We start from the raw sequence: 57,671 nt of genomic DNA, 5'->3' as shown, positions 1-57,671 counted from the left end.
TAAGACTGGCTTTTGTCCAAAGAGGTTGCTGACTAAGAAATTAGCCGATAAAGCTCCAGTTAGGGAGTTAAGCCACACTCTTGGTGAAAAGTTATGAAAGACTTCTTCTAAGACAAACATCGTACCACCAAGTGGTGCACCAAAGGCCGCACTTAACCCGCTAGCGGCACCAGCAGCAATTAAAACTCGGCGATTAGTTTGACTAGTTTTTGAACCAAAACCTTGCCCAATTGCAGCACCTAGTTGAATTGAAGGGCCTTCTCTTCCCAAGAACAAACCACTTCCAATTGCTAAAACGCCACCAAGAAACTTGCGCCAGAGAATTGCCCACCAATTTAGATGCAATTTCCCTTGCAGTTGTAATTCAACTTCTGGAATACCACTACCACCTGCATGAGGCTCTTGCTTAACCAAATAGCCGGTAATCAAGCCGATAATAATAAAGCCCAGGATGATTACACCTAAGAGCCACAAATTAGCATGAGCAGCCTTAAAAAGCGTCAACCAGAACGTCTGCATTTGACTAATTGCAAAGCGAAAGGCCCCAACTACTAGCCCTGCTACGATACCAACTACTAAAGAGATGGCCATCAACTTTAAATTAATTATTTTTTGTTTATCCATCTATCTTCTCTCCAAAAAACAGCATAGTCTTATTGTAGCGCAAAAAAAGGAGGCCTAATAGACATCCCTTTTGAATAAATTATTAGCCAGCAATTAACATCAAGGCTGGAACTACAATTACGAAGAGTAAAGTAGTTAATGCCACAACATTAGTAGCATATTCCTTATCGCCATTACCTTGATCAGCTAAAATTGGTAAAACAGCTAATGCTGGAGTAGCTGATTGAATAATAAAAGTATTAGCCATCAAGTGTGCTAAGTGTAAGCCCATAGCTGGAGCAACAACTCTAATTAAGAGAATCATTACTGCTGGAGCAATTACTAATCTACCTAAAACAGCCAAAATAGTTTGTAAGTCGAACTTAATGTTCTTAATCCCGATATTAGCTAACATAATCCCAATGTAGATTAATGAAAGTGGAGTAACTAAGTTACCAACATAGGTAAAGGTATTAGTTGCAAAATCTGGCAACTTCAATCCAGTTAATAGCCAGACAATTGCAACAATAAATCCTACTAGTGGCATCGGTAAAAGCTTCTTCCAGTTAAAGCTTGCTTGTTCTTTAGCCTTACCTGGCATTGCATCCCCTTGCATGAAGAAAATACCAACAGCCCAAGTAGAAACAGTATTAATTACGTAGTAGATTAAGAAGTATTGCATTGCCTTATTGCCAAATAAAGCCATGTTAAGTGGCATCCCAATAAAAATTGTATTGGCATTGGCGATGGTATTAATAAAAGTTCCCCGTCTACCGGCTGGAATTCTAAACATTGCAATTAATAAAAAGGCAATAATATAAGTTAAAAATACTCCTAAAGCTGGTATCAGCATTCCTTCAAATAACTGTCCCAAACTATCCTTAGTTAAGTTCTTTTGAACACTAACAAAGATTGAAGCTGGAAGGGCTATTTGCATAATTAATTTAGAAATATTACCTGAAAAAGTATCAGCAAACCAGTCTTTAATTCTTAAAGTATATCCTAGTGCAATAATCAAGATAACCACGATTACACTAGAAATAGATGAGATAAACGTTGACATAGCTTCCTCCTTTTTTAAAAACAATATAGATATACTATATATACTCAAGATAGCTATAGTCAAACTCACCAGCTTTTATAAATTATATTTATAAGAAAAGATGAAGGCTATAAAGCCTTCATCTTCATTATTCTTTATTTAGTAATTATATAATTACCATATTATTTTTCATCATACCATTCAGTGTGGAAGACACCTTCACGGTCATTTCTGAAGTAAGTGTGGGCACCAAAATAGTCACGTTGACCTTGAATCAAGTTAGCAGGCAAGCTTGGGTTAAAGATTGATTCTAGGTAGTTAAGAGCTGCACTCAAAGTTGGAGTTGGAATGCCATTTTCAGCAGCAACACTAACAACTCTTCTCAAGTCAGGTAAACGATTTTGCATCATCTTAGCAAAGAATGGTGCTTCAAATAAGTTATTAATTTCTGGATTTCCCTCAAAGGCATCTTCAATATCCTTCAAAGTCTTAGAACGAATAATGCATCCAGCTTCCCAATTTTGGGCAATACCAGGATAACGTAAAGTCCAATCATAAGCCTTAGCAGCCATCTTAAGTTGCATAAAACCTTGAGCGTAACAAACTGCTTGGCCTAAGTATAAAGCACTTGCGATAAGTTCTGGTAAGTCACTACTAATCTTACTTTGATCAACGCTAATTTCCTTACCAGCTCTAGTAGTAGCCTTAGACATAAATCTAGCAAGTACAGCTTCTGCAATCACACTAATAGGTGCACCTAAAACAATTGCATCTTCCAAAGTCCAGTTACCAGTACCCTTATAAGAAGCTTCATTCAAGATATGATCAATAACCTTATCACTGGTTAAATCATCATCCTTCTTCAACACTTCAGCTGTAATTTCAGCTAAGTAGCATTGCAGGTCTTCATGGTTCCACTTATCAAACAAGGCACTCATTTCATCATTTGAAAGTCCGCAAGCCTTTCTAAGCATGTCATAAGCTTCTGAGAAGAGTTGCATAATCCCATATTCAATTCCGTTGTGGACCATCTTAACATAGTGACCACTAGCTTCAGGACCAATGTAACTTACACAAGGACGACCTTCTGGAGTCTTAGCAGCAATTGCTTCTAAGATTGGTCTTACCTTTTCAAAAGCTGCTTCATCCCCACCTGGCATCAAGGCTGGTCCATGAAGGGCACCTTCTTCACCACCAGAAACACCCATACCGATAAAGTGCAAACCGAATTTTTCTAATTCATGGAAACGGCGACGGGTATCGTGGAAGTTAGAGTTACCACCATCAATTACGATATCACCAGGTTCAAGAAGCTTGGTCAACTTTTCCAAAGTCAAGTCAACAGGCTTACCTGCTCTAATCATAATCAAAATCTTACGGGGTTTTTCAAGTGAATTTACAAATTCTTCCCAAGTATAAGTTGGCTTAAGTTTATCATCTGCATATTTTGCCAAAGCATCAACTTCTGGCTTATCAATACTAAAACCAGCAACAGAGTAGCCCTTACTGTGGATGTTAAGAGCTAAGTTTTTACCCATAACGCTAAGGCCGATAACACCGAATTCTTGCATATATTTACCTCCATTTAACATCTATATATTATTATACTTTTAAGACAACAAAAAAGCGAAACTTCAAGTTTCGCTTTTTTATATTATTAATAATTGTTCTAGTGAGCTGAAGCACCTGAAGTTGCATCTTCTTCTGGTTCTTCTTCAACTTCTTCCTCTTCGTGAGCTGAAGCACCTGTTGCTGAATCAGTATCTAAGCCATATTTTTCAGCAAAGTATGAAAATGGCTTTAATGGTTCTGCTTGGTACTTAGCAACAAATGCTGGGTCATCAAGAGTATTAAGTTCAGTTGAGTAATGCATGTCATGGGTGTACTTAACGTCGATAAGCATTGGGCCATCCATCTTCTTCCATTCCTTAACTGCTGCTTCAAATTCTTCCTTAGTACGAACAGTTACGCCTTTAACGTTCATACCTTCAGCAACCTTTGCCCAGTCATTGTCTGGAATAATAACACCTGATAATGGTTGGTGAGATTCATCTTCTTGCTCTGCTTGAATGTAACCAAGTGTTTCGTTAGTAAATACAACGTTCAATACGTGCATGTTGTAGCGAGCCATGGTTAATAATTCTTCACACATCATTGCGAAACCACCATCACCAGCTAATTGCCAAATTTCACGGTCAGGGTAAACAGTTGCTGCAGTAAGAGCTGCTGGTGCACCATAACCCATAGTTGCGTGAAGACCTGAAGTAGTCCACTTTTGGTCGCCATGCATCTTAAGAAGACGGGTGTGGTCCATATTTACGTTACCAACGTCAATAGCAAAGACAGCGTTGTCTGCAGCTTCTTTGTTGATTACATCCCAGATTGGTTCTTGACGAACTGGACTTTCCTTTGAGTCCTTGAAACTATCAAGCCATTCATCCCAGTTTTGACGGTCTGCAATAGCAGCCTTGTATAATGGTGATTCATCACGTGCTTCACCTGCATCGATAAGAGCACGAAGTGACTTCTTAGCATCTGCAAGCATTGAAACATCAACCTTGTGACGCTTACCAAACTTAGCAGGATCAACATCAATTTGAATTACCTTAGCATCCTTAGGGAACCATAATACTGAGAATGGTGAGTTGTTACCAACCCAAACAACCAAGTCAGTGTGGCCTTGAATTTCGTTAGCAGGCTTTGGTCCGATACGACCGATAGTACCCATGTATGCAGGGAATTCGTCTTCTACAATACCCTTACCAAGGTATGAAGTAAGAAGTGGAGTCTTGAATTTTTCAGCAAATTCCTTAATTTCTTCACCGCATCCCTTAGCACCATTACCATAGTACATAACAGGGTTCTTAGCTTCTTTAAGAAGTTTAACTGCTTCTTCAACTGAAGCCTTAGTTGGTTCTGCGTAGTTGTCTTCAACACGTGCATCGTAGTTTACGCGGAAGTTGTCTTCAATCTTTTCCCAACCTAAGTCCTTAGAAATGATCATAACTGCTGGACCTTTTCTTGCGTAAGCTTGACGGATACATTCGTCCATTACTACAGGAATTTGTGCAGCAGTCTTAGGTTGACGGCAGAATACACTAGCATTCAAGAACCACTTGTCTTCATCAAAAGCTTGGAAAAAGTCGATGTCTTGACGGCCTTCCGGAACGTTAGCAACGATTGCTACCATAGGAGTCTTGTCAAATTTAGCATCGTACAAACCGTTGAATAAGTGGGCAGCACCAGGTCCAGCTGACCCGAAACATACACCAACTTTACCAGTCAACTTATATTCTGCTGAAGCAGCTAAAGCACCTGCTTCTTCGTGACGAACTTCGATAAACTTAATTCTATCTTTCCAGTTGTGGATGGCATTCATACTTGAATCGAATGAACCACCAGGGAAACCGTAAATGTGATCAATATGCCAGTCATATAAAACTTTAAACATAGCGTCTGAGCCATTAATTTTTGCCATATTGTGCATCTCCTTAAAAATATACTTACAGTTGTAATTAAAGCACTTTTTTTCACAATTGCAAGTAATTGCCATCGTTATAGCGTCGCATATGTAAACGCTTTTCTAAAGATAATGAATTCACAAGCTAGTGTTATTTATTACTTACTTAATTGTTAAAATAAGATTTATATTTGTGATTGCCTTAGCAAGAGGGTAATTTAAGCTAGATTTTTTCAAAAAATTAAATTGTAAGCGCCTAATTTGTTATTTTTAAATTTAAACATTTCATAATATTTACAAAAAAAGAGGAATTCTCCTCTTTTTAGTCTTCATTTTCAATCTTAGAATACTTACCCTGCTGAATATAAACAGTCAAAATTGCAATATCTGCTGGATTCACTCCCGAAATTCTTTCTGCTTGAGCAATTGATTCAGGTCGAATCTTTTCAAATTTTTGTCGTGCTTCTGTAGCTAAACCGGCAATCTTACTATAATCAATTCCTTCTGGAATCTTTTTTGATTCTAAGCGCCGTAATTTTTGCACCTGTAATTCTTGCTTCTTAATATAACCAGCGTATTTTACATCAATTTCAACTTGTTCACGTACATAACGATCACTATTCAGCTTTTCACCAGATAGTTTTTCAATAGCTGCTATTGTTACGCCTGGACGACGCAAAAAGGCACTTGCCTTTAATCCAGCATTTAGTGGTGATTGACCAATTGATTTTAAGTATGCTTGAACTTCATCATTTGGATGAATGGTAATATCATAAAGCTCTGCTAAAGTTTGCTTAATTGTTGCCTTTTTATCCTCAAATTCTTGATAACGCTCATCACTAATTAGGCCAAGTTTATGACCATATTCAGTTAAACGCAAATCTGCATTGTCATTACGCAAGAGCAAGCGATATTCTGCCCGACTAGTTAACAACCGATATGGTTCATTTGTGCCTTTAGTAACTAAGTCATCAATTAAGACCCCAATGTAGGCTTCATCCCTACCCAAAGTAAAGCCTGACTTACCTTGAGCCCGTAGAGCGGCATTAATTCCAGCAACAATCCCTTGTCCACCGGCTTCTTCATAACCACTAGTTCCGTTCATCTGACCAGCAGTAAACAAATTCTTGATATTCTTAGTTTCAAGGGTATGCTTTAATTGCCAAGGTTCAATGACATCATATTCAATCGCATAGCCTGGACGCATCATTTCTGCATTTTCAAGACCAGCAATTGAGTGAACCATATCTTGTTGGACTTCTTCAGGCATTGAAGTTGAAAAATCACCAACGTAATATTCATCAGTATTTTTACCTTCTGGCTCTAAGAAGATTTGGTGACGTGGCTTATCGGCAAAACGGACAATCTTAGTTTCAATTGATGGACAGTATCTTGGTCCAACCCCTTCAATTACCCCGGTATACATTGGGGCACGATCAAGGTTGTCACGAATAATTTTATGGGTAGTTTCATTAGTATAAGTCATCCAGCAAGAAAGCTGATCTTTTAAGTAGTCTTCATCTTTAGTTTCAAATGAAAAGTGTCTTGGCTCGGTATCACCAGGTTCTTCTTCAGTCTTTGAAAAGTCAATGGTATTACCGTTAACTCTTGGAGGAGTACCAGTCTTAAAGCGGCGTAATTTGAAGCCTAATTTTTCTAAGTTTTCTGAAAGTTTAATGGCCGCAATTGTGTTGTTAGGGCCTGAAGAATAAGTAAGTTCACCAATAATAATGCGGCCACGAGCAGAAGTACCAGTAGTTAAAACCACACTCTTAGCTAAATATTTAGCTCCAGTATTAGTAATAACGCCGTGACATACACCGTCTTCTACTATTAATTCGTCAACAGTTGCTTGGCGCAAGGTTAAGTTAGGAGTATCTTCAATTGTTCGCTTCATTGTTTCGTGGTATTGGACTTTATCTGCTTGAGCACGCAAAGCACGCACTGCAGGTCCTTTACCAGTATTCAGTATCCGCATTTGAATATAAGTGGCATCAATATTTTTACCCATTTGGCCACCTAAGGCATCGATTTCTCTAACAACCGTCCCTTTAGCAGGACCACCAACAGATGGATTACATGGCATGAAAGCAACCATGTCTAAACTAATAGTAATTAATAAAGTCTTTTGTCCCATGCGGGCACTAGCAAGGGCAGCTTCACAACCTGCATGGCCGGCACCGACAACAATAACATCATATTCATTTGAGCTATATGTTTTTAGCATTTTCTTCTCCTACTTACCTAAACAGAATTGACTAAATAATTGCGTAATTAATTCATCAGGTGCGCTATCTCCGGTTATCTCACCCAAAGTATCCCAAGCACCTGTGAAGTCAATTTGTGCGATATCTACAGGTACATCATTATCAACCGCATCAATAACGTCAGTTAACTGCGTCTTAGCTTTTTCTAATAAGCCGGCTTGGCGCTGATTAGTAACTAAAACATCATTATTAGAATTATGAATCCCGCTAAAGAAGAGCTTGCTAATGGCTTCTTCTAAGTCATCCAAGTTCTCTTCTTTCAGAATTGAAGTTACAACAATTTCAGCATTTGTTTTTTTAGCTAGGTCCTCTTTATTTAGTTTCATCCCTAAGTCAGACTTATTTAAAACTACAATCCGTTTTTTATCTTTGGTATAGTCGATTAACTTTTCATCTTCAGGAGTTAAGTCTTCACTAGCGTTAAGCAAAAGTAAAACTAAATCAGCTTGTTCAATTGCCTTTTTAGAGCGTTCAACTCCAATTTTTTCAACTTTATCTTCAGTATGGTGAATTCCAGCAGTATCGACTAACTTTAATGGAACACCTTTAATTGAAACGTATTCTTCTAGCGTATCACGAGTTGTTCCTGCAACGTCAGTGACGATGGCCTTATCATCTTGAGTTAAGTAGTTAAGTAGTGAACTCTTACCAACATTTGGCCGTCCAACGATTGCCGTTGCCAGACCACTACGCATAATCTTACCTTCACTAGCCGTTTTTAGCAGGCGATTAATCTTTTCAATGACGCTTTTTGAAGTTTCTTGCATTTGCTTAGCTGTAACTTGATCGGCATCATATTCGGGATAATCAATATTTACTTCAATATTAGCTAAAGTATCCAAAATTTCTTGCCGCATTGTGCGAATCTTAACCAATAAGCCACCTTCAAGCTGGTTCATGGCCACTTGTCGAGCCTTATCAGTTTTAGCGCGGACAATATCCATCACACTTTCAGCCTGGGTTAAATCGATTCTCCCATTAACAAAAGCGCGTTTGGTAAATTCTCCTGCTTCGGCCATCCTAGCCCCATGCTTTAATAGTAGTTGCAAGATTTTATTAGTTACCACAATTCCACCATGGCAGTTGATTTCGACCATATCTTCTTTAGTAAAGGTCTTCGGTGCCAGTAAAACTGACACCATCACTTCATCAACTACTTCGCTAGTTTCAGGATCAACAATATGGCCGTAGTTAATAGTATGACTGGCAACTTTACTTAAATTTTTTCCTTTAAATAATTTATTAGCAATCTTTACTGCATCTTCGCCTGATAATCTAACAATTGAAATTCCACCTTCACCAATTGGCGTTGAGATTGCAGCAATCGTATCAAACTCAGTTAATGTCGGCATCATTATCTTCCTTTTTTGTATTAAAAAAAGCGCAATTTCCACCACAACGTGATGGATAAAGCACTTTCACTACTTTATCTAATCAAAATTAGATTATTTTTTTCGATTTATTTTTTTATAAGCTCGTCTGATCTTACGTTGACGTTCTTTTTCAGCTTGCTTTTTAGCTTCTTGTTCTCGTGCATACTTAAATGGATTTTGCAAAATAAATGTTTGTATTACTGAGAAAATACTTGAAACTACCCAATAAAGAGTAATAGCAGTTGGGAAACTAATAGCAGGCACAGCAACAATCAACGGTGTAATCCACATCATCGCCTTAGTCATACTTTGACTAGATGATTCAGGAGCTGACATTTGTGCCACATACGAAGACATAAATGTAAAGACTGCTGCTAAGATCGGCATTACGTAATATGGATCAGCCTTGCTTAAGTTCATCCAAAGAAATGTACCATCTTGCAATTGCTTAGTTGAATAAATTGCTTGGTACAAAGCAAACATGAATGGTAGTTGCAAAAGCATAGGGAAACAACCTAAATACGGGTTAATACCTGCTTCTTTATAAAGCTTTTGCGTTTCGGCATTTAATAATTGTCTACTTTCAGCATCATTGCCTGGATACTTAGCACGCAATTTATCAATTTCTGGTTGCAACTGTTGTTGCTTCGTTGTACTTTTAATTGAAATTGCATTAAGTGGAAAGAGTAATAATCTAACTAATATAGTAAAGACAATAATTGTCCAGCCATAATTCTTCCCTAGCAAATCAGCTAGCCAAAGCAAAAATTGTGAAAAGTAGAAAATGACGTAGCGATCCCACCAACTACCACTTGTATGTGATACATGACCGGTACTATTAGCACAGCCCGTCAGCACTACTGCAATAGCTACTACTGCTAAAAAGGCTATGAATCGCTTGACATTTTTCTTCGTTAAAATGTCTTTCATCCTATATTCCTTCATCTTCTTCAGAATCTTGATCAATCAACTTAGCCAAAGTCATTGCATGTAATAAATTCTTCTTAACCTCAGCCATTGTAAACTCACGAGCATAAGGACGAGTAATTACTAAGAAATCAGCTCTTGCATCAACTTCATCCTTCACCTCAGTAAGTGTAGCACGGATGTAACGTTTTAGTCGATTTCTAACTACTGCCGTATGTCCTACTTTCTTGCCTACAGAAATTCCAACCCGAAAATGCTTATTTTCTGGACGAATTAACTTATAGACAACAAAGGCGCGATTAGCAACTGAATCGCCCTTATTAAAAACAGTTTGAAAATCTTTTTCAGATTTTACTCGATAAGACTTTTTCAAAGTGCTTCACATTCCATCCAAACATTAAAAAAACCACTGGAAAATTCAGTGGTTTAAGCAGATAAGACTTTTCTACCTTTTGCACGGCGTCTTGCTAAAACCTTACGGCCGTTTGATGTGCTCATCCGTTTCATGAAACCATGTACACGTTGACGGTGACGTTTCTTAGGTTGGTAAGTTCTCTTAGTTGTCATTAGTCTAGCACCTCCATTTTTATAATGCTAACAGCACAATTTATTATTAAGGATAGCATGTTTGACGCGAAAAACCAAGTTATTTTTCTAAAATGGGCTATTTTTTTAGCTTTAGGATTTCTTGATGTGGAAAATTTTTATAAATTTTTCGTTTAATTTTTTATATTAACATTCTTCTTCTCAGAGTTTTCCACAAATAACAAGCTGTTAAAAAATAATTCCACAGCATGTGAATAACGTTTTTTAAATTCGGAATAACTTCAAGTTACACAAAGATTTTTTATTCACAGGTGTGCCTGTTGATAATTTTAAAATTATGCTTATTTTTGCAAAAATGTGTATTACTTCGCTTTTCATTATCCACAGCCTGTGAATTCTTGATTTCTTTTATTCACTTGTGGAAAACTTCTTTAAGCAATGCTACAATATACTATGTTTTTACAATTAAAGTGAGGAATTTTTTGTGTTCGATTTACAGAAATTTTGGGATTACTTTAACAAGCAAATGCGACAAGAATATAACGAAGTCGCTTATAATGCCTGGTTCAAAAATACAAAGCCTGTTTCTTACAATAAGGAAACTAATGAACTCGTCATTGCTGTTAAAAATCCTATTGCAAAAGGTTATTGGGAAGCTAACCTTTCTACGAAGTTAATCCAAACAGCTTATGCTTACGGAAATTTTGAAGTTTTACCTATTTTTGAAGTTGACGGTGATGAGCCTACTGAACGATTCAGAGCTCCGCAACCACCAAAAAAAGTACCTGAACGCAGTGATAGTCCTATAAAGGATGATTTTGTTACTAAAAATCTACAATTGAATGAAAAATATACTTTTGATACTTTCGTTCAAGGAGAGGGGAACAAACTTGCTGAAGGCGCGGCCCTTGCTGTAGCTGATAATCCTGGTAGCTTTTATAACCCACTCTTTATTTTTGGTGGCGTAGGTTTAGGTAAAACTCACCTAATGCAAGCTATTGGTCATCAAATGCTGGGCGAGCGTCCAAATGCTAAAGTAGTCTATATTCAAAGTGAAACTTTTGTTAATGATTTCATTAATTCCATAAAGAATAAAACTCAAGATGAATTTCGTGAAAAATATAGAACTGCTGATTTATTGCTAGTTGACGATATTCAGTTTTTTGCTAAAAAAGAAGGGATTCAGGAGGAATTCTTCCATACTTTTGAAACTCTTTATAATGATCAAAAACAGATTGTTATGACTTCTGATCGTTTACCAACCGAAATTCCAGATTTATCTGAACGGTTAGTTTCACGTTTTGCTTGGGGCCTACAAGTTGAGATTACACCGCCAGATTTAGAAACTCGAATAGCTATCTTAAGAAAGAAAGCTGAATCTGAAGGCTTAGTAATTGACGATGCCACTCTCGACTATATTGCTTCACAAGTATCAACTAATATTCGAGAACTTGAAGGGGCGTTAGTCAAAGTTCAAGCTCATGCCACAATCGAAAAAGCTGATATTAATGTAAATTTAGCACGAGATGCATTGACTGATTTAAAATTAGTCCAAAAGAGTCGAGGATTACAAATATCTAAAATTCAGGAAGTAGTAGCCAACTATTTCCAAACAACTGTTAACGAATTAAAAGGCAAAAAGCGTGTTCGCCAAATTGTCGTTCCTCGGCAAATAGCTATGTATTTGTCACGGAATTTGACAGATGCAAGCTTACCAAAAATAGGGCAAGAATTTGGTGGCAAGGATCATACCACGGTTATGCATGCCTACGAAAAAATTGAAAAAGATATTCGAACTGATGCAGAAATAAAATCAGCAGTCTATGAATTGAAACAATTATTAGATCGGTAATGATGATAAATTGTGGATAACTACTAAAAATATCCACAGTCTTTTCACCGCATCAATTCCGTTATTTTAAGGGTTGAAGCTAGTTTTCAACAGAATTAACAGGCCCTACTACAACTACTATTTATAAATATAATTATTAATATAAAGAACTCCTGGGAGGCTATTATGAAATTTACGATTAATCGAAACTTATTTCTCGATAATTTAAATAATGTTATGCGAGCAATCTCTTCACGTGCAACTATCCCCATTTTAAGTGGTATTAAAGTTGATTTATCAAATGAAGATCTTATTTTAACTGGTAGTGACACAGATATTTCCATTGAGATTAAAATACCTGTAAGTGAGGATTTAAAAGTTGAATCTACTGGGTCCATCGTTTTACCAGCACGCTTTTTTAATGAAATCATCAAAAAATTACCTGGTAAAGATTTTAATTTCGAAGTAAAAGAAGGATTACAAACACAAATTTCATCTGAAAATAGTGAATTTACTATTAACGGATTAGATGCAAATAATTATCCTCGTCTGCCAGAAATTGCTTCTGAAACGGCCTTTGAAATTTCTGGTAAAACATTTAGAGAAATTATTAATGAAACCAATTTTGCTGTATCAACTCAAGAAAGTCGTCCTATTTTGACAGGGGTGCATTTTGTCTTTAATCAAGCAAAAATTAAAGCTGTTGCAACAGACTCACATCGCTTATCTCAAAGAGTAATTGATTTAGAAAATGGACCTCAAGTAGAAACTGATTTGATTATTCCTGGTAAAAGTTTGGTTGAATTATCAAGAATTATCGGAGATCAAGACCCTAAGGTAACTGTAAATCCAGGAGATAATCAAGTATTATTCGTAATTGGAAACATCTCTTTTTACTCACGCTTACTTGAAGGAACTTACCCTGATACAGACCGCTTGTTGCCAACTAATAGTACAACAACAGCTGAATTTGATCGTGCTAGTTTATCGCAAGCTCTTGATCGCGTGAGCTTATTAACACATGCTGGTAGAAATAATGTTGTTAAGTTGACTCTAGATACTCAAAATGGAGTAGCTCAATTAGAAGGGGATTCTCCAGAAATTGGTACAGTTGAAGAAAAGCCGTTGGCTAAGCAATTAACAGGTCAAAATTTGGAAATTTCTTTCAACCCAGACTATTTGCAAGCTGCTTTACGTGCTTCGATTACAGATACTGTAATCATGAACTTTACTGAAGCGCTTCGTCCATTTACTGTAGTGCCTGGAAAAGAAGATGTAGATTTTATTCAATTGATTACGCCAGTAAGAACATATTAAAAAGTAGAACAGAAAAAGAGTACTTTAGGTGCTCTTTTTTTGTTTATTTCGTTTTAAATGGGCTTTATAAGAGTATCTGAAGAAATTTAGTTATTTTAATAGGTCTACACATTGTAAAAAAAACAAGCTCAAAACGGCTTATATAGGCTAAGAGGTTTGTTTTTGTATCGTGAAAAGCTTATAATATATAAGTAATAATAAGGTTTGAGGTGAGTAAAATAAAAGTTTTTAAAATAAAAGGTGAATTTATTACTTTAGGACAATTCCTAAAAGAAGAAACCTATGTTGGCTCTGGTGGCCAAGCAAAATGTTTTTTAGCAGAAACCCCTGTGATATTGAATGGTCAAAAAGAAAATCGTCGTGGTAAAAAGCTTCATGTTGGTGATGAAGTAGAAGTACAAGGTCAGATTTATAAGTTTGAATAGAGATGTATTTAAAACAACTCAAATTACAAAATTGGCGTAATTTTGAAGAACTCGAAACTGGATTTTCTCCAAATGTAAATATATTTATTGGTCAAAATGCGCAAGGAAAAACTAATTTATTAGAAGCTGTTTATTTTTTAGCGTTAACTAGATCACATAGAACTAATAGCGATAAGGAATTAATTCGTTTTGGTCAAAAAGCTGCGATTTTATCTGGACATGTAGTAAAAAGCCAGGTAGAAACTGATTTACAAGTGCGAATCAATGCTAAAGGAAAAAAAGCTTGGATAAATAGGATTGAACAAAGTAAGTTGTCACGCTACGTGGGACAGCTTACTGCAATTTTGTTTTCACCAGAAGATTTGGCTTTAGTAAAAGGAGCTCCAAGCTTGAGAAGAAGGTTTATGGATTTGGAATTTGGTCAAATAAATCCAGAGTATTTATATTTTTCGAGTCAATATCGCCAAGTTTTGCAACAAAAGAATAATTATTTAAAGCAGTTAGCAAACGGAAAAAGTAAAGATAAAGTTTTCTTAGAAGTTTTATCAGATCAATTAGCGGGTCTTGCTGCGGAAATAATATCTAGGCGATTGAAATATTTAACTTACTTAAGTGAGTATGCAAAAAAAGCTTATGCAGCTATTAGTAATGAAAAAGAGCAGTTAGAAGTAGTATATAATCCATCAGTACCTTTGACCTCGGAACAAATAACAAGTGAAAGTATTTATCATGAAGTTTTAGCTTGTTTTAAGAAAAATGAAGCTGGCGAAATTAGAACGGGTACTACTTTATCAGGACCACATCGTGATGATTTGAAATTTTTATTAGATAAAAAAGATGCTCATTTATATGCCTCACAAGGGCAACAAAGAACAATCGCACTAAGCTTAAAATTGGCTGAAATTCAGTTGATTCACCAAATTACAGGAGAATATCCTGCATTACTTTTAGATGATGTGATGAGTGAGCTTGATCATACTAGACAATCAGCTTTATTAAATTACATTCATGGAAAGACCCAAACTTTTATTACCACTACAGATTTAGAAGGTATTTCCTGGGAAATAGTTAAAAAACCCAAGATTTTTAGATTAAAAGCCGGAGTTATCAGTGAAGGAGACGATTAATAATGGCGGATGACAAGATGAAAGATGTCAAAGAATACGAAAAAGAAGCAGATAAGTATAATGCCAGTCAAATCCAAGTTCTTGGTGGGCTAGAAGCAGTTAGAAAAAGACCTGGAATGTATATCGGTTCAACTAGTTCCCAAGGATTACACCACTTAGTTTGGGAAATCATTGATAACGGGATTGATGAATGTTTAGCCGGGTTTGCGACTAAAATTGAAGTTACTGTTGAGGAAGATGGCAGTGTAACTGTTCAAGACGATGGTCGTGGTATCCCAGTTGACATCCAAAAGAAGACAGGCCGACCAGCGGTAGAAACTGTTTATACCGTTTTGCACGCCGGTGGTAAATTCGGCGGTGGCGGATACAAGGTATCTGGTGGTTTGCACGGGGTAGGTGCCTCAGTTGTTAACGCCTTGTCTACTAAGGTTGAAGTAACTGTTATGCGTGACGGTAAGAAGTACTTTATTGACTTCGACCATGGTCGTGTTAAGCATGAGTTAAAAGAAATCGGCACAGTTGATCCAAGTCAACATGGTACGATTGTGCACTTCTACCCCGACCCAGATATCTTCACTGAAACCATTGTTTTTGACGATAAAATCTTGAAAAAACGGATTCAAGAGCTTGCTTTCTTGAATAAGGGCCTTAAATTAACTTTCACTGATAAGCGTAAGAATTCAGCTGAAACTGATGTTTACCACTATGAAGGTGGGATTAAGGAATACGTTGCCTTTTTGGATGAAAAAGAAGAAAAGCTCTTTGACACACCAGTTTATGTTGAAGGTGACTATGATGGCATTAACGTTGAAGTAGCTTTGCAATATACAACAGGCTATAAGACTACGATGATGACTTTTGCCAACAACATTCACACCTATGAAGGTGGGATGCACGAGGCTGGCTTTAAGACAGCTTTAACGCGGGTAATTAATGACTATGCTCGTAAGGCAAAAATCTTCAAAGATAGCGACACTAACTTGTCCGGCGAAGACATTCGTGAAGGGATGACTGCAGTTATCTCAATCAAGCACCCTAACCCTCAATTTGAAGGACAGACTAAGACTAAGTTAGGTAACTCTGATGCTAGAGCTGCTGTTGATAAGGCTTTTTCAGAAGCCTTTAGCAAGTTCTTATTAGAAAATCCTAGTGTTGGCCGCAAGATTGTTGAAAAGGGACAATTAGCTGAAAAAGCTAGAATTGCTGCTAAACGTGCACGTGAAGTTACCCGTAAGAAGTCAGGCTTAGAAATTGCCAACTTACCAGGAAAATTAGCTGATAACACCAGTAATGATCCAGAAATTTCTGAATTATTTATCGTCGAAGGGGACTCAGCCGGCGGTTCTGCTAAGCAAGGTCGTTCAAGATTAACGCAAGCAATTTTGCCAATTAGAGGTAAAATTTTGAATGTTGAAAAGGCCTCAATGGACCGGATTTTGGCTAACCAAGAAATTAGAACCTTGTTTACTGCATTAGGAACTGGTTTTGGTGCTGACTTCGATGTTAAAAAAGCGCGTTATCATAAGTTAATCATCATGACTGATGCCGATGTCGATGGTGCCCACATTAGAACCTTACTTTTAACCTTGTTCTATCGCTACATGAAGCCAATGATTAAGGCCGGTTATGTTTATATTGCTCGTCCACCTCTTTACCAAGTAAAGCAAGGTAAAATTATTAAGTACCTTGATAGTGATGAAGAATTGCATGATTATTTAGGCTCACTTCAACCAAGCCCTAAGCCAACTGTTCAACGTTACAAAGGGTTGGGTGAAATGTCAGCTGATCAGCTTTGGGAAACAACTATGGACCCTGAAAACCGTCGTCTTGACCGGGTTGACCCTAAATATGCCGAAGATGCTGATGCTGTCTTTGAAATGCTTATGGGGAATGAAGTTGGCCCACGGCGTGACTTTATTACTAAGAATGCTAAATACGTTGAAAACTTGGATGCATAAGGAGGAGCTAGATGGATAATCAAGGCCAAGATCGCAGAATTAGAAATGTCGATTTAACTCACACCATGCGTAGCTCTTTCCTTGACTACGCAATGAGTGTTATTGTTGCGCGGGCATTGCCAGATGTTCGTGATGGGATGAAGCCAGTTCAAAGAAGAATTCTTTATGGAATGAATGAATTAGGTGTTACCCCTGATAAACCTTACAAAAAGAGTGCCAGAATTGTTGGGGAAGTTATGGGTAAGTTCCACCCACACGGTGACTCTTCAATTTATGAAGCGATGGCACACATGGCGCAAGACTTCAGTTACCGCTATATGTTAATTGATGGTCACGGTAACTTTGGTTCAGTCGATGGGGACCGCCCAGCTGCTATGCGTTATACTGAAGCTAGAATGAGCAAGATTGCGCTTGAAATGCTTCGTGACATCAATAAAAACACTATTGATTGGCAAAGAAACTATGATGATACTGAAAATGAACCATTAGTTTTGCCGGCTAGAATTCCTAGTTTATTAGTTAACGGTGCTAGTGGTATCGCCGTTGGGATGACAACTAATATTCCACCTCACAACTTATCTGAAGTTATTTCAGGACTTCACCTTTTGATGAAAAATCCTGATGCAACTACCATGGATTTGATGAAAGTGATTCCTGGTCCTGATTTCCCAACTGGTGGGGTAATTATGGGTCGCAGCGGAATCTTACATGCTTATGAAAGTGGTAAAGGTAACGTTGTTGTCCGGGCTAAAACTAACATCGAAGAAGAAAAGAGTGGCCGTGAACGAATTATCGTTACTGAAATTCCATTCATGGTTAACAAGGCAATGTTAGTACAAAAAATCGCTGAATTAGCTCGTGATAAGGTAATTGATGGGATTACCGGGGTTCGTGATGAATCAGACCGTCATGGGATGCGGATTACCATTGATATTCGCCGTGATGCTAGTGCAAGTGTGGTTTTGAATAATTTATTCAAAGAAACCCAAATGCAAACTAACTTCGGGATGAACATGGTTGCGATTGTTAATGGTGCACCTCACTTCTTAACTTTGAAGCAAATGCTCCAATACTACTTGGATCACCAAGAAGATGTGGTTAGACGCAGAACTAAGTTTGAATTAGACAAGGCTGAAGCTCGAGCACACATCTTAGAAGGTTTAAGAATTGCGCTTGATCATATTGATGAAATAGTTAATATCATCCGTAATTCTCAATCTAGTGATATTGCCAAGGCCACTTTGATTTCACGTTTTGAATTAGATGACAAGCAAGCTCAAGCTATTTTGGACATGAGACTTGTTCGGTTAACTGGTTTGGAACGCGACAAGGTTGAACAAGAATATCAAGACTTGTTAGTTAAAATTGCTGACTACAAGGATATTTTGGCTAAGCCTGAACGAATTGACCATATCATTTACACTGAGTTATTAGACATTCAAAAACGTTTTGGTGATGACAGAAGAACTGAAATCACAGCAAGTGAAGTTGTTTCAATTGAAGATGAAGATTTAATTGAAAAGCAAAATGTCCTTTTGACATTAACTCATAATGGCTACATTAAACGGATGCCAGTTAGTGAATTTAGAACTCAAAACCGTGGTGGTCGTGGAATTAAAGGTATGGGTGTGCAAGATGACGACTTTATTGAACGTTTAACTTACTCAAGTACCCACGACTACTTACTCTTCTTCACTAACAAAGGTAAGGTTTACTCAAAGAAAGCTTACGAAATCCCTGAATATAGCCGAATTGCCAAGGGCTTACCAATCATTAACTTGTTGCAATTAGATAAAGGTGAAAAGATTCAAGCGATGATTAACGTGCCTGAAGGTCATGAAGAAGGTAACTTGTTCTTTATCACCAAGATGGGTGTTGTTAAGCGGACTAGTGTCGAAGAATTCAGTAATATCCGTAATTCTGGGTTGATTGCCTTAACTTTACGTGATGGGGATGAATTGAGTAATGTTTTGACCACTGATGGTAAGCAAAACATTATTATCGGCACGCACCTTGGTTATGCAGCTAGCTTCAAAGAAAGTGACGTTCGTGTAATGGGACGTTCAGCTGCTGGTGTTCGCGGAATTAACTTACGCGAAAACGACTACGTCATTGGTAGTGAAGTGCTTAAGCCAGGTGCTGAAGTTTTAGTGATTTCTGAAAATGGTTATGGTAAGCGCACTGCTGTCAGTGAATATCCAATTAAAGGCCGTGGCGGTAAGGGTATTTTAACTACCAAAGTTGGTAAGAAGAATGGCCGACTTGCTGGTATGACTGTCGTTGATGGTACAACTGACATTATGTTAATTACCACTGACGGTATTATGATTAGATTTAAGACTGAAGATGTCTCACAAACTGGTAGAGCAACTATGGGGGTTCGTCTAATCAAGTTAGGTGAAGGTGATAGTGTTGCTAGTTTGACTGCAGTTCCTAATGACGATGATGATAGTGAAAAAAGAGACGAAAATTCTAAATCAGAAGAATAAAAATCTTGAATAAAAAGCAAAAATTATCAACTTTTTGGTGTATCTAATTAGTGATAGGAAAAAACTATCAGGATCACGTATAAAAAGTTTGGTAATTTTTTTGTTCTGTGCTAGAATTGTGAACTGTGAGTAATATTTTTTTGATTACTCCTTGTTCTTAAACTTTAGTAAGAACCATTTAGTCCAGAAGGAGGTGCAATAGTCAATGACAACCAAGTATGAAGTAACTTACATCATCAAGCCTGATATTGACGATGAAGCAAAGAAAGCCGTTGTTGATAAATACGATAAGATTATCGCTGATAACGGTGCTACAATGGTTGAATCAAAAGACTGGGGCAAGCGTCGTTTTGCATACGAAATTAACAAGTATCGTGAAGGTACTTACCACATTATGACTTTCACTGCAGAAGATGCAAAAGCAGTCGATGAATTTGGTCGTCTTTCAAGAATCGACAACCAAGTTTTACGTTCAATGACCGTTAAATTAGATAAGTAGTTTATTTTCGTGAATTAGGAAGAGGAGGAAATAGGTATGATTAATAGAGTTGTACTTGTTGGCCGTTTAACACGTGATCCTGATTTACGCACTACTGGTAGTGGGATTAGCGTTGCTACCTTTACATTAGCTGTTGATCGTCAATATGCTAATGCACAAGGTGAACGCGGAGCTGATTTTATTAACTGTGTAATCTGGAGAAAGGCTGCAGAAAATTTCTGTAACTTTACTAATAAAGGTTCATTAGTTGGTATTGATGGCCGCATCCAAACCAGAAGCTACGATAATAAGGATGGGCAAAGAGTTTATGTGACTGAAGTTATTGTTGATAATTTCTCACTACTTGAATCACGTAAAGATCGTGAAGCTCGTTCCCAAAATAGTGGCTATGCGCCACAAAATAACGGAAGTTCATACGCTGGAAATAGTAATCAAAATACTAATTTCCAACCAAATAATAGTGCTCCAAATACCAATAATGCTGCACCACAGGATCCATTTGCTGATTCAGGTTCAACAATTGATATTTCGGATGATGATCTTCCATTCTAAATTAATAGAAAGGATCTAGAGACATGCCTCAACAAAGAAGAGGCGGCCGTCGTCACCGTAAGGTAGACTTCATTGCCGCAAACCACATCGACTACGTCGATTACAAAGATGTTGATCTGTTGAAACGTTTTATCTCTGAAAGAGGTAAAATCTTACCACGTCGTGTCACTGGCACTAGCGCAAAGAACCAACGTAAGTTGACTATTGCGATTAAGAGAGCTCGTATCATGGGCTTATTGCCATTCGTAGCAGAAGACTAAAACAGATATTAACTATCGCAGTTAGCTTTTATTGCTAACTGCGATTTTTTTATGCATTGATACGTGGTCTAAAATTAAAGATACGGTATAATAAATTTGATGTAGTTTATTTTCAAGCTAGAGAGGATCTTCATGAAAGACTTTTTTAGAAAACTAGAATTACCGGAGTTTATAAAAGACTCACGATTAAGTTCTTCAGTTCTAATCGTTATCTTTTTATCACTCTTTAGTGCTGTAGTCGGAGTTATGATTAGCCCCTTTTTTGGGTTAGCTATGGTATTAATTTTCGTTTTAATTGTAGCTTTTACAGTCTATGGAGCATATATATTAGCCGGTAATGCAAATAATTTTGCAGCTAATTTATCATATCGCATTAAGCGTAGTGAACAAGAAGCCATGATTAAGATGCCATTGGGTATTTTACTTTATGACTCTGATCATCATATTCAATGGGTAAACCCATATTTACAAATGTATTTAGACGATGAAGATATTTTAGGACGTTCTATTTCATCAGTTGACCCAGAATTGGGAAAAATTTTTGAAACAATTTTGTCTAGTAAGAAGACATCTCAAAATCAGCTTGTAAAATGGGGTAATCGTCAATTTGAAATAATTGTTCAAGATAATTTGGGGGTTATTTATTTATTAGATATTACCCGTTATGCTCAAATTGAAGAAAAATATGAAGCTGAAAGATTGGCAATTGGTTTAATATTCATTGATAATTACGATGAATTAAGTCAGGGGATGCATGACCAAGAACTAGCTTTAATGAGTTCATATGTTCAAAATACATTGAGTGAATATGCTGTTAAGTTCCATTCATATTTAAAGAGAATAGACGAGGATCACTTCTTGTTGCTTGCACATATGCAAGATTTGAAAAAATTAGAAGGTGATAAGTTTTCTGTACTCGATAAAGTGCGACTAGAAACTAGTCGTAATAACACGCCATTAACGCTTTCAGTTGGTTTGGCTTATGGTAGTGACTCATTAAATGAAGTGGCGGATCAAGCTCAATCCAATTTGGACCTTGCATTAGGACGAGGCGGAGATCAAGTTGTCTTACGTGAACCAGGTAAGGAAGCGCGTTTCTTTGGAGGAAAATCTAATCCAATGGAGAAACGGACGCGGGTTCGTGCGAGAATGGTTTCCCAGGCCTTGCAAGAGATTTTTAAAGATGCAGATCAAATATTTGTAGTAGGACACCAGCGCCCAGATATGGATGCAATTGGTGGTGGTATTGGGATTGTTAAAATTGCTCGTGCACACGGAGTAAAGGCTCATGTTGTTTTAGATACTAATCATACTAATTATGATGTGGGACGCCTGGTAGCGAGATTAGAAAAAGACAAGGATTTAGACTTATTTATTAGTCCGGAGGATGCCTTAGCCCAAGCAACTGATCAATCATTATTGGTAATGGCTGATCACTCTAAATATTCAATTACTTATGATCCTAAGTTATATGAAAAATTAAAGAATCGATTAGTAATTATAGATCACCACCGCCGGGGAGAAGAGTTCCCTGAAAATCCAATGCTTATTTACATTGAGCCATATGCATCTTCTACATGTGAATTAGTTACTGAGATGATTGAATATCAACCACAACGTGGTGAGCAGTTATTGACTGATTTGGAAGCTACAGCAATGTTAGCTGGAATTACTGTTGACTCTAAAGAATTTTCTCTTAGAACTGGTACTAGAACCTTTGATGCTGCAAGTTATTTGCGGTCAATTGGGGCAGATTCAGCAATTGTATCTGATTTGTTAAAAGAAGATATAGAGAGTTTCACTCAAAAGGCTAAGTTAGTAGCTAGTTTAAAGATGTATAAAGATGATATAGCCTTACTTTTGGGACCCAACGATAAGATAATAGACCCAATTGTGACAGCTCAGGCAGCTGATATGGCATTATCACTAGAACACGTTGATGCTAGCTTTGCAGTTACTAGGCGCAAAAAAGATACAATTGGTATTTCAGCTAGATCAATGGGAGATATCAATGTCCAGGTAATTATGGAAAAATTGGGTGGTGGAGGTCACTTATCTAATGCAGCAACCCAATTGAAGGATATTACGATTGATGAGGCAAAAGAAAAACTAGAAAAAGCAATTGAAGATTATCTAGAAGAAAACGAATAATTATTTTAGGAGGTTTCTTATGAAAGTTATTTTTGTACAAGATGTTCGTGGTCGTGGCAAGCGTGGAGAAGTTAAAAATGTGCCAGATGGCTATGCACAAAATTACTTAATTAAAAGAGGCTTAGCCAAAGAAGCTAACAAAGGTAATCTTAATACCTTGAAGAGAGTTGAAGCTAACGAAAAAGCAGCCTATGAAGCTGAAAAGGCTGAAGCAATTGAAATTAAAAAACAACTTGAAAATGACAATACTGTTGTCCAATTCAAGTCTAAAGCTGGTTCAGATGGTCGTTTGTTCGGCTCACTTAGTGGTAAGAAGATTGTTGAAGGTCTTGAAAAGCAGTTTAGCATCAAGATTGATAAGCGTAAGCTTGAATTACCTGAACCAGTTAAAGCTCTTGGCTATACTAATGTAAGAGTTAAGTTGTTTAAGGGTGTTGAATCAACAATTAGAGTACATATTACTGAAGAATAAGGTAGTACATAAGAAATGGATAATGTAGTTTCACCACAAATTCCTCATGACTCAGAGGCGGAAAAAGCCGTTCTTGGGGCGATTTTTATTGATCCTGAGGCAATTGCTGATGCAGAAGCGATAGTTACTGTAGATGATTTCTATGAGCGGGCTAATCGAATCTTATTTGCTGCTATGAAAGACTTGGCGGATCGTGACGAAGCTATTGATCCTTTAACTATTCGTGATGAATTAGCTAAGCGAAAGCAATTAGAAGATATAGGTGGTATTGCTTATATAAGTGATGTAGCTGTAGCGACACCTACTAGCGCCCATGTTACCTATTATGCCCAAATCGTTCATCGTAAATCGCAATTACGTCGCCTAATTGCTGCTAGTCAAAAAATCATTCAAAACGCTATGGAAGGCAGCGATGATGTTGCTAATATTTTGGATGATGCTGAAAAGCAAATCATGGACGTATCATCTGATACTAATTCAGCTGGCTTTAGAAATATTAAAGAAGTTGTACAAAAAGCGCTTGATGAAATTAATGCCGCAACAGCAGCTGATACAGATGTAACAGGACTGTCTACAGGGTTTGTTAATTTAGATAAAATGACAACGGGTCTGCATGAAGATGAGTTGATAATTTTAGCAGCTCGACCTGGTGTAGGTAAGACTTCATTTGCCATGAATGTTGCTCAATATGCAGGCTTGCATGACCATAAGACAGTAGCTGTTTTTTCCCTAGAAATGAGTGGGGAGCAGCTCGTCCAAAGAATGCTTGCGTCAGAAGGCTTAATTGATTCTATGCACCTTAGAACGGGGCAACTAAATAATGAAGAATGGAATAAATTAGTTGTTGCAGCAGGAGCGCTAGCTACAGCTTCGATTTTTATCGATGATACTCCTGGTATCAAGATGAGTGAAATTCGTGCTAAAGCCAGAAAATTAGCTAAAGAAGATGGTAATTTAGGTTTAATAGTAATTGACTATTTACAGCTAATTGAAGGACCAAAGAGTGAATCACGTCAGCAAGAAGTTTCTGCGATTTCACGACAATTGAAAAAATTAGCCAAGGAATTACACGTTCCAGTAATTGCTTTGTCACAGCTGTCACGTTCGGTTGAACAGCGTCAGGATAAACGACCTGTATTATCAGATATTCGTGAATCAGGGTCAATTGAACAGGATGCGGATATTGTTGCTTTCTTATATCGAGATGACTATTATCGAGATGAAGATGGTGGCGAAGATAATAACCAGCAAGGGGATGATGATAACGGAGAAGTTGAAGTTATCATCGAAAAGAACCGTTCAGGTAGTCGTGGGACAGTTAAGTTAATGTTTTCTAAACCATATAACCGATTTTCAAATTTGGATTATGCTCATGATGAGTAAAAATAAAAAGGATGTTTCACGAGAAACATCCTTTTTTAATCCTTAAAATTATAGCTCTCAAAGAAGATAGGAGCTTTACTTGAGTCATTACTCTTCGGGACAGTACTGAAATCTACTTCCGAAAATGGCAAATAATTATTTTTAGCACTTTGATAAATTAGTTTAATCATTTCAGTTGCAACTTGGCGTACTTCAGGATCCATGCCCATTACTACTTTTCCTAATGTCCAAGTACCGCGAATACGGTGCTCAGTAAATACATTCATATCCGTAATATCCATATTTTCAAAAGCTAGAAAAATTGCTGACCATAATTGCCCACGTTTTTCTGATGGAATAGATTGGTTAAACTGAATTAAGGCGTGTCGAATTATACGAGCAGAAGTTGTTAATCCTTCTGCTAATACAAAACTATCGCGACCAACACTCCAATTAAGTGGAGTGTGTTGGTGCATCATTGGATAGACACTCTTTACTACTAAAGTTCTTTCTGGATGATCAAGCATAATTCCAAAAACAGAACCCTCAGGTACATAAGTACGCATTTTATCTATAGCGCGTTTAAAGCCGGCACTTTCTGTAAATACTGATCGATAACCTGGACCATCAAAACTTAGAGAATTGAGCACACGATCTTGAATATCATAGCGGGCATCTGCTAGGGAATGGATTGCATAATGTCCACCCTTTGAATGGCCGGTAATATAAATTTTACAATCTTTAAACTTATCTGCCATTGCTTCAAGATAGTCACGAGCTACAGTTTGGCCATAAATTTGATAACTGTAGTTCATAATCATGTCCTCATTCCAGCCAACGACAGAACTATCAGTTCCTCGGAAGGAAATTAAAATAGTATTTTCATCTAATTGCAGGGTTAGCGCCGCAAACTGCAAAGGCGTAGGATTAGCCTCTAAGCGAGATGTCCAATCTAAGATTTTTAAATCAGCAAAACGAGGACTTTTGACTAAAAGTCGCGTTTCCGTTTTTCGGTGTAAATCTAAAGAACCACTGTAAAGTGCCAGAATTCGCTCACATGCTTCTTTTAGGCTATGACCTACAATTGACTCATCAAAAGGTAAATAAGCAATAGAGGCTAAAATAGCACCATCTACACTGTTATATTGTCTTTGCTTGAATGATAAATCACCACGCCAACGTAAATAGTCTAGTGGACCTGCCATCTCATCCATCCTCTCAAAATATAATAGCTATATTGTAATACTTTATTTTTAGAAAATAAAAAAAGAGCCAAAACTTGACTCTTCCTTAATCTTATTTACCACCACGGGTATAAATAATTCGTTTAATATCTGGATATTTGCGTAAATGCATGATGATATTATTTTCATCAATCTTGTTATTAATAATTCCATCTGCGTTAAAAACGATTTGGTCATCATCGACATCTAAAATCTTAATGGCAATTGATTCAACATGATTATTTTCAAGTTCAGTCTTAATTTCGTTAAGAATGTTTGGTGTATTGACGCAAACAATTTGAACATTAAAACGAACATGAATAATAACTCGTGAAATAATTGAATCATCATGGAATAGCATTTGAATAAAGAAAATAAAAATTGTTGCTAAGACGCCAATGGTGTATAAACCGGACCCAACTGCCATACCGATAGCAGAAGTAGCCCAAACACCAGCAGCAGTTGTTAAACCAGAAATTTGTTCACGGCGAACTAAAATGGTTCCGGCACCGATGAAGGAAATACCTGTAACAATTTGAGCTGCAATTCTTGAAGGGTCTAAAGCAATTTCATTTGTTGTCAACAAGTCGTAAAAACCATATTTAGAGACAATCATAAATAAAGCAGATGCAACAGCGACAACAATGTGAGTTCTCACACCAGCGCTTTTACGCTGGATAGCGCGTTCATAACCAATTACGGCACCACAAAGTGCTGCAACGATGATTCTAATCAACCATTCAACTTGAGTGGTAATACTGGCAATAGCTAAAATTGTCATTTTGATACTCCCTTTATATTTATAGTAAATCAATACAATTTCCATTCTAATATAAATTTGAGTAAAAAGCAGAAAAAATTTTTAAATAAAAGCTTGCATAAACTTATCTTTTATGGTTAAATTATTAATTGTGTTAAGGCAACACACAAAGTTGCTGACTTAGCTCAGTTGGCAGAGCACCTCACTAGTAATGAGGAGGTCGAAGGTTCGAACCCTTTAGTCAGCATTAGAATGAATGAAGTTGGGGCACCGATACGTTCGGTGTCTTTTTTGTTGTCTAAAAATAACAGCAATAAAAAGACGCTTCACTAATAGTAAGGGAAACATCTTTTTAATTATTAAGCTAATTGATATTTTTTGATTTTATCGTAATTATAGGTTTCTTCAGCTTTACGAATATCGATATCATTTTGCAAATTGAGAAAGTAACGATCTGACAAACCAAAAAAGCGACCAAGTCGGACAGATGTATCGACTGTAATCTTACGGCGATCATGAAGTAAATCTTGAATTCTTGAAGTAGGCACATCAATACCTTTGGCTACAGCATAGGCAGAAAGGTTGAGAGGTTCTAAAAACTCTTCGCGTAAAATTTCACCAATAGTTGGTAATGGAATTTTGTTCATGGTAATTACCTCCTTAATGGTAATCCACAATTTCGACATCATAAACTTGATTAGGACTGACAAACGTAAAACAAATGCGATATTGGTCATTGATTCGAATGCTGTACTGGCCGGTACGATTACCACTTAATTGTTCTAGATGATTGGCGGGTGGTACCCGTAAGTCATTTATATTCTCAGCATTGTCAATCATGATTAACTTTCTTAAAGCAATATGCTGAATATTTTGAGGTAGCTTTTTAGAAAAGTTACCTTTATATATTTTTTCAGTTTCTTTATCAGCAAATTGTTTTATCATAATGGCATTCCTTAATTTTGAGTAAGCGTATTATATCTGAGGGAAATGTATATGTCAAGTAGATATAGCTAAAAAATAAAATTGCCAAAAAATTTTAGACTTATTTGCTAAATACAATATTGAAGCTACGGTTGATGTTTTTGGCGATAAGAGGGCTAATCCTAATTGTGGAACTAAATTCGCAAGCTTCAGGGCGATGATTTGAGGTCTTACTGTGTATATGGACACTTTTGACTTAGTAAATGAAGCTAAATGGTAGAGCAATTCATTTGAATCTAGGATAGATGGTAATAGGCTGTATGGTCGTAGCAGTGCAGATATGAAAAGTGGGCCTAGCAGCAGAGCTAATCACTTAAAAGCTCAGAATTATTAATGGGCAACAGATTCAACGCAGACCAGATTTGCCGGTCTTTATTTTAGGTCCTGATAAGTGGAAATTAGCGCATCAAATAAATGAATATACGATGATTTCTTCATATTTAGCAGTAATAGAAGCATATAAGAATATTATTTTGAACTTTTTTGAATAGTAGTTAGTAATCCTCAACATAAGTTGAGGATTTTTTGTTTTATTTCACATATAGGTAATCTTGACAAGGAATAAATCGGGGGGGATAAAATGCGCCTTGTATGACTTTTAATTTATTTGGAGGAATTTATGATAGTAGGGATAGTTTTATTAGTAGTATCAGGTTTGTTATCTAGCCTTTTTTATAGTAAGAAAAAATATATATGGTTTTTATTGTGTTTAATTTTTGCTCTTTGTTGTTTTTTAGGGTTTACAGCAGCTATTACTAATATTTTGTTGTTTCAAGTAATTATGGGTGTAACAACACTTGGAACTTTAGGTATATTTGCATATTTAGTTCTTTTGAATAAAAAAGGCAAAAATCCTAGATATAATAAGACTATATTTGCAATAACTATATTTGCTTTACTATTTGCGGTAATGGGAATATCTTCACCTAAGGATTTTATGTTGCATACCGATGAAGTAATAGCAAAAGATAAAGGCAATCATACCAATTCAAAATACTTCGAAGTGTTAACTTCTAAAGATAATTGGGATACTGAAAATAAAATGTTTTCAATTGATACTAATTCTAAAGGTAAAGTATCTCTGAAACTAAAAGGTTTGAGAGATTGTACAGTTACTATCAAAAATTCCCCAGATTTTGATAAAGATACCGATCAATCAGTTAAAATACGAAAAATTGAATTACGTGCAGGGGAAACAAAAACATTATCATTTGTTATGAAAAATAGTGACTATGTTGAGATTGAACTTGTGATAGTTGATCCTGATGGTAAGAAAACTTATGTAGAATTCAATAACGAGATGGAAGATAATTCATCTGACTCGGATTCCGATACCGATTCAGATAGTGATACTAATGATTCAGATGATGATAGTAGTTCAGAATCATCGAGCAATAAAACTGATTCAAAAGATACCGATGATGAGTCTGAAGACGACGATTATGAAAAAGTATCTTATGATGATTTGGCTAGACATCCTAAGAAATTATTAAATAAAAATATAGAAATTAGTGGTACAGTGAATCAAGTCGTTAAAGATAAAGGAATCCAAATGGTATATTTACGTATGGATGATGATCCTGATCAAATAGTGATTGTAGCTGTTTATAATGAATTTAAGCCATCAGGTAGAATACTTGAAAATGATAATTTAACTGTTAAAGGTTCAGCAAGTGGAACCCAAAGTTATACTACAGTGTTAGGAAATGATAAAGAAGTTCCTTTTGTAATAGCTGAAAAAGATGTTATAGATAATGGAAAATAATGGTGTAGGTTGGAAAGAAGATTATATGTTCAAGTAATCATATTTCCCAGGCAATATAGGAAGTAAGTAGTTTACTTACTTTCTTTTTTATTTGTAAGTACTTGACTAATTTGTACCAACAAATTATATTAAAAATGTAAACGCTTACTATTGAAAGATAAGAGGTCAATGATATGTTTGAAACAAAAATGCCTAATGGTTTTCTTTGGGGTGGTGCAGTTGCTGCCCACCAATTAGAAGGTGCTTGGAACGTTGATGGAAAGGGTCCTTCAGTTGCAGATGTTATGACTGTAGGATCAACTGAAAAAGATCGAGAATTTACTGGGAAAGTTTTACCTGGTGAGAATTATCCTAATCATGAAGGAATAGATTTTTATCATCATTACAAGGAAGATATTAAATTATTTGCTGAGATGGGCTTTAAATGCTTTAGAACATCAATTGCTTGGACAAGAATCTTTCCAAATGGTGATGAAGAGGAGCCTAATGAAGCAGGGTTAAAGTTCTATGATGACTTGTTTGATGAATGCCATAAATACGGAATTGAACCAGTAATAACGCTTCACCACTTTGAAATACCGCTACATTTAGTAAATAAGTATGGTGGTTGGGAAAATAGAAAATTAATCGATTTCTTCACTCGTTTTGCTAAGGTTTGCTTTAAGCGCTACAAGAGTAAAGTTAAGTATTGGATGACTTTCAATGAAATTGATAATCAAGCTTCATTTAATAATCCATTCTTAATGTGTACTAATTCAGGGATTGTCTTTAAAGAAGGCCAAAACCGTGAAGCTGCAATGTATCAAGCTGCTCACTATGAATTAGTCGCTAGTGCCTTGGCTGTTAAGATAGGTCATGAAATTAATCCTGACTTTAAGATTGGCTGCATGATTAATTATGCTTCTATTTATCCAGCAACTTGCAAGCCAAGCGATTGTTTATTAGCTCAAAGAGTAGCTGATAGACGTTACTGGTTCAGTGATGTTCATGTTAATGGTGAATACCCAGAAGAACTTGAAATGTACTTAAAGCGTAAGGGATATCGTCAAGATATTACTGAAGAAGACCGTCAAGTTTTACGAGAAGGAACTGTTGATTATATTGGGTTCAGTTATTATGCTTCAATGACAGTTGCTAGTGACAAGGTAGATGCGGACAGTTTAACTGATTTAGATGAAGCTAAGGTGCATAACGAATATTTACCAACAACTGCTTGGCATTGGGAGATTGATCCTGAAGGGTTACGTTATGGGCTTAACTGGTTAACTGATCGTTATCATAAGCCACTTTTCATTGTTGAAAATGGTATGGGAGCTTATGACAAAGTTGAAGCAGATGGTTCAATTCATGATGAGTATCGTATTGATTACTTACGTAAGCATATCAGCGAAATGGAAAAAGCTGTAGCCTTGGATGGTGTTAACCTAATGGGCTATACTCCTTGGGGCTGCATTGACTTGGTTTCTGCCGGAACTGGTCAAATGGATAAGCGTTATGGATTTATTTATGTTGATAAGAATGACAAAGGAGAAGGTACTTTGGCTCGTTCAAGAAAAGATTCCTTCTTCTGGTATCAAAAAGTCATTAAATCAAATGGTGCTGAGTTAGATTAAAAATAGGATAAAGACAATGGCTAAAGCAGAGAGTAAAAAAAAATTTAAAGAAAAAAGTTTGTATTATAATCGCTATTTTAGTTTGCGCTATTTAACTGCAGGATATTTCTTTGTTAACTTTTGGTGGTTAATAGCATTGGCAATGGGTGGTAGTGAGGTTGTTTTATTGCCATTAGCATTGTTATTGCTGTGTGTACCGGCGATTTGGGAACAAAAGCAAAAATTTGATCAAAGAGAAGATAATGAACTGCCACAAACTAAGCATTATTTCTTTTTTCAAGTAGCAATAAATATCTTTTTGGGAATTTGTTACTTTACTCCGGCTTTTAGCTATTTCTATCCATTTATAACTACTTCTGCTTTTAGTATAGTATTTATGCTTTTACTTTTGGGTTTGGCCATTGGAGTATGGAGCTTGCATCATATTATTCAAATTGAAAAAAATGAAGATCGATTTTTTAGGAGATATGAAGCTTATGGCCAACAAAAGTAATCAAAAAGTTATTTTCTTGGATATTGACGGTACGTTATGCGACTATAACGGTACTATTCCTGATTCAGCTAAACAAGCCATTTGGTTAGCTAGAAGCAATAATCATTTGGTTTTCTTAAATACTGGCCGAAGTAAGGGAGAAATGGATGCTGATTTACTTAATATCGGTTTTGATGGTATGATTTGCGGAAATGGAAATTTTGTTGAAGTAAATCAAAAGGTAATTTTGCATCAGCCGCTACCTGAAACAGTTGAAGTAGAGATTGTTAACTGGCTAAAAGAGCATCATAGTGAGTTCTTTTTAGAAAGTAATAACGGCTTATTTGCTAGTGAACATTTTAGAGAAAAAGGTTTACCAGTTGTGCGTGCTTATGTCCAAGGAAAAGGACAAACAGATGTAAGCCACATGACCGTTGATACAGCTTTTCCAGCAATGCAATATGGGGAGTCAATATTTCGCGATGATGTAAATAAAATAAGTTTTATTTTAACTGATGAGGTTCAACCTGAAATAGTAAAAAAGCAATTCCCACATCTTGAATTTGGAACTTGGGGTGGAAGAGATGAACAGCCACTTTTTGGTGATTTGCGTCCTAAGGGGATTACTAAGTCCAATGCTATTAAATATCTACTCCAATATTTGAATTTATCTCTGCGTGATACAATTGCGTTTGGCGATGCACAAGTTGATATTCCAATGTTTGAACTCTGTGGGATTGGAGTTTGCATGGAAAATGGTGGTCCAAATGCTAAAAAGAATGCAGATTTAGTTACAGATGCGGTTATGGATAATGGCTTGTACCATGCTTTTGAAAAATTGTCTTTAATTTAGTAATAACATTTTTTATTCAAAAGAAGGAATACCTGTTTAGGTATTCCTTCTTTTGTTATAAGCAAGTTACGTGATTATAGAACGAAATGTCTGAAGTAAAGTAATTGATAATCGAATAATTAAACGCAACATTATTTCTTAGATAGTTAATTTCAGTAATTTGTACATTAGGAGTGTTAACTGGAATGCTGAGCTTTTTAGAATCAGTTTCATTAGTATATGACATTTTGATAAATTCATCGGCATCATTAACTTCGATTTTGTACTGCTTCTGGATGAATTCAAAAATAGATCCTTGGCAAATTTTTTCATCTAAATAAGGTACTAATTTTTTTAGATAGTAAGTTTTTTCCAAGCAAAATAATTCATTATTAAAGTAACGTAAACGCTCGATGTAATATATGTCCGCTCCAAGCTCACAACCTAATGTTTCAGCATTTTGTTTATTAGCTTGAAGAAGCTTAAATGAAAGTATTTTGGTTTTTAGTTTTTTCAAAATAGTACATTTATCTTCATATGATTGGGGCCTTGTTGGGTGAATACCATCTTTACTTGCCATTAACATTAATTCGTCATTATTAATGAGTTGCTGATTGATAAAATATCCGCTCCCCTGAACCCGCTTAATTATGCCGTGATTAGCCAGGATTGAAATTGCGTTACGAATAGTGTTTCGTGACACGTGATATTGATCTATTAACTCATTTTCACTAGGTAATTGTTTCTTGAATTCTTTATAAAATATCTTCTCTGAGATATTTCGAGCAATCTCCATATATTTTCTCATTTTACTTCTCCCAATAAATACTCTTTTTGGTACTTGCTAAATTTGTACCAACATATTACACTTACATTGTAAGTGAAAGCGGTTACTTAATCAAATGGGTGAGCTTTCAATCAGCCAAGTTATTAATTTTTTGGAGGTGTTCATTATGGCTGAAAAGACTATTATGTTATGTTGTGCTGCTGGTATGAGTACAAGTATGTTGGTTGCAAGAATGCAAGATGCTGCTAAAGCAGATGGGGAAGATGTAGAAATCTTTGCATGTCCTGCTGCAGAAGCAGATGATAAGCTTTCACAAGAAAATGTAAGCGCTATCTTGCTTGGGCCACAAGTTCGTTACATGCTTGATTCATTTAAGCAAAAAGTAAGTGATAAGAACATTCCAGTTGATGTTATTGATATGCAAGCTTACGGCATGATGGATGGCGAAAAAGTCTTAAAGCAAGGCTTAAGCTTGATTAAATAGGAGGCTTAATTATGGATAAAGATCCAAAACAAGTTGCAGATTTAGTCAATGATGCTGCTAAGAAAGAAAAAGAAGCTAATGAACTTTCAATGCAGCAAACAATGATGTTGATTATGAATGCCGGAAATGCAAAAGCATTCGCCAAGGAAGCAATAGATGCTGCGAAGAAGGGTGACTTTGATAAGGCAGAAGCTAAGATTAAAGAAGCTAATGAAGCCTTAATTGATGCCCATAATACACAAACAGGAATGCTTACAGAAGAAGCAAGAGGCAATCACGCCAAGTTAACACTACTAGTAGTTCATGCCCAAGATCACTTAATGACAGCAATTACTTATATTGATTTGGCACAAGAAATTGTTGAGGTTTATAAACAGATGGCAGAGTTAAAGAATTAATTTCTGTCTCTAAGTAGAGGAAATAAAGATGGAAAACAATAAGATAATTAAATTTATGAACGAACACTTATTGGGACCAATGGGCAAGATGGCAAACTTTAGATTCGTTCGTGCAATTATGGCTGCAGGATTAGCATCAATTCCATTTACGATTGTTGGATCAATGATGCTTGTTTTAAATGTTATTCCAATGGCTTTTCCACAATTACAAGGTATTTGGAATGCAAGCTTTGTTCATTTTACACCACTTTATATGACTATAAACTATGCAAGTATGGGGGCCTTAGCACTATACTTTAATATAGTTTTAGGTTATGAATATACCAAAATAATTGCTACAGAAGAAAAGATAAATATGACACCAATGAGTGGTGCACTTTTATCAATGTTTGCTTTCTTTATGACTTTACCAGAATTAGTTGTAAAGAGTGGTACTGTAGAAGTTGTTTCTAAAGCAATTAAAGATGGAACAGGAACTGTTAGTGGTTTTAGTGTTAGCTCATCAGGTCTTGATAGATTAGGTACTTCAGGAATTTTTGTTGGTATTATTATGGCTGTATTGGCTGTAAAATTATATCAATTAGCTGTAAAACATAATTGGGTTATTAAGATGCCACCTCAAGTTCCAACTGGTGTTGCTAATGCTTTCACTGCTTTAATTCCAGCCTTCTTAGTGGGTTGGGTAGTAATCATTATTGAAGGTGCTTTAATTTTTGCAGGAACTGATATCTTTAATGTTATTGCACTACCATTTAGTTTTGTAACTAACTTAACTAATACTTGGTTAGGTATTTTGGTAATTATTTTCCTAGTTCATTTCTTATGGGTAATGGGTATCCATGGTGCAAATATTATTGGTGCCTTTTATACTCCGATTGCTTTAGCTAACTTTGCTGCTAACTACAAGGGTGCTCATTATGTATTTGCCGGTGAATTTATGAATATGTTTGTTATTATCGGTGGTTCTGGTGCAACTTTAGGAATTGTTATTTGGATGGCTTTTAGAGCTCGTTCAGCACAACTTAAGGTTTTAAGTAGAACGGCAATTGTACCAGCCTTCTTCAATATTAATGAACCAATTGTTTTTGGTTGCCCAATTGTATACAATCCTATCTTAATGTTTCCATTTATTCTTGCCCCAATGGTAACTGCCACAACTTCATACTGGGCAATTAAGCTTGGTATTGTTGGTAAGGTTATTGCTCAAATGCCTTGGCCTTCTCCATTAGGTATCGGGGCATTTATTGGTACCGGTGGTGACTGGAAAGCTGCTGTATTAGCAATAATTAACGTATTCCTTGCCTTCCTTGTTTGGTACCCATTCATGAAGATGTATGATAACAAGTTGCTTGCTCAAGAAAAAGTAAACCAAGCAAGTGAACAAAAATAAGCTTAACACCTCAATAAAAAACAGCCGAATTTTATTCGGCTGTTTTTTATTAAATAAGTTAAAATAAACTTATTAACGAAAGTGGGTGATAAATTATGAACTTACGAATTATTTTTGATAAACTAAGATCATTTTTTTCGTGGAGTAAAGCACGTCCAGCTCGTAAAGTTACTGGCTTGATAACTTATGAAAAACTAGAGAGTTTTATCGGTGATTTTAAGCAATTAACTGAAAAAAGACAAAATGCTCTAATTGGGCACTGGCTTGCTAAAGAAGGCTGGGTATTTTCTTTTGAAAATTTAGCAGAAGGAAGAAAAATATTAGCAGGTTGTCGTCAAAGATATAATAGTGATCTGAATAAGTACTTAGAAAAAGTATATAAGCGTAATAATTATCAAGTTTTGTGGCAACAGTTAGACGACTTAATTACTAATAGTGAATCAGACAAAAAATATTCTTCAATTACTGATTATCATGATGCTTTGATATTGATAAATAAATATTTAAAAGAAGACAAAACTGCGGGTCAAGTTATTTTACCAGCTTTATTTGGAATGGTTGAATATGCCTTAGTTGTTAAGTTAGGCTTTTTACACATTAGAAAGTATGGTATTCGTGACAAATGTGAAGAATATCGTGAAAGGATAAAGAAGCAAGTTTTTGATCCTAATGATACTAGAAAACTGGAAATTTACTGTGTATTAACTTGCTTTTCTCATTGGTGGGATACCCGATATCAACAATTCGTGGCTAATAAAAATAAAATTGGCTTAGGAAGACATACAGTAATGCACGGCCGAGTAAATCCACATCGCTTTACGCTGATAGAAGTAGCTAAAATAATCTCTTTACTCCACGCAATAGTTAATTTGCCTACGTTTGAATTATATTTCCAAGAAGAATTGTAGAAATCCAATATAAAGATTTGTTTCATGTGAAACATTAAAAGTTGATCTTTTGACTGAGATTTTTGATACAATCAAGTAAAAAGTTGAAAGGACTGAAGGGCTAATAATGAAATTATTGCTTACAGGAGACAGTATTGTTGCTCGTCATGAAGGCTTAAGCGAACCACATATTAATGCCTATTTAAAAGAAAACTTTTCAGATATTGAGATTGTAAATACTGCTGTACCAGGTATCAATAGCCGCTATTTATTAGCTCATCTGAATGAATTAGTTTTAAAACAAGTAAAAGCTGATTATCTGATAATCTTAATAGGGACCAATGACTGTGCTTTCCATAAAAAGATTGAAGAGGAAGAATTTTGGACTAATTTAAATAAAGTTGCCAAAAAAATTCTTAATAAGTATGAGGCTAAGCAAGTTATTCTGGTTAGTCCACCTGCAGTTGATGAAGAGAAGCAGAGAGTTCGTGATAATGAAACAGTTGAAAAATACGCTAATTGGGTTCAAAGAGTTGCAAATGATTATGGTATGCACTATTTGAACTTGTTTCATAAAATGAACACAGATGATCATGAATTAGAAGAAATTTGCCATGGACTTCGAAATGATGGTCTACATTTTGGTAAAATTGGGTATCAAATTTTTGGCGATGGCTTAATTGATGAAATTAGACCGAAAAAATGGCATCAAAAAATTATTGATAAGTCTCAAACTGCTACATATACAGTTACTAAACTGCCTTTAAGGATACTTATTTGTAATATTCGTGATTGTTTATATATTGTTATAAAGAGAATGGAGCTAATTGAAGAAAGAATTTTAGATAATCCTAATTGGGGTCTTTCTCTAAATAAGATTATTATTTTAGGTGGGCTGGGGCTAATATGGCTATTTATATCTGTTTTTAGATAAAATTATTGACATTTCTTTTTATCACTGATAGTCTTGTACTTGACTTTGATACAAGTACAAGAAAGATATGAACTAATGGATACAAAATTTGCAGTAGCTTTACATATTTTAACAATGATAAGTGAAGAGACAAGTAAGCTTAGTTCGCAAACTCTAGCTAACAGTGTTGGTACTAACGCCAGCTATATTCGCAAAATTCTTGCTTTATTGAAAAATAGTGGCATTATTACTTCGCACCAGGGAAAAACAGGATATCAGTTAACTAGATTACCCGAACAAATTTCTCTTCTAACTATATACTTAGCAATTCAAGAAAGTGATCATATTCATTTATTTGCTGTTCATCAAAATGCTAATCCTAAGTGTCCTGTAGGTAAATATATTGAATCAGCAATGAGGCCACTTTTTGCTGATATTGAAGTTCAATTGGCAGAGGCCTTACGGCGTCAAACTTTAAAAGACGTTATTGATAATCTTTATTACATTTCCCAACAAAAAAAGACTCAAGACGAGAAAAAATCTATATAACTACTTGATAAGAAAGGAATTAAGCGATGTTAGCTGCACTCCATACTCAATATGACAAAAATAATATTAAACTAAAAATAAGCGAGATCGCTAAGCCAAAGATTAGCTCCCAACAAGTTTTGATTAAAGTTAAAGCGGCGGGAGTCAATCCGGTTGATAATATGATTAGTCGAGGTGAGGTTAAACTAATTATTCCTTATCAACTACCCCAAGTTGCAGGAAATGAATTAGTAGGTACGATTGAAAAAGTAGGGGAACAGGTTACTCGTTTTAAAGTTGGTGATCGCGTTTTTGCACGCTTACCGATTGAGGCCATTGGTGCATTTGCTGAGTATATCGCTGTTGATGAAGTGGCGTTAGCACAGGTACCAGAATATTTAACTGATGTTGAAGCTGCAGCTATTCCATTAACAGCATTAACCACCATGCAAGCATTAGAATTTATGAATATTCAGCCAGGGCAAACCATATTTATTTCTGGGGGGACTGGTAGTGTCGGGGCAATGGCAATTCCAATTGCTAAGGCTAAAGGGTTGACGGTTATTACTAATGGCAATAGTAATAATGCAAAGTCGGTTTTAGCGCTAGGCGCAAACCGTTTTATTGATTACAAGACTGAAGACTATACTCAAACTTTGAACAATGTTGATTATGTGCTAGATACTTTAGGTGGAGTTGAAACTAAACGCCAAATGATGATTATGAAACAAGGTGGGCAACTTGTTTCTTTACGGGCAATGCCTAATGGGGAATTTGCTAAGCGAATGAATCTTCCCAAGTGGAAACAAGTTTTGTTCAAAATAGCAGGACATAAGTTTGATAGTATGGCAGCTAAGCGTAAGGTGGGATATCATTTCGTTTATGTTACGAGTAATGGGGCTCAACTTCAAAAAGCTGCTGATATCCTTGAAGCTAGTAAAATTAGGCCATGCATTGATATGGTTTATCCATTTGAACGTGTCAATGATGCACTTGCTAAGGTTGACTCGGGCCACTCACATGGTAAAACAGTATTGAAATTCTAGTTGTTATAAGAGATAGGCATATTGATTGCATTTGTTTATAGCAAATGAGTTTCATGTGAAACTAAATTAACAATTGACACTTCTTTTTGGTAAGTGTAAACTAGTGGTCGTAATTATTAAGGAGAGCCAAACGATGAATAATTTAACATTTATCAATGCTAATATTTGTTGTAGTGGAGCGTCACAGATGATGTGCTCCACTTTTTGGCATACTCAAAATTAATTAAGCAAAAAGTAAGCAATATTTATCTATGACGCTAATTCAATGATTGAATTGGCGTCTTTTTTTATTCTCAGGAGGTTACAAGATGAAGTTTAATAGTAAGTTAATTCATGGCGGAATTAGTGAAGATGAAGCAACGGGAGCAGTGTCAATTCCAGTATATCGAGCATCAACTTATCATAAGCCTTTTTTAAGCAGTAATTTGAAGTGGGAATATTCAAGATCAGGTAATCCTACGCGAGCTGCTCTAGAAAGCTTAATGGCAGATTTAGAAAATGGAGCAGACGCCTTTGCTTTTAGTTCAGGTTCAGCAGCAATTCACACAGTCTTTTCACTCTTTTCAGCAGGCGATGAGATTATCATTGGTAAAGACGTCTATGGTGGCACCTTCCGGTTAGCTAACCAAGTGATGAAACGCTTTGGCTTGAAATTCACAGTAGTTGATACGCGTAAGCTTGATGAGGTTTCAGCAGCCATTAAGCCAGGTGTGAAAGCAATTTATTTAGAAACGCCTACTAATCCACTACTTGAAGTATCTGACTTAGCTGAAATTGCTAAAATCGCTCAAGAAAAAAATGTATTAATGATTGTTGATAATACCTTTGCAAGTCCATACAACCAAAAACCTCTTGATTTAGGTGCAGATATCGTGGTTCATTCGGGGACTAAATATCTTGGCGGTCATTCAGACCTAGTGGCTGGAATTGCCGTGGTTAAAGACGAAAAGATTGCAGAGAAATTGGCCTTTTTACAAAATTCTATTGGTTCTGTCTTGTCTCCTGATGATTCATGGTTATTAATGCGTGGGATTAAGACTTTAGGTGCTAGAATGCGAATTCATGAGGAAAATGCGCAAGCAGTGATTGCTTATCTTTTGCAAAGTAAATACGTCAAAAAAGTGCTTTATCCAGGCTTGAAGACTAATCCAAGTTTTGAAATAGCTAAAAAGCAGATGAAGGGTTTTGGCGCAATGATTTCTTTTGAATTAGCTGATGAATATCAAGTTGCCGATTTTGTTAATAAGTTACGGATGATTTCTTTAGCAGAAAGTTTAGGTGGAATTGAAAGCTTGATTGAAGTGCCAGCAGTAATGACGCATGGGTCTATTCCTCGGGAAATAAGATTAAAGAATGGTATTAGTGATGGCTTAATTAGATTGTCAGTGGGAATTGAAGATAAAGAAGACATTATTGCCGATTTAGATCAGGCCTTTAAGAGCTTAGACTAAGCATTTTTCTCCCAATTAAAGCTAGATTCGTTATAATAAAAATAAGACGAAAAAAGGGAGATTTTTCAATGCTTTTAATTTCATGGAATATTGATTCACTTAATGCTGCACTAACTAGTGATTCAGCTCGTGCGCAAAAAACTAGACATGTTTTAACTCAAATTGCAGAAAAAGAACCAGATATCTTAGCGATTCAAGAAACAAAATTACGTGCAACTGGTCCAACTAAAAAACATGCTGAAATTTTACAGGAAATGTTTCCGGATTATGATTATGTGTGGCGTTCATCTGAAGAACCAGCTAGAAAAGGTTATGCTGGAACGATGTACTTATACAAAAAGTCCTTAAAGCCAGAAGTATCATATCCTAAGATTGGGGCCCCTGATACAATGGACTTTGAAGGCCGGATTATCACTTTAGAGTTCCCAGAATACTTTGTCACTCAAGTTTATACACCAAATGCTGGTGGTGAATTGAAGCGTCTTAGCGACCGCCAAGGTTGGGATAAAAAGTATATTGAATACTTACAAGAACTTGATGTACAAAAGCCTGTTTTAGCTAGTGGAGACTATAACGTAGCGCATGAAGAAATCGACTTGAAACACCCAGAAAACAACCACCATTCAGCCGGCTTTACTGATGAAGAAAGAGCAGATTTTACTGAACTACTTGCAGCTGGCTTTACCGATAGTTTTCGTAAGATTCATGGCAATATTCCAGAAGTTTATTCATGGTGGGCACAAAGAATTAGAACAGCTAAAGCTAATAATTCAGGCTGGAGAATTGATTACTGGCTAACAAGTAACCGAATTGCGGATAAGATTAAGAAGTCCGAAATGATGGATACTGGTGAACGTGCAGACCACTGTCCAATTGTCTTAGAAATCGAGTTATAAAAATAAGGCATCGCAAATGATGCCTTTTGTTTTTGGAGAGGATTTATGGAAAAAGTCTTAAAAGATGCAATTTTAAATGGTTTGTATGATACAAAGTATCCAGGACAAGTCAATTTAACGCCCCAACTTTTATCTAATAGTAATGAAAAAATCTGGCTCAGCTTGCGTCAAGAACTCATAACTGCTAACTCTTTTACTTGGGCAGTTGCCTTTATTAGTGAAGACATGCTGGTTCCACTAAAGCAAGTATTAGCAGATACTAAGATCTCAGGAACAATCATTACAGGCTCATATCTGCAATTTAACAGCCCTAAAGTTTTTACTGAATTAATGAAAATTCCAAATTTAACAGTGAAAATCAGTAATAAACCAGGCTTCCATGCTAAGGGCTTTTTATTTAATCATGTGGATTATCAAACAGCGATTATTGGCTCAGCTAACTTCACTCGCTCAGCAATGTTGGCTAATAGTGAATGGTGCTTAAAGGTTAGCTCAACTCAAAATGCGGGTTTAACCCAGCAACTTCAAGCTGAATTGAATGATTTGACTAAAACTGCGACTCCTTTAACTACTGAGTGGATTGATGATTATGCTCAAACTTGGGCAAAGCCTCAAGCCCAAGCTCCTATTATTACCCAGGAAATAAAGCCAAACTTGATGCAAAAAGAAGCAATCAAGAATTTGTTCAACATCATTAATCAAGGCCAAAAGCGAGCCTTAGTTGTTTCTGCTACAGGGACAGGTAAGACTTATCTAGCAGCATTTGCGGTCAAGAAGTATCAGCTAAAACGCTTTTTGTATCTTGTGCACCGGGCTCAAATTGCTAAAAAGGCTATGTCTAGTTTTCAAAAAGTAATTGGTGGGCGCAAGAGTGATTATGGTCTTCTTTCGGGAAAACACCATGATTACGATGCTAAATACTTATTTGCAACAATTCAGACTTTAAGCCAGGAAGACTTATTAAAGAGCCTTGATCCAGCTGAATTTGATTTTGTTTTAATTGATGAAGCTCACCGTACAGCTGCGCCTTCATATCAACGGGTCTTGAATCATTTAGAGCCTAAGTTTTTACTCGGTATGACAGCAACGCCTGAGCGAATGGATAAAGAAAATGTTTTTGAAATCTTTGATTACAACTTAGCTTATGAAATTCGCCTGCAAGATGCCCTTCAAGAAGGAATGTTAACGCCATTTCACTATGTTGGAGTTGAAGACTACGAAGTTAATGGACAAAGTATTGATGAAACAACGAATTTAGCTTATTTAACAGCTAGCAAACGGGTTGATTATTTACTTAAAGAAATTGATTACTACGGTTATTGCGGTCAGACTGTTCATGGCTTAGTATTTTGCAGTCGACAAGCAGAAGCAAAAGAATTGGCTCAGGAATTTAGTAAGCGCGGACATCAGGCCATTAGCTTAACTAATGAAAATACCGAGTCTGAACGTCAGCAAGCAGTTAATGACTTAGAATCAGGAAGAATTGAATACATTATTACCGTTGATTTGTTCAATGAGGGTATTGATATTCCTTGTCTAAATCAAGTTATCATGCTGCGAAATACGCAATCTAGCATTGTCTTTATCCAGCAACTAGGGCGTGGCTTAAGAAAGTATCCTGGTAAAGACTATGTTACAGTGATTGACTTCATTGGTAACTATCAAAACAACTATTTAATTCCATTGGCTTTAACTGGTGATCGGTCAGCTTCAATTGATCGCGCTAAGCGGGAAGCACAACTACCGTCATTTGTTGGATTGTCAACGATTAATTTCAGTCGTATTGCTAGCGAGAGAATTTTAGCATCTTTAGCTAAAATCAAGCTTGATGGCTTAAAACAACTTAGAGAAGCCTATCATGAACTAAAAGATAAATTAGGCAAGAGACCATTACTTTATGATTTCTATCGCTTTGGTTCAGTTTCTCCACTCGTTTTTGCTCAAAATACTAGTCTTGCTTCGTATGCTACTTTTTTGAAGAAAATGGGTGAAGAGCTTACTCTTACACAATTTGAAAGTCAAGTCTTGAGCTTTTTAACCAAAGAATTATTACCCGGGAAAAGAATTCATGAGTTATTGCTTCTGAACCTATTATTGAAGCATGAAAAAGTCACTAGTGAGCAATTTGAAACTGAGTTAAAGCAGCATCATGCTTATTGCAGTCGTGATCTATTAGCTTCTGTTCAAAACTTCTTGATGCTAGATTTCTTCGATGTTAAAGCTGGTAAAACTACCAAAAAAGCCCAATATGGTAATACTGCATTAATTGAGCGTTTGAACTTGTTTGACTTTACTTTTAGTCAAGAGATTAAAAAAGCTCTTGAAGATGTTGATTTTAAGACTTTATTTACTGATCTAATTAAGACGGGATTAGCTCTAAATCAAGCTTTTGATAACAGCCAGGAATTTACTTTGTATCAGCCTTATGATCGCAAAGATGCCTGCCATTTACTTAATTGGCCACTAGATGTTAGCGCACCGATGTATGGCTACCGAGTAGGAGAAAAGGATTGTCCGATTTTTATTATTTATAATAAAACTGAAGAAAAGCGCAGTAGTATTTACCAAAATGACTTTTCTGATGGACGTAGCTTGCATTGGTATACTCGTTCACCGCGACATTTAGATTCAGACGAAGTTCAGCGCTTATTAAGTGGCAAAGTTAAATTGCACTTATTTGTCAAAAAGAGTGACGCAGCTAGTCGCGAGTTTTTCTATCTGGGAGAGGCTAAGATTATGCATGCGCAAGAAGAAAAGATTGGTCCTAAGCAAAAAGCCACAGTTGGTATGGACTTGCTTTTACAAACGCCACTAACTAGTGACATGTATCAAATGCTTTTCACTAGTGAAAAGTAAGTATAATGATATAATTACACATAACTAAATAACGAAAGTGAGGCAAATTATGGCTTTAAGAGGATTAAATGATACTTACACTTTGAATAACGGTGTAAAAATTCCTGTTGTTGGCTTTGGTACTTGGCAAACTCCTGATGGTGAAGTTGCGGAAAAGTCAGTTTTAGCGGCTTTGAATAGTGGTTATCGTCATATTGATACTGCGGCTGCCTATGGTAACGAAGAAAGTGTTGGCCGCGCAATTAAGAAAAGTGGCATTAGACGTGATGAACTTTTTGTTACTACTAAGCTTTGGAATTCTGATCATGGCTATGAAAATACTAAAAAAGCAATTGATACTAGCTTAATGAAGCTAGGGCTAGATTACTTAGATCTTTATTTGATTCACTGGCCTAATCCAGTTGCTATGCGTGATAATTGGGCTGAATTAAATAGTGAAAGCTGGCAAGCTATGGAAGAAGCCCAAAAAGCCGGCAAGATCCGTGCAATTGGGGTATCTAATTTTAGAAAGCATCATTTAGATGCCTTATTAGAAAATGCGGATGTAATTCCAGCTGTTAACCAAATTTACTTAAATCCCAGCGACTTAGAGTCAGATGTTCGTAAAGAAAATGACAAGCATCAAATTTTAAGTGAAGCCTATTCTCCACTTGGAACAGGAGATTTATTAGGTAATGAACTTGTTAATAAGTTAGCTCAAGAACACGGCAAGAGTCCTGCCCAAATTTTAATTCGCTGGAGTTTGGAACATGGCTTTTTACCACTACCTAAGTCAGTTCACGAAGAATATATTAAAGCCAATGGTCAAGTCTTTGATTTTTCATTATCTGCGGATGAAATGAAGTTACTTGATGGCTTAGAAGGAAAAGGCAACTCAGCCTTAGATCCAGACCAAGCTAATTTTTAGATTCAAATCAAAATCGTTGCAAGAGCAACGATTTTTTTATATACTTAAAGTGTAATAGGAAACTAATACGGAGGCTCAATTATGAAACGCTCAGAATTAAAATTTAATGCTAAAGAAAAACTACACAACAATTGGGCTTGGGGAGCTCTAATGTCATTAATGCTTATGCTAATTGCCTATTTGGTCAGCAGAGGAATTATGTTTCTCATGTTTGGTTCCGCTGGTATTTTTGGCTTTATGATGGCAGAACGTGTTTTGACAGAGGATCCTGGCTTTGTAATTTCCTTATTTGTAAGTTTTGCAGGTTTTGTTTACCTATTATCATTTGGTATTTCACTTATTACTGGTATGTTTGATAAGGGAGTTCAGATTGGTTATTTACATTTAGTAGATGGTAAAAAAGAAAATAATGTTTTCAAAAATATCTTTTTAGCCTTCAGAGGTGGCAGAACTTATAACTACTTCGTCAATGTTTTATTAACTTCCATCTTCACTGGATTATGGTCTTTACTATTCATCATTCCTGGGATTGTAAAATCATATTCATATGCAATGACTTTTTACATCTTAGAAGATATGCATAAGGCTGGAAAAGAAGTAGGTGTAACTGAAGCCATTACTAAATCTCGTCAAATGATGAAGGGACATAAGTTTCAATTATTTGTTTTAGATTTAAGTTTTATCGGCTGGGGAATTTTAGCAACACTTGCTTTAGGTATTGGCTGGCTATGGCTTGTTCCATACATTCAAACAACTAAGGCAGAATTTTACCGTAAGCTAGCAGCTAATAACTAGACAAAAATAAAATTAAATAGTATTCAAAATAAGTATTGCATAGCAATGCTTATTTGAGTATAATAATTTCTGTGAGAAAGATATATTTCTCTCGGAGGTAAAAACATGAAAAATACAAAATTTTTTGCTGGTATTGTAATGGTACTTATGTCACTCTACATGTTATTTCAAGCTGTAACTGCACATCTAGCAACTAATGCTATGATTGCAGGAATTATCTTCTTAGTTGCAGGTATTGCATACGTTGCAACTAAGGACATGGATAATTTAACTGGCGACATTGCTGGTTTAGTCTTGAACTTAATCGGCTGGTTTATGACTATGTCAATTCCAACTGTTAGTTTATTTGGAGTTTTTGCTTTAATTATGGCAGTCGTTTTATTCGGCTTAACTCTTATGCTAAATAGTGGAAACTCAGCTTTAGCAAAATAAATTCAGAGAATTCAATTTTGGATAATACAAAAGAGACATCAGATGATGTCTCTTTTGTGTTACACGTGAAACTATCTACCTTTTTTGAAAAAGCATGTTATAATAAATATTCCCAACTTTTGAGATAGAGGAGATAAACCTATGCGCTATCAGCAACTTATATTTGATGTTGATGACACTCTGATTAGTCTGGCATCAACTGAAAGCTTCGCCTTGCAAAGCTTATTTAACGCCCACAACTGGCGACTTTCCAATAATCTAAGACGACAATATCATGCTTATAACCAAAGCTTGTGGCGTAAGTTAGAGCAGGGAGAGTTAACTTATCAAGAATTAAGTGAGCAATGTTTTCGAGTCTTTTTAAAAGAAAACTTAGATATTGATGTTGATGGTCAAAAGACAATGGATGAGTATCGCTCATACTTTGGTGAAGCCCATCAATTGTTGCCAGGTGTTGAAGATACCTTGCGCTTTGCTAAGAGTGAAGGGTATAAGTTGGCAGTTTTAAGTAATGGTGAGCAATTTATGCAGACGCATCGCTTAAAATTAGCAGGAATTTATGATTATTTTGACTTAATTGTGACTTCAGAAGAAGCAGGGTATCAAAAGCCAGATGAGCGAATTTTTGATTACTTCTTTAGTAGATCTGGGATTAGTCCAGATAAAACTTTATTTTTTGGAGATGGACTACAGTCAGATATCTTAGGTGCAGAGCGTTACGGTTTCGGTAGTGTTTGGTATAATCATCACCATCGCAAAAATACTTTAAATTTACATCCTTTATTTGAAGTTGAAAATTACCCACAATTTGTGAAGTTAATGCAAGCAGATTTTAAAAAGAAATATTGAATGTAAAAATCATTATATTAAAAAAATCCCACCTTTGTTGAGGTGGGATTTTTTAGTAACTAATTTTATTATTTCATCATTGATAAAACGAGAGCTTGCAAACCAGTTGCCATGAATGCACCAACTAATGGACCAAACATAGGAACCCATGCATAACTCCAATGTGCGTTACCTTTATTTGGAATTGGCAATACAGTATAAGCAAAACGTGGACCCCAGTCACGAGCTGGGTTTAAAGCAAAGCCAGTAGTTTCACCAAATGCTTGACCAATTACCATGATTAATAGACCTAAAATAAGTGGCTTAAGACCAGTAGTGAAGTCACCTAAGTTTAAAAGAATTAAAACAAAAATAAATGTCGCAATTACTTCACTGAGGAAGTTAAAAATAGGATTGTCAATTGCAGCACCAGTGGTAAAAATACCAACGTGGTTACCTTCATCTTCATTCTTTGTAGCTTTGAAGTGAGGGTAGTAGTGGATTGCAATAATTGCAGCTCCTGCAAATGCTCCTAAAAATTGAGCTGTAATGTATGGTAAAACGTCTTTCCATGGGAAAAGACCAAAAGTAGCAAAACTCAAAGTTACAGCTGGATTGAGGTGTGCTTTAGAGCCAAGACTGCCGGCTACATAAACGGCAAAAGTAATTGCCAAGCCCCAAGTCATGGTAATATGATGCCAACTAGCGCCTTTTGCGATTGAGCCTTTTAAATTAGAGCCAGCACCAATACCAATACCGAGCACTAATAAGACCATAGTGCCGACGAATTCCCCAATAAAACTATGCATGTAAAAAATTCCCCTTTTATTTAGTTATCAACGTTATGCTATAGAGCATGAATTTAGTTTGGAATAAGTGCTGAACAAACTTCAACCACGAGGTCTATTAAAGGTGTTGCACATACGCCGCTCACAAGTGTAGCATATTTCTTTTTGAAAGGAAACAAAAATTTTTGAATATGTCAAATATTTTGCTTGGAAGCTATTAATAGATAGAAAAAAGAGATTTAGCATTGCTAAATCTCTTTTAAATAATTTATGAAAGTTACACGTGAAACTTTAGTCATGTGTTAACTTTAAATTGAGTAGTTTGTGAGGAGCTGCGTAAGTATAATATGGCTGACGCTCATCAAAGCAAATTAACCTAACTTAACTGGAGTTTCAGGCTCTTTACCTTCAACCATAGCGTAGTTGTTATCAAATGCTTTAACAACCATGTTACGTACAGCGTGAGTAGTGTAGAAAGCAGTGTGAGGAGTTACCAATACGTTTGGACGGTCAATTAGGTCTGCTAAACGTGCATCTGGGAATTCCTTACCTTGCCAGTCCTTGTTGAATACACCAACTTCGCCTTCGTAAGTGTCCATTACGAAACCAAAGACCTTACCTGAGTCAAGACCACGGATAACTGCGTCAGTGTCAACAAGTGGACCACGTGATACGTTTACGATAACAACGCCATCTTTCATTTCCTTGATTGAGTCGTCGTTAATCATGTGAACGTTAGCTGGAACGTCAGGTACGTGAAGTGAAATTACGTCAGCCTTCTTGTATAATTCGTCAAGGCTGTCTACGTAGTAACCCTTCTTTTCAAGTTCTGGGTTGTGGAAGATATCGAAAGCAATAACCTTTGCGCCGAAGCCTTCCATGATTTGCATAAATACTTGACCAATGTGACCAGTACCTACAACACCAACAACTTGGTCACGAACTTCACGACCAATGTTTGGAGCCCAACGTAAGTCGCGCTTAGCCATCTTCATGTCAGTAACCTTGTCTTGACGCAATACACGAGCTGCTTGAATTGCTGCGTGTTCAGCAATAGCGTTTGGTGAGTAAACAGGAACGTTAGTAATTTCAAAACCAAGTTCCTTAGCCTTGTCCATGTCAATGTTATCAACACCAACGTTACGTAATGACATCTTAGTAACGCCAGCATCAGCTAATGCTTGTAAAGTTTCTGCAGTGTAGTCTAATTGTTGGTAAACAACAACACCATCTGCACCCTTAGCAAGTTTTGCAGTTTCAGGAGTTAATAATTGATCAGTGTAATCAACTTCAACATCCTTGTGGGCTTCTTTCCATTCGTTAAGGAATGGTTCTTCATCTTTACGAATTGCATAAGCAAAAATCTTTGTCATGTTGTACCTCCATATATTACAATCGGATATCTTTATTATACATGATTTATTGTGAAGCAGAACACATAACTATCATATTTTAATATGTAAGCGCTTCAAGTTTAAAAATAAACTTGAAAATATATCTTTTAAGAAAAAATGCTAATTAGTGAAGTCTTTAATTATCTTTATTTAGTTATTTGCTCATTTAAACTCATCATTTCAAGTAAGCTTTGAGCGGTTGCACTGCCTTCATTACCAGCTTTTAATCCAGCTCTTTGCAAAGCTTGTTCAATATTTTCAGTAGTTAGCATCCCAAAAGTAATTGGAATTTGTCCTTTTAAATTTAATTGCATAATTGCAGAAGTTACATTGTTAATAATCATGGCATAGTGATCGGTTTCGCCTTTGATGACAGCTCCTAAGGTCATAATTCCAGTATACTTATTGGTTTCAAGGACTTTTTTGCTGTAAAGCCTATTTCAAATGCGCCAGGAACCCAATAAATATCAATATCTTCATCTTTTATGCCAAATTTTTTGAGAGTGGAAGTTGCACCGTCAACTAAGTTTTTAGTAATAGTTTCGTTAAAGCGTGAAACGACAATTGCGACCTTACCATGAACATTAATAAAATTACCTTGTTTAATCATTATTTTCCCCTTTGCATTTATTTTCCCATAATTAAATGATGAAATTTATCTCGTTTAGTTTGTAAATAAAATTTATTTATCTCATTTGCTGGTATTTCCAGTGGAACCCGCTCAGTTACTTCAATGCCATATTTTGTTAGTTGGGTAACCTTATCAGGATTATTGGTTAATAAACGGATTTTCTTAATTCCTAAATCTGTCAAGATTTCTTTTGCAATGTTATATTTACGTTCATCTGGCTCAAAACCCAATATTTTATTAGCTTCATAAGTGTCTCGACCTTGATCTTGTAAGGCATAGGCTTTTAGCTTATTGGTTAAGCCAATTCCGCGACCTTCTTGGCGTAAATAAATTAGAATTCCGCCTTCATGGCCGATTTTTTGCATTGCTTTATGTAATTGTTCACCACAATCACATCTTTTTGAGCCGAAAACATCGCCAGTCATACATTCTGAATGTAACCGAACCAATATCGGCTTATTAGGATCGATTGGGCCTTTAACTAAGGCCAAGTTTTCACCAACATAGGCTTTTATTTTGAAGTTGCCATATACAGTAGGTAGGTCGACAAATTGATTATTTTTACTTGCAGGATTTTTAACATATTCTTGCAATTCTGCAATTGTTAAAAATGGCAAATTATATTCAGCCGCTATTTCTTTTAGTCGGGGTCTTCTTGCCATATGACCATCGCCATCCATTACTTCACAAATATAAGCAACTTCAGCTTCACCAGCTAAACGCGCTAGAGTAATTGAAGCTTCTGTATGGCCATTGCGGTCTAAGACGCCACCATCTTTAGCAACTAAAGGGAAGGTATGACCAGGTCTGAAAAAATCTTCAGCTTTGGTAGTTGGATCAGCTAAGGCTTTAATTGTGGCTGCGCGATCAAAAGCGGAAATTCCAGTTGTTGTAGTTTTATAATCAACGCTAATTGTAAATGCAGTTCCATAAGGGTCAGTATTATTTTGAGCCATTGGAGTTAAGTTGAGTCTTTCGGCAATGCTGCGACCAATACTTGTGCAAAGCAACCCACGGGCTGTTTGAGTAATAAAATTGATTTTTTGTGGAGTAACCTTAGAACCCAGACCGATTATGTCACCTTCACTTTCACGATCTTCATCATCAGCGACGATAACTAGGCCGCCTTGCTTCATCCATTGAACTGCTGCCTGAATTTTTTTAACATCCATATTTATTGTGCTCCTTGAAAATTTACTAGATTCTTAGCCACGTATTTGCCTAAGATATCAGTTTCGACATTTACCTGGTCACCAACGTTTAATTTTGCAAGATTGGTTTCTTCTTGCGTGTGAGGGATTAAACCAACAGAAAAAATATCATCATGAATATCCATAACTGTTAAACTGGTCCCATTAATAGCGATGCTACCTTGAGCAACAACTTGACTAATTAGTCTTTTAGGTAATTTGAAAAACAACTCAACTGCGTTTTCATTTTGTTGCTTTTTGACTAAGAAAATCACATCATCGATGTGGCCAGTTACAATATGACCTTCTAAGCGACTCTTTAGCTGTAAGGACCGTTCCATATTAACTTGATCGCCAATTTTTGAATCTTTAAAAATAGTCTTTTTGAAAGTTTGTGGCATCATCGTCACAGTGAAGGTTGTTTCTGTAAAACTCTCAACTGTTAAGCAGCAACCGTTAACTGCAATTGAATCACCGATTTTTAAATCCTTTAAATTAGCTGGAACAGTCTTAATCACCATTGTGATAGTGTGTTCATCTTTTTTTATATTGGCAATGTGGGCATTACCAGTAACTAATCCACTAAACATAGTCAATCCTCCCACTAATTCGAATATCTTTATCAAGTACCTGATAATTAGGTTGTATCAATTTAAGATTTTCAGTAATTTCAAAACCATCTAAAGCATTGCTACCTAAAAAAGTAGGTGAAAAGTAAGTAATGAGTTCTTGAGCTAGTTTTTCTTCAACAAAAGATTTCATCAGAGCTGGTCCTCCTTCAACGTAAACTGATTGCACCTTGTTTTGAGCTAATATTTGTAAAACTTCAGTTAGAGTACCTTGATCTAAAAGAAATACTTTAACGTGCGGTGGATATGAAGTTTTAGCTAATTCTGGATTTTGGGTAAAAATCCAAGTAGGTGCCCGATTATCTGAAAATAATGTCAGCTGCTGGTTTAATAAGCGTCCGCGGCGGTCAATTACCAGCCGAATAGGGGGATGGTCTTGTTTAATACTTGTTAATAAAGTTGGATTATCAATTAAAGCAGTTGAACTACCAACCATTATTGCTTGATAATCAGCGCGTTCTTGATGAACTCTTTGAGAAGCTGCATTACCAGTAATTTGGATTCGCTTGTTAGGGTAGCTACACTTATGATCTAGGCTGAGAGCTTGCTTTAAAGTAACGTAAGGTAAGTTATGCTCATAAAAATAAACATAGTGCTGGTTTAGCTTTTTAGCTTCTTGAGCTAATACACCGGTAGTGACAGAAATGTTATGCGCTTTTAATTTTTTTATCCCTTTGCCAGTGACTAAACTATGTGGATCTATTTCGCTAATCACGACTCGTTTAATCTTGCTAGCAATGATTAAATCGCTACATGGCGGCTGCTTACCTGTATGATTACAAGGCTCAAGCGTTACATATAAAGTTGAATTAAATAATTGTTCTGGAGTCAATTTGCTAATAGCGTCACGTTCAGCATGGACATCGCCATAGCGGTGGTGATAGCCGGTTGCTAAGACTTGATTATCTTTAACAACGACAGCACCAACCATAGGGTTAGTCCATGTATGATAACGGCCTTTGCTAGCTTCTGTGAGTGCAAGGCCCATAAAATCTTCATCTGTCTTCATCATCAAATCACTTCCTTTTTGCATCAAAAAAGCCTCGAGAAAATCTCGAGGCTAAAATAATATGCAAAGTTAAAAAACACCAAACCAAAGCCAGCCAAAAAAGCCTAGCTTGTACTAGTGTCATTAATCTTCTCCCATCTAGACTTTAACTATCGGTACCTATAATCAGGATTCAACCACTTGCGTGGGTCGCGGACTTTACCGCCGGTCGGGAATTTCACCCTGCCCCGAAGAACATTTTATTCAATTCATAATTATCATACACAAGCAAAAAAATTTTTTCAAGTAAACGATTTCAAGATATAAAATACAATAGTGTCATTAGATAAATATGATAAAATGTAAAAATAAAAATATAATTTATAAAGAGGGTGAATTAATGGATGAACTGAAAAAGGTTGAACGTAAGTTAACGAAAAAAGACTATTTCGTTATTAGTTCAATGTTGTTTGCATTATTCTTTGGGGCGGGGAACTTAATTTTCCCATTACACTTAGGTCAAATGGCCGGGCATAATTGGTTTATTGCTACACTTGGTTTTTTAATTACCGGGGTAGTTTTACCATTATTGTCAATTTTGGCAATTGCCTTAACTAGAGCAGATGGAGTTTATGATATTGGCCTCCCATTAGGATCAGCATTTGCTGTGACTTTCATGGCTTTGATTCACGCTACTATTGGGCCATTCTTTGGAACGCCAAGAACAGCAACTGTTTCATTTACAGTTGGGGTAGCACCTTTTGTTCCTAAGGATCATCAACAATTAGCTTTATTAATTTATTCTGCATTATTTTTTGGAGCTGCATTTTGGATTTCATATAATGAAAAAGATATCTTGAATCGTTTAGGTAAGGTCTTAAATCCTATCTTTTTAGTCTTACTTTTCTTGGTTTTTTTTGTTGCAATGATTAATCCACTAGGATCAGCTAATGCGGGTTACGCAACTAGTGCTTATGCTACAAGTGGCAATGCTTTTTTAAATGGCTTTTTAGAAGGGTATAATACGATGGATGCTTTGGCAGGACTAGCATTTGGGGTTACTGTTGTAGCAGCTATTAGACAATTGGGCAAAAAAGAAGATAAGAGTGTTGCTATTGTAACAGCACGTTCTGGTATGTTGGGAATGGGAGCCGTTGCCTTTATCTACTTCTTCTTAATCCTGATTGGTGCGATGTCACTTGGTAAGTTTACTATGAGTGCTGATGGTGGTGTCGCATTTAGTCAAATTGTACAACATTATGCAGGCTACGTTGGACAAGCAGTTTTGGCAACTCTGATGACGGTAACTTGCTTGACTACTGCTGTTGGCTTAGTTGCTGCTTTTGGTCAAGACTTCCACAAGTACTTCCCACGGTTTAGCTACCGCGTTTGGATGGTTTTATCTGCATTTGCTTCATTCTTAATTGCAAATGTTGGTTTAAATGAAATCATTGCTTGGTCAACACCATTCTTGATGTTCTTATACCCACTTTCAATGGTATTGATTGTACTATCAATCATGACACCAGTTATTAAGAAGTCGCGAATAGTCTACTTTACTACTGTTGTCTTCACTGTAATTCCAGCATTTTTAGACTTTGTGAATGCATTGCCAGATGTTGCTAGAAATACTAGCTTAGTTCAAAGTTTGATTACTGTACGTAACACTTTACCACTTTCAAGTGTTGGGGTGAGTTGGTTGTTACCAGCTATTATTGGCCTAGTTTTAGGTTTAGTAATTTACTTTACAAAGCAAAAACGATAGAAAATAAAAGGACTATTTCCTGGGAAATAGTCCTTTTTGTTTACTTAATTTCAGGACTCAAGTTACTTGTCATAAAGGCAGTTATTAAATCTTGAATCCCAGGTGTTAGTGTGCGACCTTGTTTAACAGCGATGAAATAGTCAATTGAAAGTAAATCAGGAGATATTGGTAATAAGTTAAGTGGCGTTTCTTTATATCTCTTTAGAATACTTGCTGATGAAATAGTCAAGCCCATACCATTAATCGCTAAGCCAGTTGTTGTTAAAATATTTTGACTCTCCAAGATGATATTTGGTTTAATTTTATACTTTTGAAAGAGCCCATCGACTTGATGTCGGATGGCGGAACTACCATTTGAAAGGAGAAAAGGTTGCTGGAGCAAAGTTTTCAGATCAAAAGCATCCGGCTCTAAAATAAATTTCCCGGCTTGATAAAATTTAGAATTAGCTGGGATTACAATATAGTATTTTTCGTTCCCATTAATATATGGCTTGATTCCCTTACTTAATGCCTTGGGCGTTTGTCCTAAGTAACAGTCCACTTCTTCAGCTAAAAGTAAATTTTCACTGGTTCTAGGAGAAACTTCGGAAAGTTGAACTTTAATATTAGGATGGCTCTTTAAAAAGTCAGGCAAAATAGCAGGAATCAAAAAACAGCCCAAACTCTCTAAAACTGAAATCCGAATAACTTCTAATTTTGGATTTTCGTATTTGATTAGTTGAGAATGGAGTTTCCGTTTGCTAGCAACCGAACTTTCAAGGTATTTATAATAGATTGTTCCAGCTTCAGTTAGTGTGAAAGGAACAGTTCGATTAATTAATTTAATCCCCAGTTTTTCTTCTAGTCGTTTAATTGTCTGGGTTAAATAAGGCTGAGAAATGTATAGAGCTCTAGCTGCCTTAGTAAAATTACTTTCTTCAAGTAAAGTATCAAGATAATGTAAAACAGTTTCAGGATCGTGCATAATGGCCTCCTTTGCTATAACAAAATTATTATAGCATGGTAATTAGATAAATATTTCACAAAATCTTGGGCTAATTTTAGAATTAAAATTATCAAGGTAAAAAGGAGACTACTTATGAAAAAAGGGACTTATAAAGTAAAGGCTAAAGGGCATGGTTCTAGTTTTATGCCAATGGAAGTAACCTTGTCTGAAGAAAAAATCGAAGCAATCAAAGTTGATGCTAAAGGAGAAACCAAAGGGGTTGCTGATGAAGTATTCCATCGTTTACCTAACCAAATTGTTAAAAACCAAACTTTAAATGTTGATGCAATTTCTGGGGCAACAATTTCAAGTCATGGCGTAATTGATGGAGTTGCTGAAGCAATTGATGAAGCTGGTGGTGATAGTGAAGAATGGAAAAAGCGGGCCAAGCCAGCTACTGAAAAAAATAGCGATCAAGAATTAACAGCTGATGTTGTCATTATCGGTGCTGGTGGTGCCGGTCTTGCAGCAGCAGCTCGTTCAATACAATTAGGTAAGAAAGTTATTGTACTCGAAAAATTCCCTCAAATTGGTGGTAATACTACCCGTGCCGGCGGTCCGATGAACGCTGCAGAACCTGAATGGCAAAAAGATTTCAAATGTTTACCAGGTGAAAAAGAAACTTTGAAAGAACTGATGAATACACCAGTTGATAAGATTGATGCAGAATATCAAGCAGACTTTAAGAAACTTCAAAAGCAAATTAAGACCTATCTTGATAGCGGGGCAGATTATCTTTTTGATTCAGGTTTACTACATGAAATTCAAACTTATTTAGGTGGTAAGCGTCATGACTTAAACGGGCGTGAAATTCATGGTAAATATGAATTAGTAACTACTCTTGTTAATAACGTGCTTGATTCCGTTAAGTGGCTGGAACAATTAGGTGTTAAGTTTGAACATGAAGTGACTATGCCAGTTGGAGCGTTATGGCGCCGCGGGCACAAACCAGTTGAACCAATGGGTTATGCTTTTATTCATGTTTTAGGAGACTGGGTTAAAGCTCACGGTGGCCAAATCTTGACCGAAACTAAAGCTGAAAAGTTGTTACTTGAAGATGGCAAAGTTAGTGGAGTTATCGCTTCAAATAGGGGCTCAAAAGTTACAGTTCATGCCAAGACTACAGTTTTAACAGCTGGTGGTTTTGGTGCCAATACTAAAATGTGCCAAAAGTACAATACTTATTGGCCAGAAATTCAGGATGATATGGCTACAACCAATTCGCCTGCAATTACTGGTGATGGTATTAAGCTTGGGCAAAGTGTTGGAGCAGCCTTAACTGGAATGGGTTTTATTCAGCTAATGCCAGTTTCTGACCCAGTGACAGGGGAATTGTTTACAGGTCTGCAAACACCACCAGAAAACTATATTATGGTTAACCAAAAAGGTGCACGTTTTGTTAATGAGTATGCTGAACGTGATACTTTGGCTAGAGCTGCTATTAAAGAAGGTGGCTTGTTCTACTTAATTGCTGATGACAAGATTAAAGAAACAGCTTATAACACCACTCAAGAATCAATTGATGCCCAAGTTAAGGCTGGAACTTTATATAGAGCAGATACTTTAGAAGAATTAGCTAAAAAAGCAGGAATGGACCCAGCTACTTTAGTTGATTCAATTAAAAAATATAACTCATATGTTGATGCTGGACATGATCCTGAATTTGGTAAGAGCGTCTTCAATCTGAAGTGTGAAAAAGCTCCATTTTATGCCACTCCAAGAAAACCAGCTATTCACCATACAATGGGTGGATTAGTAATTGACACTAAAACTCACGTTTTAAATGATAAAAACGAAATTATCAAAGGTCTTTATAGTGCTGGCGAAAATGCCGGCGGCTTACATGCAGGTAACCGTTTAGGTGGTAATTCACTTGCTGATATTTTCACCTTTGGTAGAATTGCGGCAGAAACAATTGCTGAAGAAGAAAAATAAAACAAAAAAGACTGTCGGTTTTCCGACAGTCTTTTTTTGCTAATTAGTCTTTTAAAGTACCAACTTTTTCAAGACCTGCTAAAACTGAGTCGCCGTGTGGTGAGTGGCTAAGTGCTTCAGTTACATCTTTACCAGCTAAAACACCATGGTGTTCACCAGCTTGCCAGTGGGCATTACCAGTAACATCGTAAACTACGCCTTTAACAGCAACATAAGCCTTGTTACTATTCTTACCATCAAATTGTGCTAATTCTTCTCTTGTAAATTCTTTCATAAATATCGCTCCTTATTAAAGTGACATAGTGTCATTAATCTTTATATTTAAATGGTAACACCGTGTCACTACAAATGCAAGAAAAAAGACTGGAAAAAAATCCAGCCTTAAAGCATAAAAAAAGCACCGCCTTCTCGCAGTGCAGCTTTCATATAGTGGGTGGTCAGGGGATCGAACCCTGGAC

Annotated in this window: 53 protein-coding genes, 1 tRNA gene, 1 pseudogene and 1 riboswitch (1 of these 56 running past the window's edge); of the genes and pseudogenes, 33 read left to right on the top strand and 22 right to left on the bottom strand. The window is 36.2% G+C overall.

The annotated features are described in order from the left end of the window. The 9 genes from FC45_RS02025 to rpmH form a co-directional block, all read right to left on the bottom strand. Positions 1 to 624: the start of a ClC family H(+)/Cl(-) exchange transporter gene (locus FC45_RS02025; protein ID WP_006585364.1), read on the bottom strand. The gene continues 888 nt to the left of window position 1, outside the view; the window shows 624 of its 1,512 coding nt (coding positions 1–624); its start codon is at positions 622 to 624; its stop codon lies beyond the left edge, outside the window. A gap of 82 nt (positions 625 to 706) precedes the next feature. Continuing rightward, complete coding sequence (locus FC45_RS02020; protein WP_006585365.1) at positions 707 to 1,666, bottom strand: AEC family transporter; 960 nt, start codon at positions 1,664 to 1,666, stop codon at positions 707 to 709. A gap of 161 nt (positions 1,667 to 1,827) precedes the next feature. Continuing rightward, a complete protein-coding gene (gndA, locus tag FC45_RS02015; protein WP_006585366.1) occupies positions 1,828 to 3,216 on the bottom strand; it encodes an NADP-dependent phosphogluconate dehydrogenase in 1,389 nt (462 codons plus the stop codon). Positions 3,217 to 3,314: 98 nt separating this feature from the next. Then, positions 3,315 to 5,123 (bottom strand): pyruvate oxidase, encoded by a 1,809-nt coding sequence (spxB, locus tag FC45_RS02010; protein ID WP_006588791.1) that lies wholly within the window; start codon positions 5,121 to 5,123, stop codon positions 3,315 to 3,317. Between the two features lie 304 nt (positions 5,124 to 5,427). After that, positions 5,428 to 7,332, bottom strand: a complete 1,905-nt coding sequence (gene mnmG / locus FC45_RS02005) for a tRNA uridine-5-carboxymethylaminomethyl(34) synthesis enzyme MnmG (RefSeq protein WP_006588792.1) — start codon at positions 7,330 to 7,332, stop codon at positions 5,428 to 5,430. Positions 7,333 to 7,341: 9 nt separating this feature from the next. Then, the gene (gene mnmE / locus FC45_RS02000) at positions 7,342 to 8,727 is read right to left on the bottom strand and encodes a tRNA uridine-5-carboxymethylaminomethyl(34) synthesis GTPase MnmE (protein ID WP_034535669.1); all 1,386 of its coding nucleotides are present in this window, start codon (positions 8,725 to 8,727) and stop codon (positions 7,342 to 7,344) included. 90 nt (positions 8,728 to 8,817) lie between these two features. Beyond that, positions 8,818 to 9,675, bottom strand: coding sequence for a YidC/Oxa1 family membrane protein insertase (locus FC45_RS01995; protein WP_006585368.1), 858 nt, complete (start codon positions 9,673 to 9,675; stop codon positions 8,818 to 8,820). 1 nt (position 9,676) lies between these two features. Beyond that, positions 9,677 to 10,045, bottom strand: a complete 369-nt coding sequence (gene rnpA, locus FC45_RS01990; RefSeq protein WP_006585369.1) for a ribonuclease P protein component — start codon at positions 10,043 to 10,045, stop codon at positions 9,677 to 9,679. A gap of 53 nt (positions 10,046 to 10,098) precedes the next feature. Further along, on the bottom strand, positions 10,099 to 10,239 hold the full coding sequence (rpmH, locus tag FC45_RS01985; protein WP_006585370.1) for a 50S ribosomal protein L34: 141 nt from the start codon (positions 10,237 to 10,239) through the stop codon (positions 10,099 to 10,101). Positions 10,240 to 10,702: 463 nt separating this feature from the next. Here rpmH and dnaA point away from each other — a divergent pair, with 463 nt between their 5' ends. From dnaA to dnaB, 12 genes are all read left to right on the top strand, one after another. After that, positions 10,703 to 12,070, top strand: a complete 1,368-nt coding sequence (gene dnaA / locus FC45_RS01980) for a chromosomal replication initiator protein DnaA (protein ID WP_006588793.1) — start codon at positions 10,703 to 10,705, stop codon at positions 12,068 to 12,070. 165 nt (positions 12,071 to 12,235) lie between these two features. Further along, positions 12,236 to 13,366 (top strand): DNA polymerase III subunit beta, encoded by a 1,131-nt coding sequence (gene dnaN / locus FC45_RS01975; protein ID WP_006585371.1) that lies wholly within the window; start codon positions 12,236 to 12,238, stop codon positions 13,364 to 13,366. A 209-nt stretch (positions 13,367 to 13,575) separates the two neighbouring features. Continuing rightward, positions 13,576 to 13,791: a S4 domain-containing protein YaaA gene (yaaA, locus tag FC45_RS01970; protein ID WP_006585372.1), complete on the top strand. Its 216-nt coding sequence runs from the start codon at positions 13,576 to 13,578 to the stop codon at positions 13,789 to 13,791. A 2-nt stretch (positions 13,792 to 13,793) separates the two neighbouring features. Next, entirely contained in the window at positions 13,794 to 14,918 is a 1,125-nt protein-coding gene (recF, locus tag FC45_RS01965; protein ID WP_006588192.1) for a DNA replication/repair protein RecF, read from the top strand. A 2-nt stretch (positions 14,919 to 14,920) separates the two neighbouring features. Further along, positions 14,921 to 16,876 (top strand): DNA topoisomerase (ATP-hydrolyzing) subunit B, encoded by a 1,956-nt coding sequence (gene gyrB / locus FC45_RS01960; RefSeq protein WP_006585373.1) that lies wholly within the window; start codon positions 14,921 to 14,923, stop codon positions 16,874 to 16,876. Positions 16,877 to 16,887: 11 nt separating this feature from the next. Continuing rightward, positions 16,888 to 19,365 (top strand): DNA gyrase subunit A, encoded by a 2,478-nt coding sequence (gene gyrA / locus FC45_RS01955; protein WP_006585374.1) that lies wholly within the window; start codon positions 16,888 to 16,890, stop codon positions 19,363 to 19,365. 205 nt (positions 19,366 to 19,570) lie between these two features. Continuing rightward, positions 19,571 to 19,864, top strand: a complete 294-nt coding sequence (gene rpsF, locus FC45_RS01950) for a 30S ribosomal protein S6 (protein WP_006585375.1) — start codon at positions 19,571 to 19,573, stop codon at positions 19,862 to 19,864. 36 nt (positions 19,865 to 19,900) lie between these two features. Continuing rightward, positions 19,901 to 20,416, top strand: coding sequence for a single-stranded DNA-binding protein (gene ssb / locus FC45_RS01945; protein WP_006585376.1), 516 nt, complete (start codon positions 19,901 to 19,903; stop codon positions 20,414 to 20,416). Positions 20,417 to 20,439: 23 nt separating this feature from the next. Then, positions 20,440 to 20,676, top strand: coding sequence for a 30S ribosomal protein S18 (gene rpsR / locus FC45_RS01940; RefSeq protein ID WP_006585377.1), 237 nt, complete (start codon positions 20,440 to 20,442; stop codon positions 20,674 to 20,676). 132 nt (positions 20,677 to 20,808) lie between these two features. Continuing rightward, positions 20,809 to 22,827 (top strand): DHH family phosphoesterase, encoded by a 2,019-nt coding sequence (locus tag FC45_RS01935; RefSeq protein ID WP_006588193.1) that lies wholly within the window; start codon positions 20,809 to 20,811, stop codon positions 22,825 to 22,827. Between the two features lie 19 nt (positions 22,828 to 22,846). Next, a complete protein-coding gene (rplI, locus tag FC45_RS01930; protein ID WP_006588194.1) occupies positions 22,847 to 23,299 on the top strand; it encodes a 50S ribosomal protein L9 in 453 nt (150 codons plus the stop codon). A 15-nt stretch (positions 23,300 to 23,314) separates the two neighbouring features. Next, positions 23,315 to 24,682, top strand: coding sequence for a replicative DNA helicase (gene dnaB, locus FC45_RS01925; RefSeq protein ID WP_006585378.1), 1,368 nt, complete (start codon positions 23,315 to 23,317; stop codon positions 24,680 to 24,682). A 35-nt stretch (positions 24,683 to 24,717) separates the two neighbouring features. On the opposite strand, the gene FC45_RS01920 is transcribed toward dnaB, so the two are convergent. Both FC45_RS01920 and FC45_RS01915 read right to left on the bottom strand, forming a co-directional pair. Beyond that, on the bottom strand, positions 24,718 to 25,866 hold the full coding sequence (locus FC45_RS01920; RefSeq protein ID WP_006588195.1) for an Mbeg1-like protein: 1,149 nt from the start codon (positions 25,864 to 25,866) through the stop codon (positions 24,718 to 24,720). Between the two features lie 91 nt (positions 25,867 to 25,957). Continuing rightward, positions 25,958 to 26,665 (bottom strand): MgtC/SapB family protein, encoded by a 708-nt coding sequence (locus tag FC45_RS01915; protein WP_006585381.1) that lies wholly within the window; start codon positions 26,663 to 26,665, stop codon positions 25,958 to 25,960. 153 nt (positions 26,666 to 26,818) lie between these two features. Between FC45_RS01915 and FC45_RS01910 the strand changes: the two genes are divergently transcribed. Continuing rightward, positions 26,819 to 26,891 (top strand) — tRNA-Thr (locus FC45_RS01910). Positions 26,892 to 27,003: 112 nt separating this feature from the next. Here the strand turns inward: FC45_RS01910 and FC45_RS01905 are convergent. Together FC45_RS01905 and FC45_RS01900 are read right to left on the bottom strand one after the other, a co-directional pair. Continuing rightward, the gene (locus tag FC45_RS01905; RefSeq protein WP_006588316.1) at positions 27,004 to 27,291 is read right to left on the bottom strand and encodes a HigA family addiction module antitoxin; all 288 of its coding nucleotides are present in this window, start codon (positions 27,289 to 27,291) and stop codon (positions 27,004 to 27,006) included. Between the two features lie 13 nt (positions 27,292 to 27,304). After that, positions 27,305 to 27,589 (bottom strand): type II toxin-antitoxin system RelE/ParE family toxin, encoded by a 285-nt coding sequence (locus FC45_RS01900; RefSeq protein WP_006588315.1) that lies wholly within the window; start codon positions 27,587 to 27,589, stop codon positions 27,305 to 27,307. Positions 27,590 to 28,247: 658 nt separating this feature from the next. Here FC45_RS01900 and FC45_RS01895 point away from each other — a divergent pair. The 4 genes from FC45_RS01895 to FC45_RS01880 all read left to right on the top strand — a co-directional run bounded on the left by FC45_RS01895 (position 28,248) and on the right by FC45_RS01880 (position 32,331). After that, on the top strand, positions 28,248 to 29,393 hold the full coding sequence (locus tag FC45_RS01895; protein WP_006588314.1) for a hypothetical protein: 1,146 nt from the start codon (positions 28,248 to 28,250) through the stop codon (positions 29,391 to 29,393). A gap of 173 nt (positions 29,394 to 29,566) precedes the next feature. Beyond that, on the top strand, positions 29,567 to 31,006 hold the full coding sequence (locus FC45_RS01890) for a 6-phospho-beta-glucosidase (protein WP_006585385.1): 1,440 nt from the start codon (positions 29,567 to 29,569) through the stop codon (positions 31,004 to 31,006). Between the two features lie 16 nt (positions 31,007 to 31,022). Beyond that, positions 31,023 to 31,499, top strand: coding sequence for a hypothetical protein (locus tag FC45_RS01885; RefSeq protein WP_057706339.1), 477 nt, complete (start codon positions 31,023 to 31,025; stop codon positions 31,497 to 31,499). Beyond that, positions 31,450 to 32,331: an HAD family hydrolase gene (locus FC45_RS01880; protein ID WP_006585387.1), complete on the top strand. Its 882-nt coding sequence runs from the start codon at positions 31,450 to 31,452 to the stop codon at positions 32,329 to 32,331. Before FC45_RS01885 ends, FC45_RS01880 begins: the two co-directional genes overlap by 50 nt. Before the next feature lie 55 nt (positions 32,332 to 32,386). Here the strand turns inward: FC45_RS01880 and FC45_RS01875 are convergent, their stop codons facing one another. Continuing rightward, on the bottom strand, positions 32,387 to 33,118 hold the full coding sequence (locus tag FC45_RS01875) for a GntR family transcriptional regulator (RefSeq protein ID WP_006588310.1): 732 nt from the start codon (positions 33,116 to 33,118) through the stop codon (positions 32,387 to 32,389). A gap of 145 nt (positions 33,119 to 33,263) precedes the next feature. Here FC45_RS01875 and FC45_RS01870 point away from each other — a divergent pair, with 145 nt between their 5' ends. The 14 genes from FC45_RS01870 (at position 33,264) to FC45_RS01805 (ending at position 46,929) form a co-directional block, all read left to right on the top strand. Next, the gene (locus tag FC45_RS01870) at positions 33,264 to 33,581 is read left to right on the top strand and encodes a PTS sugar transporter subunit IIB (protein WP_006585389.1); all 318 of its coding nucleotides are present in this window, start codon (positions 33,264 to 33,266) and stop codon (positions 33,579 to 33,581) included. Positions 33,582 to 33,592: 11 nt separating this feature from the next. After that, positions 33,593 to 33,979, top strand: coding sequence for a PTS lactose/cellobiose transporter subunit IIA (locus FC45_RS01865; protein ID WP_006585390.1), 387 nt, complete (start codon positions 33,593 to 33,595; stop codon positions 33,977 to 33,979). A 28-nt stretch (positions 33,980 to 34,007) separates the two neighbouring features. After that, on the top strand, positions 34,008 to 35,369 hold the full coding sequence (gene celB, locus FC45_RS01860) for a PTS cellobiose transporter subunit IIC (protein WP_057706337.1): 1,362 nt from the start codon (positions 34,008 to 34,010) through the stop codon (positions 35,367 to 35,369). 95 nt (positions 35,370 to 35,464) lie between these two features. After that, on the top strand, positions 35,465 to 36,277 hold the full coding sequence (locus FC45_RS01855; RefSeq protein WP_057706335.1) for a hypothetical protein: 813 nt from the start codon (positions 35,465 to 35,467) through the stop codon (positions 36,275 to 36,277). A 106-nt stretch (positions 36,278 to 36,383) separates the two neighbouring features. Continuing rightward, positions 36,384 to 37,190, top strand: coding sequence for a GDSL-type esterase/lipase family protein (locus FC45_RS01850; RefSeq protein WP_006585392.1), 807 nt, complete (start codon positions 36,384 to 36,386; stop codon positions 37,188 to 37,190). A gap of 75 nt (positions 37,191 to 37,265) precedes the next feature. Continuing rightward, on the top strand, positions 37,266 to 37,718 hold the full coding sequence (locus FC45_RS01845) for an Rrf2 family transcriptional regulator (RefSeq protein WP_006585393.1): 453 nt from the start codon (positions 37,266 to 37,268) through the stop codon (positions 37,716 to 37,718). A 26-nt stretch (positions 37,719 to 37,744) separates the two neighbouring features. Next, positions 37,745 to 38,743: an NADP-dependent oxidoreductase gene (locus FC45_RS01840; protein ID WP_006585394.1), complete on the top strand. Its 999-nt coding sequence runs from the start codon at positions 37,745 to 37,747 to the stop codon at positions 38,741 to 38,743. A gap of 308 nt (positions 38,744 to 39,051) precedes the next feature. Beyond that, entirely contained in the window at positions 39,052 to 40,194 is a 1,143-nt protein-coding gene (locus tag FC45_RS01835) for a trans-sulfuration enzyme family protein (protein WP_006588307.1), read from the top strand. Positions 40,195 to 40,262: 68 nt separating this feature from the next. Beyond that, positions 40,263 to 41,090, top strand: a complete 828-nt coding sequence (locus FC45_RS01830) for an exodeoxyribonuclease III (RefSeq protein WP_006588306.1) — start codon at positions 40,263 to 40,265, stop codon at positions 41,088 to 41,090. 45 nt (positions 41,091 to 41,135) lie between these two features. Next, positions 41,136 to 43,946, top strand: a complete 2,811-nt coding sequence (locus tag FC45_RS01825; protein WP_057706333.1) for a DUF3427 domain-containing protein — start codon at positions 41,136 to 41,138, stop codon at positions 43,944 to 43,946. Between the two features lie 49 nt (positions 43,947 to 43,995). Continuing rightward, positions 43,996 to 44,853, top strand: a complete 858-nt coding sequence (locus tag FC45_RS01820) for an aldo/keto reductase (RefSeq protein WP_006588305.1) — start codon at positions 43,996 to 43,998, stop codon at positions 44,851 to 44,853. 81 nt (positions 44,854 to 44,934) lie between these two features. Further along, positions 44,935 to 45,648, top strand: coding sequence for a DUF975 family protein (locus FC45_RS01815; protein ID WP_006585396.1), 714 nt, complete (start codon positions 44,935 to 44,937; stop codon positions 45,646 to 45,648). Positions 45,649 to 45,753: 105 nt separating this feature from the next. After that, positions 45,754 to 46,080, top strand: coding sequence for a hypothetical protein (locus FC45_RS01810; RefSeq protein WP_006585397.1), 327 nt, complete (start codon positions 45,754 to 45,756; stop codon positions 46,078 to 46,080). Positions 46,081 to 46,221: 141 nt separating this feature from the next. Further along, positions 46,222 to 46,929: a YjjG family noncanonical pyrimidine nucleotidase gene (locus FC45_RS01805; RefSeq protein ID WP_006585398.1), complete on the top strand. Its 708-nt coding sequence runs from the start codon at positions 46,222 to 46,224 to the stop codon at positions 46,927 to 46,929. A gap of 68 nt (positions 46,930 to 46,997) precedes the next feature. Here FC45_RS01805 and FC45_RS01800 read toward each other — a convergent pair whose 3' ends face one another. The 6 genes and pseudogenes from FC45_RS01800 to ribD all read right to left on the bottom strand — a co-directional run bounded on the left by FC45_RS01800 (position 46,998) and on the right by ribD (position 52,552). Then, positions 46,998 to 47,717, bottom strand: a complete 720-nt coding sequence (locus FC45_RS01800) for an MIP/aquaporin family protein (RefSeq protein WP_006588304.1) — start codon at positions 47,715 to 47,717, stop codon at positions 46,998 to 47,000. A gap of 350 nt (positions 47,718 to 48,067) precedes the next feature. Then, positions 48,068 to 49,069 carry a D-2-hydroxyacid dehydrogenase gene (locus FC45_RS01795; RefSeq protein WP_006585399.1) on the bottom strand — a complete coding sequence of 334 codons (1,002 nt, stop codon included), beginning with the start codon at positions 49,067 to 49,069 and terminating at the stop codon, positions 48,068 to 48,070. A gap of 167 nt (positions 49,070 to 49,236) precedes the next feature. Then, a pseudogene (gene ribH / locus FC45_RS01790) lies at positions 49,237 to 49,700 on the bottom strand (6,7-dimethyl-8-ribityllumazine synthase). 17 nt (positions 49,701 to 49,717) lie between these two features. Continuing rightward, positions 49,718 to 50,893: a bifunctional 3,4-dihydroxy-2-butanone-4-phosphate synthase/GTP cyclohydrolase II gene (locus FC45_RS01785; protein WP_006585400.1), complete on the bottom strand. Its 1,176-nt coding sequence runs from the start codon at positions 50,891 to 50,893 to the stop codon at positions 49,718 to 49,720. A gap of 2 nt (positions 50,894 to 50,895) precedes the next feature. After that, positions 50,896 to 51,501 (bottom strand): riboflavin synthase, encoded by a 606-nt coding sequence (locus FC45_RS01780; protein WP_006585401.1) that lies wholly within the window; start codon positions 51,499 to 51,501, stop codon positions 50,896 to 50,898. Continuing rightward, positions 51,494 to 52,552, bottom strand: coding sequence for a bifunctional diaminohydroxyphosphoribosylaminopyrimidine deaminase/5-amino-6-(5-phosphoribosylamino)uracil reductase RibD (gene ribD, locus FC45_RS01775; RefSeq protein WP_006585402.1), 1,059 nt, complete (start codon positions 52,550 to 52,552; stop codon positions 51,494 to 51,496). The genes FC45_RS01780 and ribD overlap by 8 nt, the downstream gene beginning before the upstream one ends. Before the next feature lie 119 nt (positions 52,553 to 52,671). Beyond that, a riboswitch (FMN riboswitch) is annotated at positions 52,672 to 52,788 on the bottom strand. A 140-nt stretch (positions 52,789 to 52,928) separates the two neighbouring features. On the opposite strand from ribD, the gene brnQ reads away from it, so the two are divergent. Then, positions 52,929 to 54,293 (top strand): branched-chain amino acid transport system II carrier protein, encoded by a 1,365-nt coding sequence (gene brnQ / locus FC45_RS01770; RefSeq protein WP_006588321.1) that lies wholly within the window; start codon positions 52,929 to 52,931, stop codon positions 54,291 to 54,293. A gap of 40 nt (positions 54,294 to 54,333) precedes the next feature. Here the strand turns inward: brnQ and FC45_RS01765 are convergent, their stop codons facing one another. Next, positions 54,334 to 55,257, bottom strand: a complete 924-nt coding sequence (locus FC45_RS01765; protein ID WP_006585404.1) for a LysR family transcriptional regulator — start codon at positions 55,255 to 55,257, stop codon at positions 54,334 to 54,336. Positions 55,258 to 55,371: 114 nt separating this feature from the next. Here FC45_RS01765 and FC45_RS01760 point away from each other — a divergent pair, with 114 nt between their 5' ends. Further along, the gene (locus tag FC45_RS01760) at positions 55,372 to 57,213 is read left to right on the top strand and encodes a flavocytochrome c (protein WP_006588322.1); all 1,842 of its coding nucleotides are present in this window, start codon (positions 55,372 to 55,374) and stop codon (positions 57,211 to 57,213) included. A 43-nt stretch (positions 57,214 to 57,256) separates the two neighbouring features. Here the strand turns inward: FC45_RS01760 and FC45_RS01755 are convergent, their stop codons facing one another. Continuing rightward, positions 57,257 to 57,487, bottom strand: coding sequence for a cytochrome b5 domain-containing protein (locus FC45_RS01755; RefSeq protein ID WP_006588323.1), 231 nt, complete (start codon positions 57,485 to 57,487; stop codon positions 57,257 to 57,259). Between the last annotated feature and the right edge of the window lie 184 nt (positions 57,488 to 57,671).

Source organism: Lactobacillus jensenii DSM 20557 (assembly GCF_001436455.1).
Taxonomy (GTDB): domain Bacteria; phylum Bacillota; class Bacilli; order Lactobacillales; family Lactobacillaceae; genus Lactobacillus; species Lactobacillus jensenii.
This window is presented reverse-complemented; position numbering and strand designations above follow the sequence as displayed.

Bases quoted from the DNA above. Each gene is read 5' to 3' on its own strand.
- FC45_RS01755 (WP_006588323.1), bottom strand. From the start codon at position 57,487: ATGAAAGAATTTACAAGAGAAGAATTAGCACAATTTGATGGTAAGAAT.
- mnmG (WP_006588792.1), bottom strand. From the start codon at position 7,332: ATGCTAAAAACATATAGCTCAAATGAATATGATGTTATTGTTGTCGGT.
- ribD (WP_006585402.1), bottom strand. From the start codon at position 52,552: ATGATGAAGACAGATGAAGATTTTATGGGCCTTGCACTCACAGAAGCT.
- rplI (WP_006588194.1), top strand. From the start codon at position 22,847: ATGAAAGTTATTTTTGTACAAGATGTTCGTGGTCGTGGCAAGCGTGGA.
- FC45_RS02020 (WP_006585365.1), bottom strand. From the start codon at position 1,666: ATGTCAACGTTTATCTCATCTATTTCTAGTGTAATCGTGGTTATCTTG.
- FC45_RS01855 (WP_057706335.1), top strand. From the start codon at position 35,465: ATGAACTTACGAATTATTTTTGATAAACTAAGATCATTTTTTTCGTGG.
- gyrA (WP_006585374.1), top strand. From the start codon at position 16,888: ATGGATAATCAAGGCCAAGATCGCAGAATTAGAAATGTCGATTTAACT.
- FC45_RS01830 (WP_006588306.1), top strand. From the start codon at position 40,263: ATGCTTTTAATTTCATGGAATATTGATTCACTTAATGCTGCACTAACT.
- FC45_RS01915 (WP_006585381.1), bottom strand. From the start codon at position 26,665: ATGACAATTTTAGCTATTGCCAGTATTACCACTCAAGTTGAATGGTTG.
- FC45_RS01785 (WP_006585400.1), bottom strand. From the start codon at position 50,893: ATGGATGTTAAAAAAATTCAGGCAGCAGTTCAATGGATGAAGCAAGGC.
- FC45_RS01880 (WP_006585387.1), top strand. From the start codon at position 31,450: ATGAAGATCGATTTTTTAGGAGATATGAAGCTTATGGCCAACAAAAGT.
- FC45_RS01935 (WP_006588193.1), top strand. From the start codon at position 20,809: ATGAAAGACTTTTTTAGAAAACTAGAATTACCGGAGTTTATAAAAGAC.
- FC45_RS01870 (WP_006585389.1), top strand. From the start codon at position 33,264: ATGGCTGAAAAGACTATTATGTTATGTTGTGCTGCTGGTATGAGTACA.
- FC45_RS01845 (WP_006585393.1), top strand. From the start codon at position 37,266: ATGGATACAAAATTTGCAGTAGCTTTACATATTTTAACAATGATAAGT.
- FC45_RS01875 (WP_006588310.1), bottom strand. From the start codon at position 33,118: ATGAGAAAATATATGGAGATTGCTCGAAATATCTCAGAGAAGATATTT.
- recF (WP_006588192.1), top strand. From the start codon at position 13,794: ATGTATTTAAAACAACTCAAATTACAAAATTGGCGTAATTTTGAAGAA.
- celB (WP_057706337.1), top strand. From the start codon at position 34,008: ATGGAAAACAATAAGATAATTAAATTTATGAACGAACACTTATTGGGA.
- FC45_RS01885 (WP_057706339.1), top strand. From the start codon at position 31,023: ATGGCTAAAGCAGAGAGTAAAAAAAAATTTAAAGAAAAAAGTTTGTAT.
- gyrB (WP_006585373.1), top strand. From the start codon at position 14,921: ATGGCGGATGACAAGATGAAAGATGTCAAAGAATACGAAAAAGAAGCA.
- FC45_RS01800 (WP_006588304.1), bottom strand. From the start codon at position 47,717: ATGCATAGTTTTATTGGGGAATTCGTCGGCACTATGGTCTTATTAGTG.
- FC45_RS01835 (WP_006588307.1), top strand. From the start codon at position 39,052: ATGAAGTTTAATAGTAAGTTAATTCATGGCGGAATTAGTGAAGATGAA.
- FC45_RS01995 (WP_006585368.1), bottom strand. From the start codon at position 9,675: ATGAAAGACATTTTAACGAAGAAAAATGTCAAGCGATTCATAGCCTTT.
- FC45_RS01920 (WP_006588195.1), bottom strand. From the start codon at position 25,866: ATGGCAGGTCCACTAGACTATTTACGTTGGCGTGGTGATTTATCATTC.
- FC45_RS01795 (WP_006585399.1), bottom strand. From the start codon at position 49,069: ATGACAAAGATTTTTGCTTATGCAATTCGTAAAGATGAAGAACCATTC.
- rpsR (WP_006585377.1), top strand. From the start codon at position 20,440: ATGCCTCAACAAAGAAGAGGCGGCCGTCGTCACCGTAAGGTAGACTTC.
- FC45_RS01900 (WP_006588315.1), bottom strand. From the start codon at position 27,589: ATGATAAAACAATTTGCTGATAAAGAAACTGAAAAAATATATAAAGGT.
- brnQ (WP_006588321.1), top strand. From the start codon at position 52,929: ATGGATGAACTGAAAAAGGTTGAACGTAAGTTAACGAAAAAAGACTAT.
- FC45_RS01890 (WP_006585385.1), top strand. From the start codon at position 29,567: ATGTTTGAAACAAAAATGCCTAATGGTTTTCTTTGGGGTGGTGCAGTT.
- FC45_RS01825 (WP_057706333.1), top strand. From the start codon at position 41,136: ATGGAAAAAGTCTTAAAAGATGCAATTTTAAATGGTTTGTATGATACA.
- FC45_RS01815 (WP_006585396.1), top strand. From the start codon at position 44,935: ATGAAACGCTCAGAATTAAAATTTAATGCTAAAGAAAAACTACACAAC.
- gndA (WP_006585366.1), bottom strand. From the start codon at position 3,216: ATGCAAGAATTCGGTGTTATCGGCCTTAGCGTTATGGGTAAAAACTTA.
- FC45_RS01780 (WP_006585401.1), bottom strand. From the start codon at position 51,501: ATGTTTAGTGGATTAGTTACTGGTAATGCCCACATTGCCAATATAAAA.
- spxB (WP_006588791.1), bottom strand. From the start codon at position 5,123: ATGGCAAAAATTAATGGCTCAGACGCTATGTTTAAAGTTTTATATGAC.
- FC45_RS01805 (WP_006585398.1), top strand. From the start codon at position 46,222: ATGCGCTATCAGCAACTTATATTTGATGTTGATGACACTCTGATTAGT.
- mnmE (WP_034535669.1), bottom strand. From the start codon at position 8,727: ATGATGCCGACATTAACTGAGTTTGATACGATTGCTGCAATCTCAACG.
- FC45_RS01850 (WP_006585392.1), top strand. From the start codon at position 36,384: ATGAAATTATTGCTTACAGGAGACAGTATTGTTGCTCGTCATGAAGGC.
- dnaN (WP_006585371.1), top strand. From the start codon at position 12,236: ATGAAATTTACGATTAATCGAAACTTATTTCTCGATAATTTAAATAAT.
- ssb (WP_006585376.1), top strand. From the start codon at position 19,901: ATGATTAATAGAGTTGTACTTGTTGGCCGTTTAACACGTGATCCTGAT.
- FC45_RS01820 (WP_006588305.1), top strand. From the start codon at position 43,996: ATGGCTTTAAGAGGATTAAATGATACTTACACTTTGAATAACGGTGTA.
- rpsF (WP_006585375.1), top strand. From the start codon at position 19,571: ATGACAACCAAGTATGAAGTAACTTACATCATCAAGCCTGATATTGAC.
- FC45_RS01895 (WP_006588314.1), top strand. From the start codon at position 28,248: ATGATAGTAGGGATAGTTTTATTAGTAGTATCAGGTTTGTTATCTAGC.
- FC45_RS01905 (WP_006588316.1), bottom strand. From the start codon at position 27,291: ATGAACAAAATTCCATTACCAACTATTGGTGAAATTTTACGCGAAGAG.
- FC45_RS01765 (WP_006585404.1), bottom strand. From the start codon at position 55,257: ATGCACGATCCTGAAACTGTTTTACATTATCTTGATACTTTACTTGAA.
- dnaB (WP_006585378.1), top strand. From the start codon at position 23,315: ATGGATAATGTAGTTTCACCACAAATTCCTCATGACTCAGAGGCGGAA.
- FC45_RS01810 (WP_006585397.1), top strand. From the start codon at position 45,754: ATGAAAAATACAAAATTTTTTGCTGGTATTGTAATGGTACTTATGTCA.
- FC45_RS01760 (WP_006588322.1), top strand. From the start codon at position 55,372: ATGAAAAAAGGGACTTATAAAGTAAAGGCTAAAGGGCATGGTTCTAGT.
- FC45_RS01840 (WP_006585394.1), top strand. From the start codon at position 37,745: ATGTTAGCTGCACTCCATACTCAATATGACAAAAATAATATTAAACTA.
- rpmH (WP_006585370.1), bottom strand. From the start codon at position 10,239: ATGACAACTAAGAGAACTTACCAACCTAAGAAACGTCACCGTCAACGT.
- FC45_RS01865 (WP_006585390.1), top strand. From the start codon at position 33,593: ATGGATAAAGATCCAAAACAAGTTGCAGATTTAGTCAATGATGCTGCT.